This window comes from Rhodococcus sp. IEGM 1406 (assembly GCF_030056745.1).
GTDB lineage: Bacteria > Actinomycetota > Actinomycetes > Mycobacteriales > Mycobacteriaceae > Rhodococcus_F > Rhodococcus_F erythropolis.
In genome coordinates this window covers 657,612-715,282 of sequence record NZ_JASHKO010000002.1, presented here as the reverse complement: position 1 = coordinate 715,282, position 57,671 = coordinate 657,612, and the positions used below count along the sequence as shown (strand labels likewise).

Below are 57,671 nucleotides of genomic sequence, written 5' to 3'. Positions count from 1 at the left end.
CGGTGATTTGCGGGTGGATCTGACGACGTGGGTGCACATCTTCCTGGTCCGCGCTGCCCGACCCGCGGCGCGGGCCGGAGTTCCTGGCCTGCTTGCCGATTCGCGGACGGTGGAGGCGCGACAACGTCTATTGGCTATCGGTGCACCGGTTCGTGCAGCGTTTCAGGATCTGCTGGACGACGCGGTGAGGCGTGGTGAGATCCCGGCAGGTGCGGATGCGATGTTCTTGTTCGACCTGCTGGCCGGGACGACGACAATGCAGGGGTTGACCCGTGGGCTCGAGGGTGAGGACCGCTTTGTAGATGCCCTCGCACGATCTCTGTACGTCCTGGCTGCGCATCCGGCCGATGCCGTCGGGACGGAAGCGGTGGGGCAATGATCTCGGTTTCGGTGGACGGCGGCGTTGCCGTCGTGACCCTCGACAGGCCTGACAAACGGAATGCCTTCAACAAGCACATGGGTCGAGACTTGGGGCAGGCGTACCGAAAGCTCGACGAAGACGATTCCGTTCGCGTGATCGTGCTGACCGGTGCGCCACCAGCATTCTGCGCGGGTGCAGATCTTGGCGACGGCGCCGGCACCTTCGATTCACCTGACGGCGAGCAGTTTTCGTCATCACCGGTGGATCCGCCGGCGTTCGAGTTGCGAAAGCCGGTCATCGCAGCGGTGAACGGACATGCGATCGGAATCGGCCTCACCATCGCGATGCAGGCCGATATCAGAATCTTTGCAGCTGACGCCAAGTATGCAATTCCGCAGGTTCGCCTCGGTGTGTTGCCGGATGCGATGGCGCATTGGACGGTTCCGCGCATCGCCGGAATGGCTGTGGCCGCCGACATCCTTTTGACTGGAAGGACGTTCGACGGAGCCGAGGCAATCGCGCTCGGGTTGGGTAGCCGTTGCCTGCCCGCTGACGAAGTGCTTTCGGCGGCGTTGGTGATCGCCCGAGACATTGCGACGAACACTGCACCGATGTCGGTGGCGCTCTCGAAGCGACTGCTCTGGCAGAGCCAGAGCAGCAGCTGTCGACCAGAGACGGTGGCGGCCATCGAAACGGACCTGCATCTACGCGTCATGGGGAAGCCGGACGCGGTGGAAGGTGTTCGTGCATTAATGGAACGGCGCACGCCTGTGTGGGTTTCGCGCTTGTCCGCCGAGTGGCAGGAAATCCCGTCGGAATGATTCGGGAGCCTTGCGGAAAATCACACGCGGACGACTACGCGTCTCGCAGCAACTGTTCGAGACGATGTTTGCAGAACGCGGTGATATCCGTATGTTCGCCGAGTTGGAGATGCGTGGACAGGCGCAGGAGCGGAACAGCGAGCAGAACCGCAGCGAGTACCTCGTTGAACAAAAGGTTCTCGACCCTCCAGCCGGTCAGTTCCTCGTAGCGGGCAATGGTCTCTTCTCGGCTGGGAGTGCCTGGCAAAGGTGTGTGTCCCTCGAATTCGCTACACGCCCAATCGAGAAACAACAGCCAGGCGAGGTCGGCCTCGTGATCGCCGAGGTACGCCATCTCCCAATCGAGAACCCCGGCGATCGACTGGTCCGGGCCGTAGAGGATGTTCGACATCCGGGCATCGCCCCAGCACAGTGTCACGTGTTCGGGTTGGTAGATGTTCTCCCTCAGCCAGGCCAGTGCTTTGTCGAATATCGGCGGTAGGTCCGGCGATGCCCAACGAACGGCCCAGTCGAGGTAGTTCACCGCCTGTTCGACCGGATGGGTGCCGAACTGGGGGTAGGAGAGGAATCCGAGTTCGAGCTTGTCCGGGTCCAAGCGATGAATCTGCGCAATCGTCTCGACGCATCCCCACCACATCTTCGCTCGGCCTGCCTCATCGGCTTCGAAGTATGTCCCGGCACTGTGATACGACGGAAAGTCGCTGGGCGCCTCGGCATTACCGATGCGGTCCATGACGTAGTAGGGGCTGCCGAGTGGGTTGTCACCGCTGTCGATCCACCGAACGTGAGGGACTGCGAGGTCGGACTTCGCGAGCCTTTGTGTCACGAGGAACTGGCGGCGGAGATCGTAGTCGGGGAACAGCGAAACCTCCGGTGGACGCCGGAAAACAAAACCACTCGACTCGCCAGTGGCGCCATCGAGGTCGAACAGGTATGTCTCCGTCGAGAATCCGCGTTCGGTGCGCTTGAAGTTGACGATCTTGGCGCCTCGAGTACCCGGAATGTGCTCCCGGACAATTGGTTCAAGGGCGGGTGCGATGTCTTCTGCGGCTGTTCGGTCAGTCATTGTTCGTACCTGTCCGTGTGTTGCTCCAATCGGTGTACCCGTAGCGGGGATTCACGCCCATGAAGACCATTTCCACGAGCCCGTATCCGACTTTGTCTCCCATGCGGACCTCGCACAGCGTCTCGCTGAGCATGCTCACCTGCCGGATTTCATCGAGGTTCGTGATGTCGACGGTGAAGCTGTCGCTGAAGTCCTTGCCGCGGTACATGCCGGAGGCGTACCCCCGGTACTCGTCGTAACCGGCCAGTCCGGGCCAGAAATCGCACACTGGATTCACCTCGATCACGTCGGTGGTCCGGTCCGCTCGGTGCACGGTGAAAGTGCCGGATTCGACCACCCGCATGTCGTCACGGAATTTCAGATCGTGCTCGACGTCGATGATCGGTAGCGCGTCCTTGCCGGAACCGATCGGGAAGAGCACCTCGCCCTCGAACTGCCAGCGCGCGCCGGTACTGGTTTCGCGCTGCGCGAAATGCACTACCTCGTCGTCGAATTGGAATATCCCCATGTAATAGAGGACTCCGTCCGGAATCTCGGACGGCTGCAGGTTCGCGCCCTCGGACAGACTGCCGCCGCCACCGCCGTGTCGTACGCCCCACGAGTGATCGCGGCCGAACCACCAGTTGTCCGGATCGATGTCGATGCGGGTGCCGTCGATTTCGATCCAACCCGTGATGGTGCCGTTCTGGTAGAAGCGTCGGGCGTCTTCGCGAACGCGGCCGCGCGTGCGATGGAACGCTGCCGTCTGCTCGTACACCGGGAAGTCGCCGTGGAAGTCGAGTTGCAGGCTCAATCCGTGTTCGTTTGCGTCGACCGTGGAACGTACCTGGCGGAGTGGTTCGACGATTTCATAGGTGTACGGCCCCACACTCCACGCTGCCAGTCCTCCGGTCTGAGGGTTCAACTCGGTGGACAGGCGCACCACGCGGGCTTCCTCACCCTTGCGCGTCACCATCGCGTAGGCGTCGAGGACGTTGCGGTTCGGGTATTTGGCCAGTCCCGTCATGATGCTGATCTCGCCCGTTTTGTCGAAGCCGTACATCACGATGCGTTCGGTCCAGCGCAGGTCACTTTGGGAGACGTGGTCGAGTGTCGTCGGGAGTTGATGAATGAGTAGTTCGTCGTGCGGTGTGATCACAGTCGGTCCTTGTGTCGACGGAGTGGGGTGTTCACAATCTATTACGGAGCGCTACGCAACGTAATGGTTTTCGGCGAAACCGGTCGGGTACTGTCCGCAGTTGTGGACGAACGCAAAGATCGACGCATCGGCACCGTCGGAGTCGGGCGCCCTCGAGATCCGCAGGTGGACGACGCCATCCTCACCGCCGCCCGCGAGTTGCTGGCGGAGCAGGGTTACCAGAAGACCACGATCACAGCCATCGCGCGAAGGGCCGAACTGGGCACTGCCGCAATTTATCGGCGCTGGGCGACCAAGGAATCCATCATCGAGGATGCGGTCTTCGGAATGCAGGATGCGGCGCTACCGGTGACCACGTCGAATTTGCGTGACGACATGCAGGCCTGGACGAGATGGTTCCTCGCGAGAGTTGCCGAACCGGCAACGCGCGCAGCGATTCCCGGCCTGCTGTCGGCCTACCATCAAGAAGACGGCGCCTACGAACAACTGGTTCGGAGATCGGAAGACCCGGCCCGGCTCGCGCTCGCCGAGCGCGTGCGTGTCGAATTTCCCGAGCGGTCCGACGCGGAAATCGTGTCGACCGCCGATGTGGCCTTCGACATTCTCGTTGCAACCACCATCGTGCGGGGCCTCACGAGTGGCCTCGCCGACGGTGACGCGTTCTGCGCGCGCACTGCGGACGCACTGGTTCTGCTGGTTACGTCGACGGGAACCGAGATCAGCCGGCAATGAGGGGCTGACCGAGGCGCTTCCTCCGGTCAGGCGCTCGGCGCTTCGCCCACCCCCCACCTCGAGCGAACGGTACATCGGTCGCCTCAGATGCGCCGAAAGCCACTTTCGCTCAGGGGAGAGGCGGTGCAGAGCGAACAAATCGGACTCGCCGGCGGTGGTGAGAATGTATGAGTGGTCATACTTCTGTCGACTCCAGGGTCCTCCACAGTGTGGATCGCGTACCGTTTCCAGACATGGAATTGACTCGAGTAGCGGTGGGCAGTGGTTCGTGCACCGTTCGGATCGACGGGCCGGTCAGCAAGCATGCGGTACTCCTGCTCCCCGGCAAGGGCGACCCCGTCGACTTGTACGACGATGTGTGTGAGCGACTGCACCATTCGGATCTGCGGACCGTCGCGGTGGAATCGATCGAGAATCTCGACGAGACCTCGGCAGTGGTACTTCTGGACGAGTTGAACATCGCCTGGGTGAATCTGGTCGGTCACCGGGAGGGCGCCGATCTCGCGTGGCTGTTGGCTGCACGTCAGTTCGGCCGCTTCGCGAGTTTGATCGCCGTGGACCGTGGACATCCGTCGGCCAGCGATATTGCCGGCGTACCGCCGGTCGAGGTTCCGACCACCGTAGTCGTGGGCAGTGGAGGTCGGGCCATCGCCGACGCCAGCGGTCGTTTCGTGTACTCCGACTTCCGCGTGACGGAACTTCCGGGTGTCGACGACGTCGTCAAGTCGGCACCGGCCGAACTCGCAACCGAGATCGTGCTGCGTACCAGCCCCTGGTGAAACTCTGACCGACGAAAAGGCGGGCATTCCCTTTGCGAGGAGTGCCCGCCTTTTCGGCGTCATTGGGGCTGCGGGGCTCAGATGTCGAGGCCGAGCAGCGCGTTCTCGACCACTTCGGCCAAGGCCGGGTGGATCCAGTACTGGCCGCGCGCCATGTCCTGCGCTGACAAACCGAAGCTCATCGCCTGGATGAGCGGCTGGATCACCGTCGGAGCCTGCGTACCCATGACGTGGGCACCGAGAATGCGTCCGGTGCCGCGCTCGGCGATCACCTTGCAGATGCCCTCCTGATCCTCCATCGCCCAGCCGTACGCGACGTCTCCGTATGCCTGCACCTTGACGGTGATGTCGAGTCCGGCGTCGCGAGCCTGCTTCTCCGTCATTCCGACGTCGGCGATCTGCGGATCGGTGAACACTGCTGCCGGTACGAAGCGGTGATCGGTGCTGCGAAGCCCGGACGTGTTTTTCCACGCGTCCTGGAGCAGGTTGTGTTGAACAACGCGCGCTTCATGGTTGGCGACGTGCTTGAGCTGGTACGGCGAGGAGACGTCACCGAGTGCGAAGACGCCCTCTGCGGTGGAGCGTTGGTATTCGTCGACCACGATCGAGCCCTTGTCGTCGAGTTCGACGCCGGCCTTGTCGAGACCGAGTAGGTCACCGTTCGGCTGACGACCGACCGCGACGAGGAGAACGTCACCGGAAACGACTGTGCCGTTTGCCAGTTCGACGGCGATGTTGTCGCCATCGCCGCGTACCGACGTGAGGGGGGAGCCCAGATGGACGTCCCACTTCTGTTCGGCCAACTCGGTGAAGCGCTCGGAGATCTCGTCGTCGAGGTGCCGCAGCAGTCGCTGGCTGCGGCCAATGACCGACACGCGAGAACCCAACGCGGAGAACACGTGTGCGAACTCGGTGGCGATGAATCCGGAGCCGACGATCACGAGGTGCTCGGGAAGTTCGGGCAGTCGCATGATGTCTTCGTTGGTGTAGTACTTCACACCACTCGACGCGATCTCGTCCGGGATGATCGGACGCGAACCGGCTGCGATGACCACCTGGTCAGCGGTGATCGTCTCGCCGGTTCCGGTGTCGATCGTCTTGTCGCCGGTGAACGTGGCGTGGCCGCGGTAGACGGTGGTGTTGGGACTGTCTTCGCTGCGGTAACGCTCACCACCTGCAGAAATGGGATCGATGCGGCCGAAGACGCGCTTGACGATGTCGGACCAACGAACGCCGTCGAGCGTGGCGTCGACGCCGTACTTCTCGGCAGTGGTGACGGTGCGTGCCACCTCGGCGGCGTAGACGAACATCTTGGTCGGGATACACCCGACATTGAGGCACGTTCCGCCGAAGGTGCCCTCTTCGAGGATTGCGATCTTCTTGCCGTCGAACCGCTCGTCGGGCAGCGAGTTTCCGGATCCGCTGCCGATGATTGCAAGGTCGTAGTGCGTCACTGCGCGATCTCCTGTGTGTTGCTTGCTGTGCTTGCCGAATTTTCTGCGGCCGGGGTGAGGTGGCCGTCGAGCCACTCCAACCACAGGTCGAGTTCGGAAAAGGCTGTGGCCAAGGGCTTCTCGGTCGAAAGGAACACGTCGTGACGGGCGCCGTCGATCGGGACGATGGTGGTGCGATCGCCGAGGCAACCGGCCCAACGTGCGATCTGCTTGACGTCGAGCACGGAATCGGCGAGGTCGACGCTCGGGTTGTACGCCTTCGCGAACTGCGACCTCTTCGAGCGCAGAATCAGCGCGGGCACTCCGATGTCGAGGCCGCGGTGAAGTTTTGCGTGACCCGCTCGGACGGCCCGCATCCAGCCGAAGGTAACGGGGCAGCCCGCCAGTGGCTTCCAGTCGAGGTTGTAATCCCAGACGCCGTTGGCCGAAACATGAAGACTGGAACCGTAAGTCGGTAATCCAGTTCCCGGGATCACCGTCTTCGCCGATACCCGTCCGAGCGCATCGATCGCCGTAGTGCCGACGTTGCGCACCACCGAGGGGCCCTGAAGATCGAACCAGGGACTGTTGAGCACCAGCCCGCAGATTCCGGCGCCGTCGCTGCCACCGGGCTTGCGCTGCAAACGGTTCAGCCACAGCGGGACGATCAGACCGCCGGTCGAGTGCGCCATGAGCAGCACCTCGCTCCCGTCGGTCTCGCTGCGGACGATGCGCAGCGCCTCGTTCAGTTCGGCGTCGTAGAGCGCAAGGTCGGAGACGTAGTGCGCCGTGTGTCCCGGCTTGAGGGATCGCCCGCACTTGCGCAAGTCGAGTGCGAAGAATGCGTAGCCCTGCTCGGCAAAATGCTCGGCCAGGTGCTTCTGGAAGAAGTAGTCGGTGAATCCGTGCACGTACAAGACGGCACGACGTGTCTTCACCGCCTCCTTCCGCGGTTGGTAGCGGACCAGTGTTGCGTCCACCTCGCCTTCGCCGTCCGGATCCGTTCCGAGCGGGATCGTCAGCTGCTGATATCCGTCACCGAGGACGTCTGGAACCCAAGTAGTCACAAATCACAATCTAATCGTCGTTTCGGGTGCGCGTTGTAGAGCACAATTGGGGGTGGTGAACCGCGCGAGTACGCACGGGTAACCTATTCGGCGTAACACAGCAGGCGGATGCGCGCACGGCTAATGACAAGGAAGTCGATTCTCCAGTGTCGAATCAGAACGCGGTAGAGACGAAGACGGATGTAGTGCTCGTGGGCGCAGGCATCATGAGCGCCACGCTGGGTGCATTGCTGCGCCAGCTGCAGCCCGATTGGTCGATCTCGACCTTCGAGCGGCTCGATGCCGTCGCAGCCGAGAGCAGCGACCCCTGGAACAACGCGGGAACCGGTCACTCCGCCCTGTGTGAGCTCAATTACACCCCGGAGAACTCCGACGGCACGGTCGACATCAAGAAGGCCGTCAACGTCAACGAGCAGTTCCAGGTGTCCCGCCAGTTCTGGGCACACGCGGTCGAGCAGGGCGTCCTGACCCAGCCCAAGGAATTCATCAACCCCATCCCACACGTGAGCTTCGTTCACGGTGAGGCCAACGCCAAGTACCTGCGTGCTCGCTACGACGCACTTGCCGGCCATACGCTCTTCCGCGGCATGGAGTACATCGACGATCCGGCCGAGTTCAGCGAGCGTTTGCCGCTCATGGCCAAGGGACGCGACTTCTCCGATCCCATCGCCCTGAACTGGAGCCAGGACGGCACCGACGTCGATTTCGGAGCGCTCACCAAGCAGCTCATCGGCTACATCGGTAAGACCGGCGGCAAGATGTACTTCGGCCACGAGGTCACCAACCTGACCCAGAACTCGGACAAGTCCTGGACCGTCAAGGTCACCAACCGTCGCACCGGTGAAAAGCGCACCGTTCGCTCGCGCTTCGTGTTCGTCGGTGCCGGTGGCGGCGCCCTGCACCTGCTGCAGAAGTCCGGCATCAAGGAAGCCAAGGGCTTCGGTGGCTTCCCTGTCAGCGGTGCTTTCCTGCGATGCACCAACCCCGAACTCATCGACCAGCACAGCGCCAAGGTCTACGGCAAGGCTGCCGTCGGCGCCCCGCCCATGTCGGTGCCGCACCTCGACACCCGTGTCATCGGCAACAAGCCGGGACTGCTGTTCGGCCCCTACGCCGGATGGTCGCCGAAGTTCCTCAAGCAGGGTCGCGTCACGGACCTGCCCGGCTCGGTCAAGCCGAACAACATCCTCTCGATGCTCGGCGTCGGCGTCAGCGAGCTCGGCCTGGTCAAGTACCTGGTCAGCGAACTCGCCAAGAACGAAGCCGGTCGCATCTGGGATCTGCGTGAATTCGCGCCCAAGGCGCAGGCTCAGGACTGGGAGCTCATCACCGCGGGCCAGCGCGTCCAGGTGATCCGCCGTGCCAAGGGCAAGGGCGGCGTCCTCGAATTCGGTACCGCTGTGGTCGCCGCTGAGGACGGCTCCATCGCCGGCCTGCTCGGCGCTTCGCCCGGTGCGTCCACGGCCGTCCCGGCGATGCTGGACGTACTAGAGCGCTGCTTCCCGACCGAGTTCCAGGGTTGGAAGGGCAAGCTTCGTGAGATGGTTCCGTCCATCGGCGTCAAACTCACTGACAACGAAGGCCTGTTCAACCAGGTCTGGGATTGGTCCTCGAAGGTTCTCGAGCTCGATTCCGCTGGTGCTTCCGAATCGGCTCCGGTCGCGGATACCGTCGCGACTGTGTGATAGTCCAACCCATGACGGCAACAGCAGCTTTGAAGCGTTCATGGGCACTCGACCTCGACAACAAGACGTTCTACGAGTTGTTGAAGCTTCGAGTGGAGGTCTTTGTCGTCGAGCAGGCCTGCCCGTATCCCGAGTTGGACGGGCGGGACCTGCTGACGGAAACACGCCACTTCTGGCTCGAGCAGGACGGCCAGGTGGTGTGCACACTCCGTCTGCTCGAAGAGCACGACGACGGAAACAAGAGCTTCCGAATCGGACGCCTCTGCACGTCGCGTCAGGCTCGCGGCCAGGGCCACACGACCCGCCTCCTGCAGGCCGCACTGGCCGAGGTCGGCGAAGCGCCGTGTCGGATCAACGCCCAGACCTACCTGGTCGAGATGTACGCCAAGCACGGATTCAAGGCTGACGGCGAAGAGTTCATCGAAGACGGCATCCCGCACACCCCGATGCGCCGTGGCGGGGGAGAGCCTTTCGTGGCTGTCAGCTAGTTTGTCGGAGATTTGACCCTGGTCGGCTCGTGGAAAAGCGAGCCGACTAGGGTTTTTTCGATACCGAATGTTCGCGGGGAAGTCCTGTTCGATCCAGGCGCGGTCCCGCCACTGTGAAAGATCTCTCCTCTACCGACTGACCGGGAGATCTCAGCCAGGTTGCCGCGACATTCGAGTGCAGCCAAATTCTCGGCGAGGAAACCGAGAGGTGGAGGGATATCGACGTGCGAAGTGAAGAAGATCGACCAGTGGCGGGCTTCCCGTTCAGTGCTGTGGTCGGCCAGGATCAATTGCGGTTGGCGCTGATTCTGTGTGCTGTGCATCCGGGGATCGGTGGAGTCCTGGTCCGCGGTGAGAAGGGAACTGCCAAGTCGACGGTCGTGCGCGCGCTGACTGCGCTGCTGCCCGCGGTCGACGACGCCGGAACGACACGACCGGCCCGCTTGGTGGAACTGCCCGTCGGCGCCACCGAGGACCGAGTGATCGGGTCCATCGACCTCGAGAAGGTTCTCCGCGACGGTGAGCGCGCTTTCCAACCTGGACTGCTCGCCGCCGCTCACCAGGGAGTTCTGTACGTCGACGAGGTGAATCTGCTTCACGACCACCTGGTCGACGTGCTTCTCGACGCCGCGGCGATGGGTCGCGTTCACATCGAGCGTGACGGAATCTCCCATTCGCACCCGGCCAAATTCGTACTCGTCGGCACGATGAATCCCGAAGAGGGAGAACTGCGTCCACAGTTGTTGGACCGTTTCGGACTGGCGGTCGATGTCGCAGCTTCCCGCGACGTCGACGTACGCATGGAAGTCGTGCGTCGCCGGCTCGACTACGAGCGCGACCCCGAGGCGTTTGTCGCTCGGTACGAATCCGCCGATGAGGAGCTCGCGGCCGAAATCCTCACGGCGCGTGAGAAACTGGACTCGGTCGAGCTGAGCAACCGCGAGCTGCGTCGTATCGCCTCACTGTGTGCGTCGTTCGACGTCGACGGTATGCGCGCGGACCTGGTGCTGGCGCGCACCGCGACCGCCCACGCTGCCTGGCGAGGCGACAGCGAGGTCACTGCGGAGGACGTGCGAGTGGCTGCGGAACTGACGCTGCCGCATCGCCGCCGCCGCGATCCGTTCGACGAGCCCGGCTTGGATCAGCAGCAGTTGGACGATGCACTCGAGCAGGCCGATCAGGACGCCCAGTCGCAGGTAGAGGACGACGCGCGCGACGGAGAGCCCGAACCTCCCGAGAATCCCGAAGACCATGGCCCTGACGAAGACCGTGGCCAGGAAGATGGTGGCCCCGAAGACGGCGGTCCTGAAGACGAGGGTCCGGACGACGACGGCCCGGAAGACCCTGACGGACCTGGTGGGGGAGTACGCGCTACCGATCGCCCCTCGGCGCCACCGGCCGGCGAATTCAAGGCCAAGCTCCTCGAGGTTCCTGGTGTCGGCGAAGGTGCACCGGGACGCCGCTCGCGGTCCATGTCGCCGCGTGGACGAGTCGTGCGGTCCACGCGGGAACGTGGCCACGGATTGCATCTGACGAGCACGGTCTTCGCCGCAGCCGAGTCTCAAGTTGCCCGTGGTCGCACTGCTGGACGGCTGCGGCTGGCACCTGCTGATCTCCGCGGCGCGATTCGTGAAGGGCGAGAAGGCAATCTGATCGTCTTCGTTGTCGACGCGTCGGGATCGATGGCAGCACGCGACCGCCTCTCCGCGGTCACCGGTGCGGTTGTCTCGTTGCTCCGCGACGCCTATCAGCGCCGCGACAAGGTCGCGGTCATCACTGTCCGTGGTCGTGAAGCAGAGCTCGTACTGCCGCCGACCTCTTCGGTGGACATCGCCGTCCGTCGCCTGCAGTCGATGCGGACCGGCGGCAAATCCCCACTCGCAGAGGGATTCCTGCGTGCTCGCGAAGTGGTTCTGCGTGAACGGCTTCGTGACCCGCAGCGCCGCGCCCTCGTCGTCACGCTCACCGACGGCCGGGCTACCGGCGGCAAGGACGCGCTGCACCGCGCCCGCGTCGCCGCGCATCTTCTTGCCGACGCGTCCGTCGCTTCCATCGTCGTCGACTGCGAGACCGGCCTCGTGCGTCTGGGGCTGGCAGCCGAGTTGGCCCGAGAACTACGTGGCGGTTACGTCCGCCTTGCCGAATTGTCAGCGCAGCAGGTCGCGGGTGTCGTCCGCGCCGCAGCCTAGATCCCAGCTCAGGAGTTCACGATGCCCAAGGGTGTTCCCGAGACAGTTCCCGACGACGGTCTGACCACGCGTCAGCGTCGTAACGCGCCGGTACTTGCCGTGCACACCGGCCCGGGAAAGGGTAAGTCCACCGCCGCTTTCGGCATGGCGCTGCGTGCCTGGAATCAAGGGTTCGACATCGGCGTGTTCCAGTTCGTGAAGAGTGCCAAGTGGAAGGTCGGCGAGGAAGCCGCGTTCCGCGCGCTCGGAAACCTGCATGACGAAACCGGCGTCGGTGGGCCGGTGCAGTGGCACAAGATGGGCGAAGGTTGGTCATGGACACGCAAGGCCGGTAGCGAGGAAGATCATGCTGCTGCCGCTGCGGAGGGTTGGCAGGAGATCGCGAGAAGGCTTGCAGGCGAAGAGCATCGATTCTACGTCCTCGACGAGTTCACGTACCCGCTCAAGTGGGGTTGGGTGGACGTGGACGAGGTAGTGCAGACACTGCGCGATCGCCCAGGCAACCAGCATGTTGTCATCACGGGGCGTGATGCCCCGCAGGCGCTGATCGACGCCGCCGACCTCGTGACCGAAATGACGAAGATCAAGCACCCGATGGATGCCGGCCGAAAGGGTCAACGGGGCATCGAATGGTAAGTCCTTCCACTCCGGCCGTGGTGATCGCCGCTCCTGCCTCGGGTAGCGGAAAGACCACGGTGGCAACGGGATTGATCGGCGCGCTGCGACGGTCCGGAAGCAGCGTTGCACCCTTCAAAGTGGGGCCGGACTACATCGACCCGGGTTATCACGGACTCGCGGCAGGGCGGCCCGGACGCAACCTCGACACTGTCCTGGTCGGCCCGGATCGCATCGGACCGCTCTACCGGCATGGAACCGCCGGCTGCGACATCGCCGTGGTCGAAGGTGTCATGGGTCTGTTCGACGGAAAGATCGACGAGGCCAACTCGCAGCCGTCGGCGGAGGGATCGACGGCGCAGGTCGCGTCGATCCTCGGTTCGCCGGTAGTCCTCGTGATCGACGCCCGTGGGCACAGTCAGAGTCTGGCCGCCGTACTCCACGGCTTCGCGACCTACGACGCAGGTGTGCGCATCGGCGGCGTCATTCTCAATCGCGTCGGGAGCGCTCGTCACGAGCAGGTGTTGCGTCATGCGTGCGACAAGGTCGGCGTCGCAGTGCTCGGAGTTGTGCCACGGTTGACGGAACTCGAAGTTCCCTCCCGGCACCTCGGTCTGATTCCGGCGGCCGAGCACGGCGCCGCCGCTGTGGCCGCAGTGGACGCGATGTCCGACTTGATTGCCTCGCACGTCGAACTGGACGCTGTTCGTGCACTGGCCGCCTCGAACGTGGGTGCAGCTGCATGGGATCCGGTTGCCGAGGTCGGCGCACACGCAGAGTCTCGCCCTGTGGTTGCCATGGCGGGCGGCCCGGCCTTCACCTTCGGCTATGCCGAGCACCGTGAACTCCTGACTGCCGCCGGCGCGGACGTGCAGGTGTTCGACCCGTTGCGTGACGAGCTTCCCGCGGGAACTGCTGCTCTTGTCCTTCCTGGCGGGTTCCCGGAAGAGCATGCGGTGGACCTCGCGGCCAATACCGTTCTGCTGCAGCAGGTTCGTGACCTGGCGGACGGCGGTGCGCCGATCCACGCCGAGTGTGCCGGTCTGCTCTACCTCGCTCGCAGCTTGGACGGTCACAGCATGGCCGGTGTTGTCGGGGTGGATGCCACATTCGGGAAACGCCTGACCCTCGGGTACCGCGAAGCAGTGGCGATCAGCGACTCCAGCCTCTTCGAAGCAGGCTTCCGCGTCACCGGTCACGAGTTCCACCGAACGTCTCTCGTCTCGGCAGACGCGGACGGTTGCGGAAGTGCGTGGGGGTGGCGGCCCTGGGACGGCGGCAGTGTCCGCGAAGGATTTGTTCGCGGCGGCGTCCACGCGTCGTATCTCCACACTCATCCGGTGGGGCAGCCCGAATCGATCGCGAAGTTCGTCGATGCCGCACGGGGATGACCTCTGTATAGGCGTTGGATTCACGACGAGCGCCACCGCGAAGGACATCGTCGCTGCGGTGAACGCGGTGCTGCAGGAGCGAGCGAGGATCGTGGTCCTCGCCACTGCGACCGGCAAGGCGGCGTCTGCAGCTCTGCTCGCTGCCGCCGATGAACTGAACGTCCCGATTGTGAGTTTCGACCCGGACGTACTTGGGCGAGTTCAGGTTCCGTCACCGTCGACTCGCGTCGAGCACGCGATCGGGACGGCAAGCGTCGCGGAAGCGGCGGCGATCCTCGCCTCCGGGGGCGGCCCGCTCCTAGTGGCCAAGACTGCCAGGGATGGAGTGACCGTGGCGGCGGCCCGTAAAGTTCCCTCCAGCTTGAACAATTCTGACGACGAAACGGAGTGCGAGTGAGCGAGTCCACCGCAGACGAGACCAACTACTTGGTCGGCCTCAACCTGACCGATCGACGCGTGGTCGTGTTCGGTGGCGGCACTGTGGCTCAGCGCCGACTCGGACTGCTGGTCGCCTCTGGTGCCCGTGTTCACGTCATCAGTCGCGCGTTCACTCCAGCCGTCGAAGGTATGGCCACGGCCGGGCAGATCACGGTCGAAGAGCGCCCGTACGCCGACGGCGACCTCGAAGGTGCGTGGTATGCCATCGCCTCGACCGACGAGCCGGAAACCAATGCGGCGATCGTCGCCGAGGCGGAGCGTCGCCACATCTTCTGCGTGCGCGCCGACAACGCGAAGCACGGTACCGCGGTAACTCCCGCCAGCGCCGAGTACGACGGTATGAGTATCGGAATTCTTGCCGGCGGCGATCACCGTCGTTCGGCAGCAGTCCGCACCGCGGTCGTCGAAGGTCTTCAGTCGGGCGTGCTCGCCGATACGGCCGAGCCGGCCGCTGCGGGCGTTGCTCTCGTCGGTGGTGGCCCCGGTGACCCCGACCTGATCACCGTGCGTGGACGCCGTTTGCTCGCACGCGCTGACGTCGTCGTGGCCGACCGATTGGCTCCGCCGGAGTTGCTCGCCGAACTGGGTCCGGACGTCGAGGTGATCGACGCCGCGAAGATCCCGTACGGCCGTGCCATGGCTCAGGAGGCCATCAACGCCGCGCTGATCGACAACGCGAAGGCAGGCAAGTTCGTGGTCCGCCTCAAGGGCGGGGACCCGTACGTCTTCGGGCGGGGATACGAAGAACTCGAAGCGTGTGCCGCTGCCGGCGTTCCGGTGACCGTAGTGCCCGGAATCACGAGCGCGATCTCGGTCCCGTCGGCCGCAGGCATCCCGGTGACCCACCGCGGCGTCACCCACGAGTTCGTCGTCGTCAGTGGTCACGTGGCTCCGGATCATCCGGATTCGCTGGTCGACTGGTCGGCACTGGCCAAGTTGCGCGGCACGATCGTGCTGCTCATGGCGGTCGAGCGCATCGATCAGTTCGCGAGGGCGCTCGTCGACGGTGGACGCCCGTCAACAACGCCGGTCACCGTGATCCAAGAGGGCACTCTGCGCACCCAGCGTGAACTTCGGGCCGATCTGGCGACCGTTGCTCAGCGCGTCAAAGACGAGGAGATCAAGCCTCCGGCGATCATCGTGATCGGGCCGGTCGCGGGCTTTTCCGTCGACGCTGGGTAACGTGAAGTCTTGTGTCTGATTCCCCAACATCTGAAACCGCTTCGGCGAATGCCCCGGTAGCGACTCGAGTCATCGGGCTCGCCATCATCGTCCTGAGTGGTTTGCAGATGATGGTGGTGCTCGACGGCACCGTCGCGAACCTCGCGCTGGCGCCATTGCAGGCAGACCTCGGGCTGAGCGACAGTGGTCGTAATTGGGTGTTGACCTCGTACGCGCTTGCGTTCGGTGGGCTCATGCTCCTCGGTGGTCGCCTCGGTGACGCGTACGGGCGCAAGAAGATGTTCATCGCGGGAGTCTCGCTGTTCACGGTGGCGTCGTTGCTCTGTGGTCTCGCCCTGAACGAGGGCATGTTGATCGCGGCGCGGGCGCTTCAAGGTGTCGGCGCAGCCGTGGCGTCGCCCACCGCCTTCGCCCTTGTTGCCACGACTTTCGCCGCGGGTCCGGCTCGTAATCAGGCCATCGCGATTTTTGCCGCCATGACGGGCGTCGGATCGATCGCCGGTCTGATCATCGGCGGCGCATTGACCGAGGTGTCATGGCGACTGATCTTCCTCATCAACGTCCCGATCGGGATCGCGCTCGTCGGCATGGCGTTCCGCGCCCTTCGCGAGACGAATCAGACGCGTCTGGCTTTGGATGTCCCCGGCGCGATCCTCGCGACCCTCGGTTGTACCGGTGTTGTTTTTGCTCTCACCGAAGGCCCGGAAATGGGATGGGGGAGTATCGCCGTCATCGGTGCATTGGCGGCCGGACTGGTCGCCCTCGCTGCCTTCCTCTTCGTCGAGCGAACTGCGGACAACCCGCTCTTGCCCTTCTCGTTGTTCGCCGATCGCAACCGTGTCGCGACGTTCCTCGCCATCTTCTTCGTCGGTGGCGCGATGTTCAGCATGACGGCCTTCGTCGCACTGTTCGTGCAAGACATCATGCAGTATTCGCCGTTGCGTGCCGGTATCGCGTTCATTCCGTTCGCGTTCGGATTGGGCGCCGCCGCGTCGGTTGCTTCCAAGCTCGCCGTGAAGGTTCAACCCCGTTGGCTGGTCCTCACCGGCGTCGTGATCATGATCGTCGGACTCCTCTACGGATCTACTCTCGATTCCGATTCCACCTACCTGGCCAACTTGTTCGTGCCCGTGATCGGGATCGGATTCGGTATCGGCCTCGCGATGGTGCCCTTGCCACTGTGCGCGATCGCCGGTGTGCCGGAGACCGAGATCGGCCCGCTGACGGCCATCGCTCAGGTTGCCCAGACGCTCGGTGGACCACTGGCGCTGTCGGTGATCGGTGCGATGGCGACGTCGAAGACGCTCTCGCTCGGCGGCACTTCGGGCAAGGCCGCGGACATGAATCCGGCGGAGTTGATCGCACTCGGAGAGGGATACACCTTCGCGCTTGTGGGCTGCGCGGTCTGCGCGGTGTTCGCCGGTATCGCGGCGCTGTGCATCAGGTTCACACCTTCTCAGGTAGCCCAGGCTCAGGCTGCGGAGAAGGCAGCTCAGGGAATCGCCTGATCAGTCCTGTTTTTCCGCTTCGCTAGCCGATACGATCGTTGCAGGACGTGCCGAGAGTCTCGACGAATCGGGGTGCCGTGATGCGGATCGCGGACATATTGCGAAACAAGGGCAACAGCATCGTCACGATCGACGCCCACACGACGGTCAACGGGTTGCTGTGCGATCTTGCCCGCCACAACATCGGAGCCATGGTGGTGGTCGACGACGACGCGGTGGTCGGCATCATCTCCGAACGCGATGTCGTTCGACGCCTGCACGAGCGTGGCCCGGACCTTCTCGGGATCCAGGTTTCCGAGGTCATGACCGCTCTGATGTACACGTGCGTTCCGGCAGACGCGGTGGACAGCATTGCCGCGATCATGACCGAGCGTCGAATCCGACATCTGCCGGTGATCGAGGACGGCAACCTCCTCGGCATCGTCAGTATCGGTGACGTGGTGAAGAGCCGCATCGACGAGCTCAAGAGCGAACGCGATCAGCTCGAGTCGTACATCGATCAGGGCTGATCGATAGGTTGTCGCACGGTGACTACTCTCGTGTGATGGCCGCATTCCAGGAATCCACAGCAGGCACGGTCACCATCGTGGCCGGCCTCGAGAGCACCTTCGCCGACGAACTCGGCGCTCTGACGGTGCCGTGGCAAGGTGCTGCCGCGCCCGACCCGCAGTTGCTCGTGCTGAACGAGCAGCTGGCTGCGTCGTTGAGATTGGACGTAGCAGCGCTGCGAAGTGTGGACGGGATCGGCGTCCTGTCCGGGTCGACGGTGCCGGTCGGGGCCACACCGGTGGCGATGGCATATGCGGGTCATCAGTTCGGTGGGTACGCGCCAATTCTCGGGGACGGTCGGGCGTTGCTACTCGGTGAACTGTTGACCGGTGACGGTCGGCGAGTGGATCTGCATCTCAAGGGCTCGGGGCGCACGCCGTTCTCTCGGGGCGGCGACGGGTATGCGGTCGTAGGGCCGATGCTGCGCGAATATCTCGTCAGTGAGGCGATGAATGCCCTCGGTGTCCCCACTACGCGCGCGCTGTCGGTGGTGGCGACGGGCCGAGACGTTCGCCGCAACGGCGCAGAACCCGGTGCCGTGCTTGCACGGATCGCGTCGAGTCACCTACGCGTTGGGACCTTCGAGTTCGCGGCCCGGCAGGGCGAGGTATTGCAGCCGCTCACCGATTACGCGATTGCCCGGCACTACCCGGAGCTGACCGAACTTCCGGCAACGGGTACACACAATCGCTACCTGAAGTTCCTCGAGGCGGTGGTTGAGGCGCAGGCATTACTGGTGGCGAGGTGGATGCTCATCGGTTTCGTGCACGGGGTCATGAACACCGACAACACGACAATTTCGGGGGAGACCATCGATTACGGTCCGTGCGCCTTCCTCGACGCGTTCGATCCGGCGGCAGTGTTCAGCTCGATCGACCACGGGGGCCGCTATGCATTCGGCAATCAGCCCGCTGTACTGAAGTGGAACCTGGCGCGCTTGGCAGAAACGCTGTTGCCACTGATCGATTCCACACCCGACGAAGCAATTTCCGCGGCGTCAGCAGTTCTCGAGACCTTCGACGAGCGCTACGAGGGTCACTACGCGGCCGGTCTCGCGGCAAAGCTCGGTCTGGCCCAGCCGTTTGTCGATCGGGCGCTCGTCGACGATCTGCTGACGTTGTTGGCGGAACACGGTGCTGATTGGACGGGCAGTTTCCGCGCTCTCGCCGACGAATTGCGCGGAAATTCGGTGCCTCTCGACAACCTCGTGCCACGGGAGCACATCGCGCCCTGGTTGCAGCGGTGGCAGGGAGCCCTGACCGAAAACGGACACGGGGCCGCGGAGACCGCGAGCGCGATGGATCGCGTCAACCCGCTGTACATTCCGCGTAATCATCGGCTCGACGCTGCCCTGCGCGCCGCGACCGACGGCGACCTCGCTCCCTTCGAGAAGCTGCTGGAGGTGGTCACGCATCCCTTCGACCGACGCGACGAGTGGGCTGACTACACCGAGGCGGCTCCGCAGTCTTTCAGCGAAACATTCCAAACCTTCTGTGGCACTTGACAGACGAAGCCATCAATCCGTCAGGATGATCAATTCACGCTCCGACGCGATTTCGACGCGCAAGCCCGCCTTCGACGCCACCCGCGCAACCCCCTTGATGTCGGTCGGTTCGGCACGCGAGACCACCAGCGCACGGGCGAGCAGACCTTTGTGGTGCTTGTTGAAGTGACTGACGACAGTGCGGGTGCCGTCCGGCTTCTCGGTGAGGACCGTTGCGATCAGTGCGTCCGGAACCGGTCCGAGGTCTTGGTAGGTGCCGGACCGTAGATCGATGACAAGGCCGTCGGCTTCGGCCGCCAAGGCCTTCGGCAACTCCGGCTTCCACAGTGAGCGGAGCGTGCCCATCCCGGGCAGCTTGGACCCGCCGGAAAGGCGGTAGGCGGGGATCAGATCTCCCGCACGGACTGCACCGAACAGAGCGGAGCCGATCGCGATCCGATCGAGAGCCTTGGCCTTCTGGGCACGGGTGAACGACTTGGCGTCGAGGGCGTCGAAGAGCACCCCGGTGTAGCGCTGCAGCGCGGGCCGCGTCGCGGACACCCACAGCTTGGCGTTGCGTTCCACTTCGTCTGCTTGCGTCGGACCGAGCCCGAGCGCTTCGCAGGACGCCTCGACGTCAGCGGCCAGATCGACCAGCGTCTGAACCAGCAATTCGCGCGTTTCGGTCAACTGTGGCATCGACAGTTCGGCCAGATCGAGGGGCGCATCCTTGCCGCCGTCGGACTTGGTTTCTGAGGGAGGCAGCAGTACAAGCACGCTGTAACCGTACCGAGGCCCGCTCGGCCGACTGCGGCGACTATCCTTACACCTCGTGATTACCCGTCTGTCCCACCTGTTCCTGCGTACCCTGCGTGACGATCCCTCGGACGCCGAAGTTGCCAGCCACAAATTGCTGGTTCGTGCCGGCTACGTGCGTCGTATCGCTCCAGGCGTCTACTCGTGGTTGCCGCTGGGATTGCGGGTGCTGCGCGAGGTTGAGCGTGTTGTCCGCGAAGAAATGAATGCCATTGGTGGGCAGGAAATTCTGCTGCCTGCTCTGCTCCCGCGCGATCCGTACGAGGCGTCGAACCGCTGGACCGAGTACGGCCCCAACCTGTTCCGCCTCAAGGACCGCAAGGGCAACGACTACATGCTCGGCCCGACCCACGAGGAGCTCTTTGCTCTGACGGTCAAGGGTGAGTACAACTCGTACAAGGACTTCCCGGTCACCCTGTACCAGGTGCAGACCAAGTACCGCGACGAAGAGCGTCCGCGTGCGGGCATTCTGCGTGGTCGCGAGTTCCTCATGAAGGATTCGTACTCCTTCGACCTCAGCGACGAAGGTCTGACGGAGTCGTACCAGGCGCACCGCGGTGCCTACGAGAAGATCTTCACGCGTCTGGGCGTCAAGTACGTCATCGTCTCGGCCACCTCCGGTGCGATGGGCGGCAGCGCGTCCGAGGAGTTCCTTGCCGAGAGCGAGATCGGCGAAGACACCTACGTACGCTGCCTCGAATCCGGCTACGCCGCCAACGTCGAGGCCGTCAAGACTGTTGTTCCCGACTCCATTCCGTTCGACGGGCTGCCCGAAGCGAAGGTGTACGACACCGCGAACACACCCACCATCGACACTCTCGTGGACTGGGCGAACGGTGCCGACCTCGGCCGCACGATCACCGCCGCCGACACTCTCAAGAACATCATGGTCAAGACCCGCCTGCCCGGCGGCGAGTGGGAACTGCTCGGTATCGGCATCCCCGGCGACCGTGAGGTCGATGAAAAGCGCCTCGAAGCTTCACTGGAGCCGGCCGAGTTCGTGATGATCACCGAGACCGACTTCAAGAACAACCCGTTCCTGGCCAAGGGTTACATTGGCCCGAAGGCGTTGCAGGCCAACGGCGTTCGCTACCTTGTCGATCCGCGCGTCGTCGACGGCACCAGCTGGATCACCGGCGCCGACGAAGACGGCAAGCACGTGGTCGGCCTCGTTGCCGGTCGCGACTTCACCCCTGACGGAACCATCGAAGCCGCCGAGGTTCGTGACGGCGACGCCTCTCCCGACGGAGCCGGCACGCTGGTCTCGGCTCGCGGTATCGAGATCGGGCACGTCTTCCAGCTCGGCCGCAAGTACACCGACGTCTTCACCGTCGACGTCCTCGCCGAGAACGGCAAGCCCGTCCGCCCGACCATGGGTTCGTACGGCGTCGGCGTCTCGCGTCTGGTGGCCGTCATTGCCGAGCAGCATCACGACGAAAAGGGCCTGCGCTGGCCTGCCGAGGTTTCACCGGCCGACGTCTACCTCGTCATCGCGAACAAGGACGAGACCGCGCGCGAAGGCGCCGAAGGCCTCGCCGCGCAACTCGACCGTGCCGGACTCGAAGTAATCCTCGACGACCGCAAGGCATCGCCGGGCGTGAAGTTCAAGGACTCCGAGCTGATCGGCGTTCCGCTGATCGTTGTCGTCGGACGCGGTTGGGCCGACGGCAAGGTCGAAATTCGCGACCGCTTCACTGGCGAGAGCCGTGAGACCGACGCCGACTCGGCGATCGAGGCGATCATCAGCGCAGTTCGCGGCTGATTCGAATAGTCGTCAGGGCCGCCGCAGCCACCTTCCGAGGTGTCTGCGGCGGCCCTTCTTTTCTGCCACAATCGTGGCTATGGAACGCGAACCGGATTGGGCAGAAGTCGACGGCTATCTCGTTTCCACGTTGGTAGGTGAAGATCCGGTTCTCGACGCGGCACTCGCCGCCAATTCCGAGGCCGGCCTCCCGCCCATCGACGTGGCGCCGAACCAGGGCAAGCTCCTCAATCTTCTGGCGCGAATGTGCCTGGCGCGCAATGTCCTCGAGATCGGAACGCTCGGCGGATACAGCACGATCTGGCTCGCTCGCGCAGTCGGTCCCTCCGGCCAAGTCATCACGCTGGAATTCGATCCCACCCATGCGGATGTCGCTCGGGCGAATATCGAGCGCGCCGGCTTGGCTGACCGTGTCGACATCCGCGTCGGGGCTGCGCTCGACAGCCTCCCGTCGATCGCGAAGGAAGAGTTGGGACCTTTCGACTTGGTCTTCATCGACGCAGACAAGGAGAACAACACCGAGTACGTGCGGTGGGCGTTGGCCCTTTCGCATCCCGGAACCGTCATCATCGTGGACAACGTGGTGCGTGGGGGACATGTGTCCAACCCGGATATCGACGACGAGCGCGTCAAAGCGAGTCGAGCGGTGTTGGAGATGATCGCGGCCGAGCCGAAACTCGACGGCACCGCCATTCAAACCGTGGGTTCGAAGGGATGGGACGGGTTTGCCGTTGCAGTAGTGAACGAGTGAGCGCAGACTCGAAGCGGTGAGGATGCTGGGGGCAGCAAAGGCGGCATGGCGATGGGTGCGCAGTGCTCCCGGTACCTACGTCTGGTTGCTGGCCCTGCTGTTCACCACACTGTTCCTGCGGCATCTGCCTGACAATGTCGAGGAGCGTTTTCTCGGCAAGCGCTCGACCAATCTGCATCACCTGGCCGAAGACCCGCTACGAGTCCTGTTCTCGAGTGCCTTCTGGCTCGAAGGTGGCGGTTGGTTGGGATACCTGGTTCTCTTCACCATCTTTCATGCAACGGCTGAGCGTTGGCTCGGGACGTGGCGGTGGCTGTGTGTTGTCGTCATCGCCCACGTCGGAGCCACGTACATCAGCGAAGGTGTTCTGTACGAAGGTATTCGGCACGGATACGTGGCGGAGTCGGCGGTCAACACTCTCGACGTGGGAGTGAGCTACGGTCTGGCCGGCATCATGGGGATTCTGGTGTACCGCATCGTCGATCCGTGGCGATACGTCTATCTCGCGGGGCTGTTGGTCTTCTACGGTGTACCTCTGATTTTCGCCACCAATTTCACCGCCATCGGCCACATGTCTGCGTTGTTGCTGGGATTGGCGTGCTATCCGATCACGCGTGCTCGGGCGGGCACGTGGAATCCGATGGACCTGTGGCATTCGCGAAGAATCGCAGGTCTTCCATGAATCGCACCGCGGAAAGTTACCCGCTGGTAGTTTAGCGTCATCGACGAAAGGTAATGACGTGTCTGGCACCGATGGATTGCTCTTCAACCCCCATACTTACGACCCCGCTCAGTTCGATCCGGAGACCCGCCGTTTGCTGCGAGCCACCATCGAATGGTTCGAGAGCCGCGGCAAGAAGCAACTGCTTCAGGACGACCTCGACGCCGTGTGGGTCTCCGACTTTCTCGAGTTCGTCGGCAAGGAGAAGTTGTTCGCGACGTTCCAGACTCCGGCGGCATTCGCCGGCGGTGACGAGAACCGTCGTTGGGACGGTGCCCGCAACGCGGCCTTGAGTGAGATCTTCGGTTTTTACGGGCTGGCGTACTGGTACGCCTGGCAGGTCACGATCCTCGGACTCGGACCGATCTGGATGAGTGACAACGACGCAGCGAAGAAGCGTGCAGCGCAGGAACTTGCCGACGGTGGCGTCATGGCGTTCGGCCTCTCCGAGCGCGACCACGGCGCCGACGTGTACTCCACCGACATGCTTCTCACTCCCACCGACGGCGGCGTCGCCTTCCGCGCGAGCGGCGAGAAGTACTACATCGGAAACGGCAACGTAGCCGGAATGGTGTCTGTGTTCGGGCGTCGTACCGACGTCGAGGGTCCCGAAGGCTACGTGTTCTTCGTCGCCGACAGTGCACATCCGAACTATCAGCTTGTGGACAATGTCCTGCGCGGGCAAATGTACGTCAGCAATTTCCGCCTCGACGACTACCCGGTGCGCGAGGAAGACATTCTGCACACCGGCGTCGCCGCATTCGAGGCCGCGCTCAACACGGTCAACGTCGGAAAGTTCAACCTGTGCACCGGCTCCATCGGGATCACCGAACATGCGTTCTTCGAAGCAATCACTCACGCGCAGAATCGAATTCTCTACGGTAATCCGGTCACCGACTTCGCCCATGTACGCGCCGCCTTCGTCGACGCGTACTCACGTCTGATCGCGATGAAACAGTTCAGCGCGCGGGCGGTCGACTACTTCCGCAGCGCCAGCCTCGAAGACCGTCGCTACCTGCTGTTCAATCCCATGACCAAGGCCAAGGTCACCTCGGAAGGTGAAAAGGTCGTCGGGTTGCTGCACGACGTGATCGCGGCAAAGGGGTACGAGAAGTCCACGTACTTCCGTGAAGCAGCGCAGATGATCGGCACGCTGCCCAAGCTCGAGGGCACCGTCCACGTCAACGTCGGCCTGATCCTCAAGTTCTTGCCGAACTACCTGTTCAACCCCGCGGAGTTCCCGGAGATCGTCACGCGCGACGACGCAGCCGACGACGAGTTCTTCTGGAATCAGGGACCGACCCGCGGCGCTGCGAAGATCCAGTTCCACGAGTGGAAGCCCGTCTACGAGAAGCACTCTTCGATCCCGAACGTCGCTCGTTTCTACGAGCAGGCGATCGCACTCACCGAATTGCTCACTGCCGCAGCGCCGGACGCGCAGCAGCAGAAGGATCTCGATTTCATGCTCAATGTCGGGCACCTGTTCTCCCTCGTCGTCTACGGTCATCTGATTCTCGAGCAGGCCGAGATCAGCGGACTCGACGCCGACGTTGTCGATCAGATCTTCGACTTCCAGATTCGCGACTTCTCGGGATACGCGATCGCACTGCACGGAAAGCCGTCGTCGACGCCGGAGCAGCAGAAGTGGGCCTTGGCCGCAGTGCGGAAGCCTGTTGTGGACAGTGAACGCTTCGACCGGGTGTGGCAGCAGGTCAAGGCGTACGACGGTGCATACGAGATGCGCGCATGACCGCGCCGGTGGTACGTGAGCAGTTGATGGCCGTCGTGGAGGGATCCCCGAAAGCCGTCGGCGCGCATGATCGCTCGACCTGGGTTGCGCTGTTTGCCGAAGAGGGCCAGATCAACGACCCTGTAGGTTCACGTCCGCATAACGGGCAGGCGGCGATCGAGAGTTTTTACGACACGTTCATCGCCCCCAATTCGATCACCTTCCACGTCGAGCGCGATATCGTGTGCGGCCGCACAGTGTGGCGCGATCTGAGCCTCGCTACCGAGATGTCGACCGGAGTCGTCCTCGACGTGCCGATGCATTTGCGCTACGACTTGGTGGGGGAGCCCGATTCCTTGCGGATCGGAACCCTCTATGCGCATTGGGAATTGGCAACGATGCTGAGCCAGCTCGCTACCGCCGGCGTTGCCGGGGTGAAGGCTGCCGCGAAGTTGACCCCGCAGCTGCTCTCGAACCAGGGGATCGGCGGAGCGCTCGGATTCTCGCGCGGCATCTTCGGAGTCGGAGACAAAGGCAAGAAGGCGGCTTCGCGGTTCCTCGATGCGGCCGCTGTCGGTCGAACGCCGCCGGTACCCGTCGAGCTTCCGGCGGGGACGCAGTTGTCCAATGCTGACGTCAACGCTCTGCTCACCGGCGTGACCAAGAGCAAGATGCTGGTTGCCGGTCGAACTGTGACGGCGAGCGTAATCGTGTGCGGGGAACCGGCCATCGCCCTGTTCGGCTTCGAGGCGAGCGGTCATCGCCTCAATCGGGTGCGCTTCTTCACCGAGAGCTGATACCGAGAGCACTCGCATGCAGGTCAGGCTCGGCGCGCCACTCCGGCGCGCCGAGCCTTCGCTTTTCGGTGAAGTGTCAGATCGCCCCGAGATCCGCAGACAGCCAGTGCTGCGGATTCATGTAGATCGCTACCTGCTCGCCCAACTGCGATCGCGCGAATTCGAGATATCCGTCGACCTTGTCCGGGGTCAGGTATCGCCGCGAGACTTCGACCAGCATCTCGTCGGTGCCCGGAACGATCTTGTCGACGGATCCGCTGACGCTGACGTAACGGATTGTCGGATCGAGCCTTTCGGCCATCAACGAGAAATGCCCGGCCGACTCGATGAGTCGAGCCTTTCGTGAATCCTTGCCCGTGAGGATCCATGGTTTGCCACCGGGTGAATACAGGTACCAGATCGGGACGGTCAACGGACCGCGTTCGGTGCCGTCCGCTACGGACAGCGCCCCGATGTGGGGTTCGGCCAGAAACTGTTCACGCTCATTTTCGGAGAGTGCCATTCCTCGAGATTACCGCGACGTTTGACATGGCGTTGTGACTCCGTACACAATCGATGTGCTCATTATGAACATGCGTTCGCAATGCGAACAGATCTCGATCTGAACTACTGGATCTGAACCGGTAGCGAACGCCCACAAGCAGTGAATGTCGAGGATCCGATGACCGCACCGCATACGCAATCGAGTTCAATCACCGGTTCGCCTGGGGCGCGTGCCGCAATGTGGGTAGCACCGTTGTGTTGGATAGCTGTGCTTCTGGACGGATTCGATCTGGTCGTACTCGGTGCGGTCATTCCTTCACTTCTCGACTACGACGCGTGGGGATTGAGTACCGGCACGATCACGATGATCTCGACCTTCGGGCTCATCGGCATGACCATCGGCGCCCTCGTCATCGGCACTCTCACTGACGTCATCGGTCGACGCCGCGCGCTGCTGTACGCCGTTGCCGCATTCTCGATTCTGACTCTGTTGTGCGCAATTGCGCCCAATCCGTTCATCTTCGGTCTGCTGCGCTTCCTCGCCGGGGTGGGACTGGGTGGCGCCCTTCCGACGGCATTGGCTCTGGTCAACGAATTCTCGAAGAAACAAGGCGGTGGATCTGCGTCGACCATGCTGATGACCGGCTATCACGTCGGCGCCGTTGCCACCGCCGCGCTGGCGCTCGTCGTGATCGAACCTTTCGGTTGGCGAGCGATGTTCGTTGTCGGCGCACTTCCTGCCGTCGTCCTGATTCCACTCATGTTGCGGTATCTGCCGGAATCCCCGTCGTACCTTCTCGCTCACGGAAAGCGTGCCGAGGCCGAGGAAATCGCTGCCCGCTACGGTGTCGAGCTCGAGGCTGCGCCTACGTCCGAAGCTGGGCGCACCGAAGCCGTCAATCCCGTTCGCGCACTGTTCTCTTCGAAGTTCCTGCGTAACAGCATCGCCATCTGGATCACCAGTTTCATGGGCTTGCTGCTCGTCTACGGATTGAACACGTGGCTTCCGACGATCATGCGCGAGGCCGGTTACAACCTCGGAGCCTCGTTGACGTTCCTTCTGATCCTCAATGCCGGAGCCGTCGTCGGACTGTTGATCGCCGGGGGCGTCGCGAACAAGATCGGCCCGCGTACCGCAGCAATCGTGTGGTTCACGGGAGCAGCGTTGTTCCTGGCGCTTCTGAGTGTGAAGGTGTCGTTCGGAATCTACGTGATGGTCTTCCTCGCCGGATGCTTCGTTTTCAGTGCACAGGTACTGGTCTACGCCTTCACGAGCGCCAATCACCCACCGCAGATTCGCGCGACAGCGCTCGGATGGTCGGCGGGTGTCGGCCGGGTCGGTGCGATCTGTGGGCCGATTCTGGGCGGAGTTCTCCTGGGTGCGGGTTACGCCGTGCCGTGGGGCTTCTACGCTTTCGCGCTCGTCGGACTGCTCGGTGCAATTTCGATCTCCTGCACACGGGTTCGCACCTGAAATACCAGTTTCGCAGGTTGGTGCTACTGCTATCGTTGAATATGAGTATGAAGAGTAGCGCTATCGTCACGTCACGGGCACCGCTACCGATGCCATCGTCTCGATCCGGTTTGTGGTGGGGCTTGCTCGGTGTTCTGGCGTTCTCGTTCACCGTTCCGCTCACGAGGGTCGCCGTCGCGGATCTCGACCCCCTGTTCGTCGGCGCGGGCCGCGCCGTCGTTGCCGGGGCCCTTGCGATTGTGATGCTGTCGGTTACTCGCGCGACGCTTCCGACGCTTCGGCAGTGGTTTCGCATCGCACTCGTGACCGTTGGCGCGGTACTGGGGTTTTCACTGTTCACCACGTTTGCGTTGCAGACATCGCCGGCGAGTCACGCGGCAGTCGTGATCGGACTACTTCCCGCTGCGACCGCGGTATTTGCCGTCGTCCGAGGAAAAGAGCGTCCCAGTAAGGGATTCTGGTGGGCAAGCGCCGCCGGCGCGGTATCGGTCGTAGGGTTCGTGGCCGTCGCAAACGGCGGACTCGGCTCGTTTCATCTCGCTGATCTTCTTCTGTTCGCCGCGGTTGTGTGTGCAGCGCTGGCATATTCGGAAGGTGCGTTGCTGGCCCGCGAGATCGGGTCGTGGCAGACGATTGCCTGGGCATTGATTCTCGGACTGCCGGTCACGATTGCGTTGACGGTGGCATCCATGGCCCAGGCTCCGGTCTCTGCCGATGTGAATTCGTGGCTTTCGTTTGCCTACCTGGGATGCGTGAGTATGTTTCTCGGGTTCTTTCCCTGGTACCGGGGTCTGGCGATCGGTCCCATTTCCACTGTGAGCCAAACACAGTTGGTTCAACCGGTGCTCAGCATTGCCTGGTCGGCGCTGATACTCGGTGAGGCGTTGTCACCCTCGATCGTGGCCGGCGGCGTCGTCGTCATCGGGTGTGCCTGGCTTGCCCTGAAGGCGCGAGTGGCAGCGCCGCGTGCTGTGCCGGCACGCGACGCGACCACCGCCACCGATGATTCAGAAAAGCGGGCCGCCACCGAAGGCACTGCGGTGTGACGCAGGTTGTTTCCCGTTGGCGTCGGTGATTCCGTACTCGACGGCCGTCTCGGCGGTGATCAGTGTGTGACCGCTGCGCGCGTTCACTTCTGGATCGTTGGCCAATGCAGTGATGACCTGGCCGACGAATTCCGGGGTTTCGGCCTCGGCCAGTGAGAAGCCTTCGAAGCTCTCGATCCCACTCGCCTCCATCCGCTCGTTGCGGATCAACCCGAGCCAGAAGGAAAGTGCGGTGACGCCGGTTCCCTTCAATTCGACAGCCATGTCGGCGGCCATCTTGTCCAAACCTGCCTTCGACATCCCGTACAGGACAGAGTGCAGGTACCCGCGGGTGCCGAATGACGAGATATTGCCGATCACTCCACTGCCCCGGGGGACCATCAACTTCGCCGCTTCTACCGAAGCAACGTAGTGGGCGCGCAGTCCGATTCCGATCAGCGAATCCCAATCGTCGATCGGCCTCTTCCAGAACGGATCGGCGAAGCCGGCATAGCCCGCCGGGTTGGCCCAGACGTTGTTGACCAGAAGATCGAGGCGGCCTGACTGTTCCTCGGCGATGCGTGCAAACAGGTCGACGATCTTTTGATCGTCGGCGTGATCGCACTGCACGGCAATGCCGTGACCGCCGCGCTCGGTGATCTCCGCCGCGGTGCGATCGAGCGGGCCGTCGGCGCCGACGGTTCCTCGCGCCGTCACGTACACCGTCCAGCCGTCGCTTCCCAGTGCGAGTGCAATGCCTTTACCGACGCTCCTACTCGCGCCGGTCACGAGCGCTACTTTGCCGTTTGTCGACGTGGTCATCGGGGACCTCCCAACGAACCCTCGGCGATATCAGTGTCGGGGGACAGGGGAGTGGTGATCGACCACGTCTCCGTGAAGTGGCATTGACTCATTTTCCACACACCGTCCTCGATCACGTATTTGTCGTCGTATTCGCCGGTCATCAACTTCTCGGTGCGTCCGACAGTGTCGACCTGGCGGAACTGCAGAGTCCATCGCCCCACCGCCGACGTCTCCGAGGTCAGTGTGATGTCGGGATGCAATCCGTGATGCATGTCGAGTACCGCGTACCGGCCGTCGACCTTGCGAAGAGCGATCTTCTCGAAGATGTCCGCCATCGGCCCGGCGTCGTCGAACGCGCCGAGACGGCCGTAGTCGATCGACGCTCCTGAACGGATGAAGCTGTTGCGGAACCGAACCGGATCCTTGGCGTCACATGCTCGCCAGTAGCCATGTTTGAGCTTCTTGATTTCCTCGACCTGTTCGAGCGCGTCGAGGCGTTGTGCGAGATCCACCGTCGGTCCTTTTCGTCTGGGTTTCCCGGAGACATGTCGGATCGACTGTAGGGTGTCCTCAGTCACATGTGTGTAGTTTTTCCCAGTGACCGGTCAGGAAACGGTGTCGGTTTCGCTCGAGGATTCGTCGCCGGTGAGAGTGATTGCAGTCGAGTCGCTGAAGACGCTGCCCCAGAGTTCGCCGAGGGCCGGATCTTCTTCGGCGTGTTCGGGTGCCATCATTGCGAGCAGATTGTTGATCAGCATGCCGTTCGCGATGAACAAGCGTGCTTGCTCGGGCGTGCAACCGGTGCGCTCGCGCAGCAAGGTGTAGATGCCGGACATGGCGGTCCGGGACACGGCGGCGACGTCGTCGGTGCTGGTTGCGAAGCCGTGCAACATGACGAGCAGCAGATCTCGATCGAGGACCAGCTCGCCGTAGGCGGATCCGAGTTCGGCCCAGAACTGCGGATTGCTCGGATCGATTGTGACGGTGTCCAATTTGTCGTTGAAGGTGCGGACGATTTCGTCGAGCGCACGCGTGAACACCGCGTGGAACAAATCTGCCTTGGTTCCGAACATGCGCACGACGTAGGGCTGCGAGACGCCGGCTTCCTTGGCGACGGCGTCCGTGCTGGTGCCGGAGTATCCGCCCTTTGCAAATGCCCGCGTTGCCGCGGCAAGGACCAGTGCGCGACGTTCCGGTGCGCTCATCCTGCGGGTACGTGGTTCAGCTGCACCGATCGACATATTGACACGTTATCACCGGATAGCTTAGTTTCGACTTAAGTAATCAATCGATGCCTTAAGGCACCTTCACATCGAGGAATCACGATGACCGTTTTGACGAAGTCCGGATCGGACGCCGCATCCGGGTCGGAAAACAGTGGAGGACGTAAGGTTCCGATCGCGATAGCGATGGTTGCTGCTTCTCTGCCCATGTTCATGGCTACCCTCGACAACCTCGTGATGACGAGCGCGCTGCCGGTGATCGAGAAGGAACTGAACGCGTCCGTCGGGCAGCTCCAATGGTTCATGAATGCGTACACGCTCTGCTTTGCGACGCTGATGCTTTCGGCGACGACGCTCGGCGATCGGTGGGGACGCCGCCGGATGTTCGTGTTCGGAATCGGGCTGTTCACGGCTGCATCGATCGCTTCGGCGCTGTCGACAACTCCCGGCCTGCTGATTGCGGCCCGGGCATTTCAAGGCGCGGGCGCAGCCGCGATCATGCCGCTCTCGCTGACCCTCCTCGTCGCAGCGGTACCGGAAGCCAAGCGCGCCATGGCAATCGGTGTCTGGGGTGGCGTCTCCGGACTGGGAATCGCGATGGGTCCCGTGGTCGGTGGAGCGGTAGTCGACGGGTTCTCGTGGCAGGGAATCTTCTGGATCAACGTGCCGGTTGCGATCGTTGCCGTTCCTCTCGCGTTGTATGCGTTGCGTGAATCGACCGGTCGCACACAACCTCTCGACCTTCCCGGTGTCGCACTCGCCGGACTCGGTGTGTTTCTGGCGGTGTGGGGGATCGTTCACGGCAACGACGACGGCTGGGGATCGCTTGGAGTGGTTGCGTCGTTGGTCGGTTCCGCAGTCGCGTTGGCGCTGTTCGTTCTTCGCGAGATGAAGACGTCACATCCGGTCATGCCCCTACGTCTGTTCCGTTCACGCAGCTTCTCGATGGCGAACGTCATCGGCTTGACCTTCTCGATCGGGATCTTCGGAGCGGTGTTCCTGCTGTCGCAGTACCTCCAGATCGTGATGGGCTACAGCCCGTTCCAAGCAGGCCTGCGGACGCTTCCGTGGACGGCGGCGCCGATGATCTTCGCTCCTCTCGCCGGTTTTCTGGCGCCGAAGGTCGGGCTCCGTTCACTTCTGCTGACCGGTCTGCTGCTCCAGGCCGGAGCATTGTTCTGGTTGGCCGCGTTGATCGGTCCCGACGTGACGTACGGTTCGCTGGTTCCGGCGCTACTGATGGCGGGCATCGGCATGGGCCTGACCTTCGCGCCGAGTTCGACGGCTGTCCTCGTCGACATGGATGAGCCTGATCACGGAACGGCCAGTTCGACCAACTCGACGCTTCGCGAGATCGGTGTTGCGCTGGGAATCGCGGTTCTCACCGCAGTCTTCCTTGCCGCTGGTGGCGCGCTCACGCCGCTGGGCTACGGAGATGCGCTGACACCTGCCCTGCGCGTCGGCGGTTGCTTCGTGTTGGTTGCGGTTGTCGCGGCTTGGTTCGTGCCCTCACATCGCAAGGCCTGAGCCACTGCTGTGCGCCTTTATTAACCGCCGGCGGTTAATAAAGGCGCACAGCAGTTTACGAAGCCGGGTCCCCTGGGAACGCTGAGGTGGCCGGAGCGGTTCCCAGCGCGGACCGCCATCCGGCGCCGCGGATTGCCGCATCGGTCAGGCCGTCGATTCCGAACGTGCGGAGTTGGTCGGTATCGACCTGTTCGACGAATGCCCGGTAGGTCACGGCGGTGTCGGATTCGATCTGTGCTGCCAGTTGTGCCGCGGTAACGGCGTCCGTCACCGGGAACGGGATCTCGTAGGCTGCCGCGGCTGTCGGCGGGGTCTCGCCCGCGTCGGTCGACAGGGCAACCAGCGCATCACGTCGCGCGCGGTGCGCGGCTGTATGTGTGGCAACTTCGTTGACACGGGCAGGATTCGAAAACGCGGCAACCACTCCGTAAGCGAAGATCGCGGCATTCTCTGATTCGATTGCGGTCAGCAAGGCAGAACTCTCAGTTCGACGGGTGTGCGAAGTGATCATGGAAGCAACACCGCAACCTGGGTCGAGCACGACGCGCTGATCGAACCGAGCAAGCCCGCGCGATAGCCGGACATCGTGCGAGCGAGATCCGCGGCACTGCGCGCCGAATCGTTAAGCGAGGTCCTCAAGGTGTCGACGCCCGTCGGAGCGTTTGCGACCGAGGTCGACGGGGGCGCAGTGGTCGTAGCGCCGCCGCCCGCTGCTCGCGCAATCTCGGCGTCGAGTTCGAGTGCATGCGCTGTGCGTTCGGCGCTGATCGTGGTCAGTGATGCCGACTTGTCCGGCGCAAGAGCGATGGCGGCGGTTGCGGCTGCCGCGTCGGAGCGAGCTCGCTCGGCCTGGGCCGTCAACTGGTCGACTTCTGCAGCCGCCTCCGCTGTGCCGTTGTCGGTGCAGGCGGACAACGAGAAGGCTGCAGCGCCCAACGCTGCTGCGGTTCCCGTCATCTTGAGCGCACTCCGCCGGGAGAGTGGGGTAGTAGTCATGGGCGTCAGCACCAGTCCATCGTGCCAGGTGGTCGGCCGATCGTTCGAATCCGCGGCACGTGTTCAAGTGTGACGTGCGTCGGGCACTCTGGTCACGGAGACGCGTAATGAGCGGTACTCTTGGATGCTTGCAGCATGAGGCACCTGGTGTCTTTTCATGCTCGCAGCCGCCCACGTCGACAGTCGACACAAGTCGGACAATCGACGACAACTGAAATGAGGAGTTCGCGAGATGCCGGTGCCATCCAGGGAGAGGGTGATCGAGCTGATCTCCGAACTCGTGCACGCCCAGGGTTACGACGTCGAAGACGTTGTCGTGACCAGTGCGGGCAAGCACAGCGCGGTGCGCATCATGGTCGACAGCGATGCCGGGATCGAACTCGATGCCGCCGCAGAGATCAGCAGACTCGTTTCGGAACTTTTCGACAGCCTCGAGGAAATCGGTGAAACGCCGTACACCCTCGAGGTGACCTCCCCGGGAATCGATCGTCCACTGACGCTCGAGCGTCACTGGCGTCGAGCTCGTGGACGCAAAGCGCGTATCGATCTGGCCGGCGAGACCGTGGTCGGCCGTATCGGAACGTTGAACGACGATTCCGTGGCGGTTGTCATCGGCGGCCGTGGCGGACTGACCGTGCGAGAGATTGCACTGGGCGACGTTCAGAAGGCCGTAGTTCAGGTGGAGTTCTCGAAGCCCAGTGAGGCGGAGTTGGAACTCGCGGGCGGCATCCCGGAGGGGCGCGCAGTTCCCTCGGATGCGGTTGACCTCACCGATGACTCGGGCGTGGACAGTGTCGAAGACGACGAAGCAGAATTAGAAGACGTAGAAAACGAAGAAGGGTTCGACAAGTGAATATCGACATTGCAGCGTTGCGAGCGATCGAAGCCGAAAAGGGCGTTTCGATCGAAACTGTGATCGCCACGATCCAGACCGCGCTGCTGACGGCGTACCGCCACACCGAGGGGCACAAGCAGAACGCTCGGATCGATGTCAACATCAAGACCGGTTCGGTGCGAGTGATGGCACACGACACCGATGCCGACGGCAACATGATCGGCGAGGAGTGGGACGACACTCCCGAAGGATTCGGTCGAATCGCGGCGACCACCGCACGCCAGGTCATCCTGCAGCGTTTGCGCGACGCCGAGCACGAGCGCAGTTTCGGTGAGTTCTCCACCCATGAGGGTGAAATCGTCGGCGGTGTCATTCAGCGCGACACGCGTGCAAACTCTCGCGGGATGGTCGTCGTTCGAATCGGCAGCGAATCCAATGGCGCCGAAGGATTGTTGCCGCCCGCAGAACAGGTTCCCGGCGAGAACTACGAACACGGCGAGCGCATCAAGTGCTACGTCGTCGGGGTTGCTCGCGGCGCCCGTGGCCCCCAGATCACCCTCTCGCGGACCCATCCGAACCTGGTTCGCAAGTTGTTCGCACTCGAGGTTCCGGAGATCGCGGACGGCAGCGTCGAGATCATCAACGTCGCGCGCGAAGCGGGACACCGTTCCAAGATCGCCGTTGCCTCACGCGTGCAGGGGCTGAACGCAAAGGGTGCATGCATCGGCCCGATGGGTCAGCGCGTCCGCAACGTCATGAGCGAACTTGCGGGGGAGAAGATCGACATCATCGACTTCGACGAAGATCCCGCGACGTTTGTGGGCAACGCACTTTCCCCGTCGAAAGTGGTCTCCGTCACTGTCGTCGATCCCGAGGCTCGTGCGGCCCGTGTCATCGTGCCCGATTTCCAGCTTTCGTTGGCCATCGGAAAAGAGGGTCAAAATGCCCGCCTGGCTGCACGGTTGACGGGTTGGCGTATCGACATTCGGAGCGATGCGGCACCCGTTGGCGACGCGTCCGACCGGCCCGCCACGTCCAACGGATAACGGTGGAATGCAGTGATCGAGACGGTTCGGCGGTAGAGTGGACAATGGTTCGACGTGAGTCCTCGGATTCTGCGCGCGTGAAACCCGGTTCGCCGGTCAGAACGTGTGTGGGGTGCAGGGAACAAGGGTCGGCTGTCGATCTGTTGAGGGTCGTGGTTGGTGAGCAGGGGCCGGAGGGTTCCCCGCTCGTCCCCGACGTATCGCGAAGACTCCCCGGTCGAGGTGCATGGCTGCACCTGGATCCGAGTTGTCTGAGCCTGGCAGAGCGGCGCCGAGCATTCAGCAGAGCACTGCGAGTGTCCGGAAATCTGGACACGTCCGCTGTCGACCAACTGGTCGACGCAGTTCACACAAAAGCAGTACCTCTCGAGAAGAACAGGCACAAGCACTCATGAGCACACCGTGAAGCACCAACGATGAACGTCCATCGGCGATAACCCGAGGTCGTGCGGGACCCACATCTGTGGGATGCCTCCTGCTCGACCTCATCAGTGAGGAGAGCAGTGGCAGGCAAGGCCCGCGTGCACGAGTTGGCTAAAGAACTCGGTGTCACCAGCAAGGAACTACTCGCAACGCTCAAGGAGCAAGGCGAGTTCGTGAAGTCTGCGTCATCCACAGTGGAGGCGCCCGTCGCCCGTCGTCTGCGGGAGTCATTCCCGTCGGCAGGCGGAGCAGAAACCAAGTCCGAGACCGGCGCAGCCGCTCCGGCGGCTCGCCCCGCGGCAAAGCCCGGCGCACCGTCGCCGTCAGCTGCAAAGCCCGGTGGCCCGCGTCCCGGCCCCAAGCCGGCCGCACCCGCACCGGCTGCTCCCGCAGCTCCGGCACCGGCAGCCCCCGCGGCGCCCGCAGCCGCTGCTCCGGCAGCACCGTCGGCGCCGGTCCCCACCCCGACGTTCAACGCTCCGAAGCCGGCACAGCCGGCACGCCCGGCTCCGGCTGCTCCCGCAGCATCGGCACCGGCAGCCCCCGCGGCTCCGGCGGCACCGTCCACCGGCGCAAAGCCCGGCGGACCGCGTCCGGGACCGAAGGCACCTCGCGTCGGTAACAACCCGTACTCCTCGGCACCCGCCGAGCGTCCGGCACCTCGTCCGGCTCCCGGCGCACCGCGTCCGGGTGCAGGCCAGGGCGGTTCTCGTCCGGCTCCGGGTCAGGGCGGTCCCCGTCCGGCTCCCGGCCAGGGTGGACCTCGTCCGCCTGCAGGTCAGGGCGGACCCCGTCCCAGCCCCGGCTCCATGCCTCCTCGCCCGAACCCGGGTGCAATGCCTGCTCGTTCCGCTCGTCCCGCGCCCGGTGGCGGCGGACGTCCGGGTCGTCCCGGTGGCGCTCCCGGTGGTCGTCCGGGCGGCGGCGGCGGTGGATACCGCGGCGGCGGCGCTCCCGGCGCCGGTGCTGGTGCAGGTGCTCCCGGTGGAGCAGCTCCGGCCGGTGGATTCCGCGGTCGTCCCGGCGGCGGTGGCCGTCCCGGTCAGCGCGGCGCAGCGGCAGGTGCATTCGGTCGTCCCGGCGGAGCAGTTCGCCGTGGACGTAAGTCGAAGCGGGCGAAGCGCGCCGAGTACGAAAGCATGCAGGCTCCCGCAGTCGGCGGCGTCAGGCTGCCACGCGGCAACGGTGAGACCATCCGTCTCGCTCGCGGCGCATCGCTGTCGGACTTCGCGGACAAGATCGATGCGAACCCCGCAGCACTCGTGCAGGCGTTGTTCAACCTCGGTGAGATGGTCACGGCAACTCAGTCGGTCAACGACGAGACGCTGGAGCTGCTCGGCGGCGAAATGAACTACGTCGTGCAGGTCGTCAGCCCGGAGGACGAGGACCGCGAGCTGCTCGACAGCTTCGACCTCACCTACGGCGAGGACGCCGGCGGAGAAGAGGACCTCGAGTCCCGTCCGCCTGTGGTCACCGTCATGGGCCACGTCGACCACGGTAAGACCCGTCTGCTCGACGTGATCCGTAAGGCGAATGTCCGTGAGGGCGAAGCCGGCGGCATCACGCAGCACATCGGTGCCTACCAGGTGCTGACCGAGCTCGAGGGCAACGAGCGTCTCGTGACGTTCATCGACACCCCGGGTCACGAGGCCTTCACGGCCATGCGTGCTCGTGGTGCCAAGGCCACCGACCTCGCGATCCTTGTTGTCGCAGCCGACGACGGCGTCATGCCGCAGACGGTGGAAGCGATCAACCACGCCCAGGCGGCCGACGTGCCGATCGTGGTCGCGGTGAACAAGATCGACAAGGAAGGCGCGAACCCGGACAAGATCCGGCAGCAGCTCACCGAGTACGGACTGGTGGCCGAGGAATACGGCGGAGACACCATGTTCGTCGACATCTCGGCGAAGCAGGGTCTCAACATCGACGCACTGCTCGAAGCAGTGCTGTTGACGGCGGACGCTTCCCTGGATCTGCGCGCCAACCCGGACATGGACGCTCAGGGTGTTGCCATCGAGGCGCACCTCGACCGTGGCCGCGGCCCCGTCGCTACCGTGCTCATCCAGCGCGGAACGCTGCGGGTCGGCGACTCGATCGTTGCCGGCGATGCTTACGGCCGCGTCCGCCGCATGGTGGACGAGCACGGTCAGGACGTCCACGAGGCACTGCCTTCACGTCCGGTCCAGGTCATCGGCTTCACGTCGGTCCCCGGTGCAGGCGACAACCTGCTCGTGGTCGACGAGGACCGTATCGCTCGTCAGATCGCGGACCGTCGCAACGCACGTAAGCGCAACGCGCTTGCAGCGAAGAGTCGTAAGCGCATCAGCCTCGACGATCTCGATGCAGCTCTGAAGGAACATTCACAGCTGAACTTGATCCTCAAGGGTGACAACTCGGGAACCGTGGAGGCCCTCGAAGAGGCTCTCCTCGGAATTCCGATCGACGACGAGGTGCAGTTGCGCGTCATCGACCGCGGTGTCGGTGGCATCACGGAGACCAACGTCAACCTGGCTGCTGCGTCCAACGCGATCATCATCGGCTTCAACGTCCGCGCCGAAGGCAAGGCAACGGAGCTGGCGAACCGCGAGGGCGTCGACATTCGCTACTACTCGGTGATCTACCAGGCCATCGATGAGGTCGAAAAGGCACTCAAGGGTCTGCTCAAGCCGGTGTACGAAGAGGTCGAGCTGGGCAAGGCAGAGATCCGCGCCATGTTCCGTTCGTCCAAGATCGGCAACATTGCCGGTTGCTTGGTCACGTCGGGCAGCATCCGTCGCAACGCCAAGGCGCGTCTCATCCGCGACAGCAAGGTCATCGCCGAGACGGTCACCATCTCCTCGCTCAAGCGGGAGAAGGAAGACGCTACCGAGGTTCGCGAAGGCTACGAATGTGGTTTGACCGTCACCTATTCCGATATCAAGATCGGTGACGTTCTCGAGTGCTACGAGCTTCGCGAGAAGCCGCGCGACTGATTATGTCGACACGGGCGTTGGGGCGGACGCACGTGAGTACTAGCTGACATGGACTCTTCCGGACTTGAACATACAAGTCCGGAAGAGTCCATTCGGCTCTGTCTAGGGGGAAAATGTTTGTAGGGGCACTGGAGTTCGACATTCTTTTCGGCGATGTCCACTCACTCAAGGAAAAGCGTTCGATGCTGTCGCCGATCCTGACGGAACTCCGTCGATTCGGCGTGAGTGCAGCGGAGGCGGGGGAGCAGGGACGCCTGCGTCGTGCGCTCGTGGGCGTCGGTGTGGTCAGTTCGTCCGTCGATCACCTGCACGATGTTCTCGATCATTGTGAGCGAGCGGTCGCCGAGCGTCCGGAGATTCAGTTGCTGGCTGTGCGAAGGCGAATCTTCGGCCCGGAAGACTGAGCATCACCGATCGGTGTCAGCGAGTCACTCTTCCGGACGGCGTACCGAATCGAGTTGGTCGGCAAGGGATTCGGTGTCCTCGGGTCCAAGTGTGACGGTATCTGTACTCACGCTCGATGTGCACGGTGGCTTGTGGCCGAAGACCTCTACCGATGGTGATTTGGTTGCCGGGTAGCCGATGGACGAGACTGTTGTCGGTAATAATTCTTGTTAACCAGAACTTTGATCGATCGAGTCACCTCGATTCGAGTGGCCAGGTAGAGGAGACTGACAGTCATGGTAGATCCAGCCCGGGCACGCAAGTTGGCAAAGCGTATCGGAACCATCGTCGCGACCGCGATCGATCACGAGATCAAGGATCCGCGACTCGCATTCGTGACCATCACGGACACCAAGGTCACCAACGATCTGCACGACGCGACGGTGTACTACACAGTCATGGGCGAGAAGGTCGATTCCGCACCCGATGTGGAAGCCGCCGCCGCAGGACTCGAGAAGGCCAAGGGTGTTCTCCGCTCGAAGGTCGGTGCCGGAACTGGCGTTCGCTTCACACCGACTCTGACGTTTGTCGCCGATACCGTTCCCGACACCGCGCGTCATATGGAAGAACTGCTGGCCCGTGCCAAGGCCGCCGACGACGAGGTCGCCAAGGCGCGTGAGAATGCACAGCCGGCCGGAGATGCAGATCCGTACAAGGAGCCGCGAGTGGCTTCGGACGAAGACGAGGCGTCGCCAGATGTTCGTGAAGCCGACTGACGCGCACCGAGAATGACGATCACCGCACTTTCGGACGTCGACCCCTGCGAGGCGAAGTTCGCTCAGGTGGCCGAGGTTCTCGAATCGGCACACACGGTGACAATTCTCTGCCATGTGCAGCCGGATGCGGACACGATCGGCAGCGGACTTGCGCTCGGTCTCGTTCTCGAGCGTCGGGGCATTTCGGTGCAGGTCGCGTTCAGTCGGCCGTCGGCGCTGCCCGAGTCGATGTGTGATTTCCCTGGTGTTCACTTGCTCACGGCGCCCGCCGATGTTCGGGAAAGCGTCGATGTTCTGGTGACCGTGGATGTCGGCAGCGAGGGCCGCCTCGGTGAGTTGGCGAGTCGACTCGCCGGCGCGCATCGCACAATCGTCCTTGATCACCATCGCTCCAATTCCGAATTCGGAACCATCAACGTCGTCGACGAAACCGCGGCTTCGACGACGGCGCTCATCGCACGATTCTTCGATGCGTGGGGAGTCGCGATCGATCGCGATATCGCGCACTGTCTCTATGCCGGACTGGTCACCGACACCGGCTCCTTCCGGTGGGGAGGTCCGCTTCCGCACGTGCTCGCCGCGCGTTTGCTGGCGACCGGCATCGACGGCGACGCGATTGCGCGAAAGCTGCTCGACACCCATCCGTTCGGGTGGTTGCCGATGCTGGCTTCGGTACTCGGGTCCGCGGTGCTGGTCCCGGAAGCCGCGGACGGCCGTGGGCTGGTGTACGCGGTGATCCGACGCAGTGACATCGGCGATCTTCGCTCCGAGGAGATCGAGAGCGTCGTCGATATCGTGCGAACTACTTCGGAAGCCGAAGTTGCCGCAGTACTCAAAGAGTCGGTTTCCGGAAGCTGGTCGATCTCGTTGCGTGCAAAGTCGGCGATCGACGTGTCGGCGGTCGCTGAAAGTCTTGGTGGCGGCGGGCACCGGCTGTCGGCCGGATATACGTCGACCACTTCCAGCGACGAGATTGTTGCCGCGCTCGTCGCGGCACTCGGCTGAATCCGCGGCATTGAGCGAATCTGACGCCACCTCGGCGGGATCTTCGGCAGCTGATTTCGACGTCACTGGGCGTCGAATCTTTTCCCTGGCGTTTCCGGCACTCGGGGTACTGGCGGCCGAACCCCTCTATCTGTTGTTCGACATCGCCGTGGTCGGCCGACTCGGGGCGCTTCCGCTGGCCGGATTGGCAGTCGGTGGTCTGATCCTGTCGTTGGTGAGTACGCAGCTGACCTTCTTGTCGTACGGCACGACGGCGCGCGCCGCACGGCTGCACGGGGCGGGCCGCGAGCGCGACGCGGTGGGCGAGGGCGTTCAGGCGACCTGGCTGGCGGCCGCGATCGGCTTGGCCTTGGTAGTGATCGTGCAGGTGATCGCGGGCCCGCTGACTTCGGCGGTGGCCGGGACTCCCGACATTGCCGCGGCTGCGGAAAGTTGGCTTCGGATAGCGGTATTGGGTGTTCCACTCATCCTGGTGGCCCTGGCCGGCAACGGCTGGATGCGCGGGGTTCAGAACACGGTGCGACCGCTTCGGTTCGTCCTTGTCGGCCTGGGTATTTCGGCGGTGTTGTGCCCGATTCTCGTGCACGGTTTGCTCGGTGCTCCCCGGATGGAACTCGAAGGATCAGCTGTCGCGAATCTGGTCGGCCAGAGCGTTTCGGGTGTCCTGTTCGCTTGGGCACTCTTTCGTGAACCGGTCTCGGCTCGACCGCATTTTGCAATCATGCGGGCGCAGATGCTGATGGGCCGTGACCTGATTCTGCGCAGCCTCGCATTCCAAGCGTGTTTCGTCTCGGCGGCCGCGGTGGCGTCGAGGTTCGGTGCAGCCGTAGTCGGTGCACACCAAGTTGTCCTCCAACTGTGGAACCTGGTTTCGCTCCTTCTCGATTCCTTGGCGATCGCCGCCCAAACGCTCATCGGAGCTGCCCTCGGCGGTGGATTCGCAGCCGCCGCGAAGAGGATGACCTGGCGGATCACTGCCTGGTCGACGGTATTTGCCGTGGTACTCGCGATCTTCTTCGCCGCGGGCCACTCCGTGATCCCCGGACTTTTCACGTCCGACGCCGAGGTGCTCGGTCAAATGTCGATCGCCTGGTGGTTCTTCGTCGCGATCATGCCGGTAGCGGGAATCGTGTTTGCACTCGACGGTGTTCTGCTCGGCGCCGGGGACGTGGTGTTTCTGCGCAACGCGACCATGCTCTGCGCAGTTCTCGGATTTCTGCCCGCGATCTGGCTCTCCCTCGCCTACGACTGGGGGCTGGCCGGAATTTGGGCAGGGCTTACCGTGTTCGTAGTACTTCGGATGGTCGCGGTGTCGTGGCGAGCGTTTTCCGGCAAGTGGGCAGTGACAGGTCCGGCGACGGCGAAGCGCGGAAGTTCAACTGAGGAAGCAGAGGGATCGTGGCAGCAAAGCTGATGGCGGTGAGCGACATTCATGTCGGTCACAACGGCAACAAGCCGATGACGGAGGAACTGTTCCCGGATTCGCCTGACGACTGGCTCATTCTCGCCGGAGATGTTTCCGAGAAAACTGACGACATTCGGTGGGCGTTGAAGCTCCTTCGCAGCCGATTCGCAAAGGTCATCTGGATTCCGGGCAACCACGAACTGTGGACGACCGCCAAGGATCCGGTTCAGATTCACGGAGCGCCGCGGTACGAGTACCTGGTCAACATGTGCCGCGAACTTGACGTCATCACGCCCGAGGACCCGTTCCCGGTGTGGGAGGGAGACGAGGGCCCGGTCACGGTCGTCCCGATGTTCCTTCTCTACGACTACTCCTTCCTGCCGGAAGGCGCGCGAGACAAGGAACACGGGCTCGAGATCGCGCGGGACAAGAACGTCGTCGCCACCGACGAGTTCCTGCTCTCGCCGCAGCCGTATGCAACGCGCGACGCATGGTGCCGGGCGAGAATCGAATACACCCAGGCACGGCTGGACGCGCTCCCCGAAGGCACAAAAACCGTTCTGGTGAACCATTTCCCGATGGTCCGGCAGCCCACGGACGTGCTCATGTATCCGGAGTTCGCGTTGTGGTGCGGAACCACCGCGACCGCCGACTGGCATGTGAAGTACAACGCGGTGTGCTCGGTGTACGGGCACCTGCACATTCCTCGAACCACGTACTACGACGGCGTCCGCTTCGAGGAAGTCTCACTCGGATACCCGCGCGAATGGCGTCGGCGTGGACTGCCGGAGAAGTTGTTGCGTCAGATTCTTCCCGTTCCGGAGTACCCGCCGGGAACGCTCAACAAGTGGGGTGGCCACTTCAAGGTCACGCCGAAGCAGGAAGCCGAAGTCGAGCGCATGCGCGCCGGACGCTGAGAGGTATCGCTACGTGATCGAACAGATTCTTCCCGGTGGAGTTGCGACGGCCGAGGCCTTCGTGGATCCGCCCGGTCTGGTTCCGCACCCCAGTGAGGAGGCGTTGATCGGCCGCGCGGTCGAGAAGCGCCGTCGCGAGTTCGTGACTACCCGGCACCTTGCGCGTCAGGCGATGGGCAAGCTCGGTGTTCCGTCTGCCGCTGTCATGCGCGGCGAGCGTGGTGCCCCACTCTGGCCGCAGGGAGTGGTCGGGAGCCTCGCCCATTGCGACGGCTACCGCGGCGCTGTCCTGGCGTACTCCATGCAGGTCCGCTCACTCGGTATCGACGCCGAGCCGCACGGCCCGCTGCCGGACGGGGTATTGCCCGCGGTCAGCATCGAAGCGGAACGAACGTGGCTGGACACTCAGGAAACCGGCGGTCCGGTGCACTGGGATCGAGTGCTCTTCTGCGCGAAGGAAGCCACGTACAAGGCGTGGTTTCCGCTCACTGGGCGCTGGTTGGGTTTCGAGGACGCCCACATCACATTCGAGGCGGAGTCGGAAACTTCCGGAACTTTCAACTCGCGTCTGCTGGTCCCCGGTGAGGCGACGTCTGGTCCGCCGCTCACCTCTTTCGACGGCAGGTGGTTGGTGTCGGACGGGCTCATTCTGACGGCAATTTCGGTGCAGTGAGCGCGACTGGCAGAATCGGCACACGTGTCAGCTCGTGAAAAGCCTTCCTCCGGTCTTGTCGGCGCCGGAATCCTGATTGTCGACAAAGAGGCGGGCATCACCAGCCACGACGTGGTCGCTCGGTGCCGCAAGTTGTTGAACACCCGCAAGGTGGGACATGCCGGGACTCTTGATCCCATGGCGACCGGCGTCCTCGTTCTCGGCGTCGAGCGTGCGACCAAGTTGCTCGGACTCCTGGCACTGACAACCAAGGCGTACTCGGCGACCATTCGCCTCGGTGCAGCGACGGACACGGACGATGCCGAAGGGGAGGTCCTGACTTCCGCAGACGCTTCGCAGGTGACGGACGCGGAGATCGCGGCGATCGTGGCAACGCTGACCGGAGACATCAAGCAGATCCCGGCAAGCGTGAGCGCTATCAAGGTCGACGGTCAACGCGCACATGCCCTGGTGCGTGCGGGAGAAACCGTCGAGCTGGCGCCGCGCCCGGTAACGGTGTCGACTTTCGAAGTTCTGGCTCGGCGAGATGTCCCGGGTGGCTTCGTCGATCTGGATGTAGACGTTGAGTGCTCTTCCGGAACATACATCCGCTCGCTTGCACGCGACCTCGGTCGTGAATTGGGCGTCGGCGGTCATTTGACGGCATTGCGCCGCACCCGCGTCGGGCCGTTCACTCTCGAACATGCGCGCACGCTCGAAGATCTCGCGGAACAGCCGGGTGTGAGCCTAGACATCGATCAGGCCGCGCAGACGGCTTTTCCGCATCGGCAGATCACGGCGGAGGAAGCCGAGGCGATCAGCCAGGGGCGCTGGCTCGAGCCGATCGGGATGAAGGGGATCTGTGCGGCGATCGATCCCACCGGTCACACGATTGCGCTTCTGCAGGAGAACGGTCGACGCGCCAGTTCGGTGATGGTCGTGCGACCGGCGACGCTTCGCGGGTGATCGTTCGCGAGCGTGTCGACGGCGACCTCGACGGTTGCGTCGATGCGTTGGCACAGGTCCACGAGTGCGACGGATATCCGAACATGTGGCCGCAGAACCCGCACCGCTGGCTCAGTTCGCCCACGGTGGTGAAGGCGTGGGTCGGTGAGAGCGACGGCCGTGTTGTCGGTCATGTGGTCGTCGACCGCGAGGTTGCAGGCGCGCCCACCACCGCGGGATCGATAGCCGTGTCGCGATTGTTCGTTCATCCCCATGCGCGGGGAAACGGCCTCAGCGGTGCGCTACTCGACGCTGTCACGGATTTCGCAGTCGAAAGTCAGTTGGAACTGGTGCTCGACGTCGTCGAGGACGCTTTGCCGGCGATCGCGCTGTACGAGCGTCGAGGTTGGGTGTACGTCGACGAGAGGCTCGCCGACTGGACCCGGACCGACGGAGTCCGGCCCGTGGAACGGCGATACCGTCTGCCGCTCTGAGCGGCCTCGACTACACGAGCCAAATTGCTTGAGCGACTGGGCTTCCCAGGTCGATGGTGTCGGGGCTGTCGCCGAGTCGAACGGACACTGTGCCGGCGAAATCACGGCGTTCTTCGACAGTGATGTCGACATCGAGACTGACGCCGACGGAATCGAAGTACCGAAGCATTTCGGGATCGGAATCGGAGATCCGGGCAACGCGGCCCCGCTCGCCGTTGGCGAAGTCGCTGAGCTGACGGGCCGGGGGAGTCGGCACCGAACCATCGGTGGCGGGAATGGGATCGCCGTGCGGGTCACGTTCGGGGAAGCCCAGTTTGGCGTCCATCCGCGAGATCATCAGATCCGAAACGGCGTGTTCGAGGACTTCGGCTTCGTCGTGGACTTCGTCCCAGCCGTACCCGAGTTCCTGAACCAGATAGGTCTCGATCAACCGGTGGCGCCGGACCATGGACACAGCAGCCGCGCGGCCACTGTCCGTCAGAGCGATGGAACCGTAGCGGGCGTGATCGACGAGGCCCTGGTCCGAGAGTTTGCGGATCGCCTCGGACACCGTCGAAGCCGAGACGTTCATCTTCTCGGACAGGAGCTTGGTGGACACCCGCTCGTGGGACCACTCCTGGATCGTCCAAATGACCTTGAGGTAGTCCTGAGCCACCGACGAGAGTGCGAGCGTGTCGATTGCCGCGCCGTGCGCCGAAGTGCTGTCGCCATCCGACGTCGATGATGCTTCCGAGGTTCCGGTCTTGTGAGCTGCCACAACGCTTAGCTTAGGCTACGAAATCCGGAACTTCCGTACGTGAGCGGCAGCACAGCGGTGATTCGCTGGGCGGGTCCGAACGTGACCCGCCGCCGGTGGACCCGTAGGCTGCCAATCGTGCTGAGATGGCGTGGTCTCGACGAAGTTCCGGCCGATTGGGGTCGTTGTGTGCTCACTATCGGTGTGTTCGACGGTGTGCATCGTGGGCATGCCCAATTGATAGCGAGAGCGGTTACCGCTGCGCGCAAACGTGGTGTTCCGAGCGTGTTGATGACGTTCGACCCGCATCCCATGGAGGTTGTGCGGCCGGGTAGTCATCCAGCCCAGTTGACGACGCTGCAACGGCGTGCGGAATTGGCTCAGGATCTGGGCATCGACGTGTTCTGCGTGATGCCGTTCACCGCTGATTTCATGAAGCTGACGCCGGAGCGCTACGTCCACGAAATTCTCGTCGAACGTCTGCATGTCGCCGAGGTGGTGGTGGGGGACAATTTCACCTTCGGCAAGAAGGCGCTCGGCAACGTCGATCTTCTTCGTGAGATGGGCGCTCGCTTCGGCTTTGCGGTCGATGGCGTCCAGTTGCTCGCCGAGCATGCGGTGACGTTCTCGTCGACCTACATCCGCTCGTGCGTCGACGCGGGCGACATGGAAGCGGCTACCGAAGCTCTCGGCCGTCCACATCGTGTCGAAGGTGTGGTCGTCCACGGTGACAAGCGTGGACGCGAGTTGGGATTCCCGACGGCCAATGTTGCACCGCCGATGTTTTCGGCGATTCCGGCCGACGGCGTCTACGCAGCGTGGTTCACGGTGCTCGGCGCCGGCGAGGAACTCGGAACTGTCGTTCCCGGTCGTCGATACCAAGCCGCAGTGTCTGTAGGGACCAACCCGACCTTCTCCGGCCGGACCCGAACCGTCGAGGCGTACGTTCTCGACACCGAAGCAGACCTGTACGGACAACACGTCGCTGTCGACCTGGTTTCGCGGATTCGGGGCATGGAGAAGTTCGACTCGATCGAGTCGCTCATCACGGCGATGAACCGAGACGTCGAACGCGCACGCCAAATCCTGAGTGAGGATGCAGAGCGCAGCGTAGGTTGAGCTCGTCCTGAACTAGTGGCGGCGGCCACATTCGCTCTAGGTGGGCGAAAGCGCCTCATTGCTGCTGGTAGGATCTTCTCTCGGTGCGTGCTGCGGTTTGCGGTGGCCGCACCGATCTAGTTCCTTTCACGCAAACGTCATCACAGGAGTGAATCAAGTGGCATTGACCACGGAAGAAAAGAAGGTCGTTCTCGGCGAGTACGGCTTGCACGAGACCGACACGGGATCGCCTGAAGCTCAGGTGGCAATGCTCACCAAGCGCATCACCGATCTCACCGAGCACCTCAAGACCCACAAGCATGACCACCACTCGCGTCGTGGACTGCTCTTGATGGTCGGTCGCCGTCGTCGTCTGCTGAAGTACGTGGCAAAGACTGACGTCGCTCGCTACCGCACGCTCATCGAGCGTCTCGGCCTGCGTCGCTAGATTTTTCTCACGACGCTGATCGAAAGCAACACGGCACGCTTCGGTTTGCCGAACACTCCGTTAGCCGGCGAAGCCACGCATATACTGGGCTTCGCTGGCTTTCGGCGTTAGCTGCCGCAAGGCAGTTTCCGCTGTCGGCGCTATGCACAGTTGTCTACGCACAGTTGTGCAGTGCGCAGCCAGCACACCGTATGCACCAGAGAACGTGGTGTCGGTTGTCGGTAGTGGTTCTCCGGACCGGGCAAGTGCCCGAAAGCTCCGGCGGACTTCGATCGACGGCCGCCCGAACGTAGTGACGTCCCGAAGCAGAAATCGCTCGCATCGCAAGGAGCGTCTGCAATTCAAGAGGGGGACGTCCCTCGGTGCGCAGTTTCCACCAGGAGGGTGGAAACGCCCGCGCGGGTACGGCGAAGACGAGAGGGAAGTGAAGAGAAAAGAATGACAGAGAATTCCGTAGTAGAGGTCGACGAAGGCGTGTTCGAATCCACCGCCGTGATCGACAACGGGTCCTTCGGTACCCGCACCATCCGTTTCGAGACCGGACGCCTTGCTCAGCAGGCCGCCGGCGCCGTCGTTGCTTACCTGGACGACGAGACCATGCTGCTGTCCGCCACGAGCGCCAGCAAGCACCCCAAGGAGCACTTCGACTTCTTCCCCCTGACGGTGGACGTCGAAGAGCGTATGTACGCAGCGGGCCGCATCCCCGGCTCGTTCTTCCGTCGTGAGGGACGCCCCTCCACCGACGCGATCCTGACCTGCCGCCTCATCGACCGGCCGCTGCGCCCGTCCTTCGTCGACGGTCTCCGTAACGAGATCCAGGTCGTCGTCACGGTCATGAGCCTCAACCCGCAGGATCTGTACGACGTCGTGGCCATCAACGCCGCTTCCGCGTCGACGCAGATCGCGGGCCTGCCGTTCTCCGGACCCGTCGGTGGCGTGCGTGTTGCACTCATCGTCTCCGACGACAACAAGGCCGGCCAGTGGGTTGCATTCCCGACGGTCGATCAGCTCGAGAACGCCGTCTTCGACATGGTCGTAGCCGGCCGCGTCGTGTCCGGCAGCGGTGACAACGCTGACGTAGCGATCATGATGGTCGAGGCCGAGGCCACCGACAACGTCATCGCGAAGATCGCCGACGGCGCTCAGGCACCGACCGAGGCCATCGTTGCCGAAGGCCTCGAGGCCGCCAAGCCGTTCATCGCACGCCTGTGCGCTGCTCAGGCAGCACTGGCATCCAAGGCTGCAAAGCCCACGGGTGACTACCCCGTCTTCCCGGCGTACCAGGACGACGTTTTTGCTGCCGTCGAGGCTGCTGCGTCCGAAAAGCTCAATGCCGCACTGACAATCGCCGGCAAGCAGGAACGCGACGACAAGACCGACGAGGTCAAGGTCGAGGTTCTCGAGCAGGTTGCACCCAACTTCGAAGGCCGCGAGAAGGAACTGGGAGCAGCGTTCCGCTCGCTCACCAAGAAGCTGGTTCGCCAGCGCATCCTGCGCGATCAGTTCCGCATCGACGGCCGCGGCGTCACGGACATCCGTTCGCTGTCCGCCGAGGTCGCGATCATCCCGCGCGCACACGGCTCCGCACTGTTCGAGCGCGGCGAGACCCAGATCCTGGGTGTTACCACTCTCGACATGGTCAAGATGGCTCAGCAGGTCGACTCGCTCGGTCCCGAGACCACCAAGCGCTACATGCATCATTACAACTTCCCGCCGTACTCCACCGGTGAGACGGGTCGCGTCGGTTCGCCGAAGCGTCGCGAAATCGGTCACGGTGCACTCGCCGAGCGCGCTCTCATGCCGGTTCTGCCCAGCGTCGAAGAGTTCCCTTACGCGATTCGCCAGGTCTCCGAGGCTCTGAGCTCCAACGGTTCCACCTCGATGGGCTCGGTGTGTGCGTCCACGCTCGCACTGCTCAACGCCGGTGTGCCGCTTCGCGCTCCGGTTGCCGGTATCGCCATGGGTCTGGTCTCCGACCAGGTCGACGGTGAAACCCGCTACGTCGCTCTGACCGACATCCTCGGCGCCGAAGACGCCTTCGGCGACATGGACTTCAAGGTCGCAGGCACCAAGGACTTCGTCACGGCCCTGCAGCTGGACACGAAGCTCGACGGCATCCCGTCGCAGGTTCTTGCCGGTGCACTCTCGCAGGCGAAGGATGCGCGGACCACGATCCTCGAGGTCATGGCGGAAGCCATCGACACCCCGGACGAGATGAGCCCGTTCGCTCCCCGCGTGACGGCCATCAAGGTCCCCGTCGACAAGATCGGTGAGGTCATCGGCCCCAAGGGCAAGATGATCAACTCCATCACCGAGCAGACCGGTGCCAACATCTCCATCGAAGACGACGGCACCGTGTTCGTCGGCGCCACCGATGGACCGTCTGCACAGGCCGCGATCGACATGATCAACGCCATTGCCAACCCGCAGCTCCCCAAGGTCGGCGAACGGTTCCTGGGCACGGTCGTCAAGACCACCGCCTTCGGTGCCTTCGTTTCGCTCCTGCCGGGACGCGACGGACTGGTGCACATCTCGAAGCTGGGCAGCGGTAAGCGCATTGCCAAGGTCGAAGACGTGGTCAACGTCGGATCCAAGATCCGCGTCGAGATCGCCGACATCGATGCACGTGGCAAGATCTCGCTGATCCCGGTCGAAGAGGGCAACGACGAGGCTGCCGCTCCGGCCGCCGACGAGGCTGCTTCCGAGTAGATCTCACTCGTACTCTGATGCGGCCCCGCGCGGATTTCCGTGCGGGGCCGCATCTGTACTGTCTGTAGACACGAGCCTGTAGATACCTGATTCAACACTTGCACCGAGGACTGCTGAACCTTTTCATGGCAAAGACCACTCCCAACACCACGCGCAGCCGCAGTGCTGTGCTGAAATCGCCGATCGATGCGACTCCTGAATCGGGAGTGCAGCGCACGGTCCTTCCCGGCGGCCTGCGCGTCGTCACCGAATTCATCCCCGGTGTGCGTTCCGCCTCCGTCGGCGTGTGGGTCGGAGTCGGTTCCCGCGACGAGCAGCCGAGTGTGGCCGGTGCCGCGCATTTTCTCGAGCATCTGTTGTTCAAGTCGACGCCGTCACGGACCGCGTTGGACATCGCGCAGGTCATGGATGGTGTGGGCGGCGAACTCAATGCATTCACGTCGAAGGAACACACCTGTTTCTACGCGCACGTGATCGACGAGGACCTCCCGATGGCGGTGGACCTTGTTGCCGACGTCGTACTGCGTGGGCGCTGCAGAACTGCGGATGTCGACGTCGAGCGGCAAGTAGTGCTCGAAGAGATCGCGATGCGAGACGACGATCCGGAAGACCTGCTCGGCGACGCCTTCCTGACCGCGTTGTTCGGAGATCATCCTGTCGGTCGTCCCATCATCGGTAGCGTCGAATCGATCGAGTCGATGTCGCGCAATCAGCTGCATTCCTTCCATGTTCGGCGTTACACGCCGCAGCGGATGGTGCTGGCAGTAGCGGGGAACGTCGACCACAAGCAGGTTGTGACGCTCGCTCGCCGCGCCTTCGCCGGGCATCTCGAGCGTGGAGTCAAGCCGGCGCCGCGGCGCGAAGGCACTCTGCGTTTGCGAACGATGCCTGAACTGAGCTTGACCCACCGCGACAGCGAGCAGGTCCACCTTGCGCTCGGAGTACGCGCGTTCGGTCGGCACGAGGGTCATCGCTGGGCTCTGTCGGTTCTCAACGCCGCAGTGGGCGGCGGGCTGAGTTCTCGTCTGTTCCAAGAGATTCGCGAGAAGCGTGGGCTTGCGTACTCCGTCTATTCCGGCGTAGACACCTTCGCGGACACCGGAGCGTTCTCCGTGTACGCGGGTTGCCAGCCGGAGAACCTCGGGGAGGTCGCCACAGTGATCCGCGAGGTACTTGCGAACGTGGCGACGGACGGAATCACCGATGCCGAGATCGCCCGCGCCAAGGGATCGCTGCGCGGCGGATTGGTTCTGGCACTGGAAGATTCAGGTTCACGCATGAACCGTATCGGTCGCAGTGAACTGAATTACGGCAACCATCGCAGTGTTGCGCAGACGCTCGCGACCATCGACGCGGTTACCTCCGAAGAGGTGCTCGAGGTGGCGCAGGTGCTCTTGACCAGGCCTTTTGCAGCCGCCGTTGTCGGCCCGTACAAGCGGGTTCGTGACCTTCCCGCGTCGGTACGCGGGATCGTGGGCAAGTAGTTCGAACTATCGAAATCGGGGTGTGCAGTTGAAGATCCGTGGTGCAGTGCTCGAAGAGATCGGCCGGGAGCGTCCCTTTGCGGAGTCGACTCCGATTTCGATTTCGGAACTCGACCTCGAATCCCCGGGCCCGGGTGAGATCCTCGTCAAGATCGAAGCTGCCGGGCTTTGTCACTCCGACCTCTCCGTGGTCGACGGGAATCGCGTTCGCCCCGTGCCGATGTTGCTGGGCCACGAGGCGGCTGGTCGAATCGTCGAACTCGGCGACGGCGTTGATTCGTTGTCGGTGGGCACCCGCGTCGTGATGACTTTTCTTCCGCGGTGTGGCGAGTGCGCGGGATGCGCCACTGACGGCCGGATGCCGTGCACGGTGGGTAGCGCCGCCAACAACGACGGCAGTTTGCTCGGTGGCGCGCAACGACTGCGGCGCTCCGGCGAGAGCGTCAAACATCATCTCGGCGTTTCGGGTTTCGCGACGCATGCGGTGGTCAACGCCAAGTCCGTAGTTGCCGTCGAAGACGATATTCCGGCCGAGATTGCAGCCGTACTCGGTTGCGCGGTGTTGACCGGCGGGGGAGCGCTACTCAACGCGGCTAATCCTCGCCCGGCGGACACTGTGATGGTGGTCGGCTTGGGCGGGGTCGGGATGGCCGCAATCCTGACGGCGCGGGCACTCGGGGTCGAGAACGTCATCGGCGTCGACGCACTGGAGTCCAAGCTGGCTCAGGCGCTGGAACTGGGCGCGACCGAGGTCTTCACACCGTCCGGCCTGTCCGAGAGTGGCGTTCGCGCAGACATCGTCGTCGAAGCTGCGGGAAATGCTCGGGCGTTCGAGACAGCCGTGGCCGCGACGGCAGCGGGTGGCACGACCGTCACGGTCGGGTTGCCTGCGCCTGACGCACGCTCGTCGATCTCGCCGCTCGGGCTGGTGGCCGAAGCGCGGACCATCATCGGCAGTTACCTCGGATCCGCCGTCCCCGCCCGCGACATCCCGATCTACGCGCAATTGTGGCGGGACGGGAAGCTACCGGTCGAGAAGCTCATCTCCTCGCGAATCGAGTTGGACGACATCAATTCCGGCATGGACGAACTTGCCGACGGAAAAGCAATCCGACAGGTCATTATTTTCGACTGAAATCGTTACCTCCTGTAACGCTTCTCTCATACTGGACGACTACTCGAATGACGTTGCGTGACGCCCCGGGGGTCGGTCGTACGTTTTCCAAAAGTTGATTGGGGAGAAGATATGCCGGTTCGTGGGTTCTTTTCGCGACATCGAATACTGGCGGGTGCAGTAGCGCCCGCAGCGCTCGGCGTGGCCGCGTTGGTGGCGGTCGCAGTTGCCGTGGATTCTCCGCAATCGCAGACGATCGAGACCGAGTTGACCGCGTCTGTCACCGAGTGCCACGACACGGTCGGGATCGGTGTTGCCGGTCGCGGAGACACGCCTGTCGAGGGCACAACGAAGATGCTCGTCGGTGCGGATGGAACGACACTCCTCCCCGCGGCGCTCACAGACGACTACAGCAGCCACTGGGTCGACCCGGTACTCAAGGCACCAGCCGGTTCGGTCAAGGACGGCTCGTACGCCTCCGTCTACATCGCGTATCCCGCAAACATGGACAGTTACGAAGAGGCCGTGACGACGGGCGCGGACAACACCCGCGCTGTGATGAAGGCAATCAGCGCGGCCTGCCCGAACACGAAGTTCTCGATTGTCGGCTACAGCGAAGGCGCTGACGTAGTGCGCCGCGTCGCGATGGACATCGGCTCGGAGTCGAGCACCTCCGGCATCAATCCGGACAACGTCGTCGGTGTGGTCATCTTCGCCGACGCTGGTCGACTCGCGGGCGAGGGGCCGTTCCCCGGCGCCGAGAACCCGTACGCGAACCCGAACGGTTTCAACCAGCAATATCAGAACGGAAAGAACACCGCTTCCGGATCCGGGGCACTTCCAGGCACCAGCGGAGATTTCGGGGCCCTGAACGGCAAGATTGCGTCGTTCTGCTCTGACGGCGACCTCACCTGCGCAGCTCCCGAGAACATTTCACTCCTGATTCTGGCGGCAAACGTCGGCCGACAGCTCAACGTCGACCAGTTGCAAGCGCAGAATCTGACGCCCGCCACCGGCATGGACATCGCGGTCGTGATGGGACGCGTGATGTTCGACGCCTTCAACGACATCTCGAGCAATCCCACCTGGATGCAGAGCGACGAAACCTTCCTCGATGTCTTGCTGAAGGTCTCCGACCCGGCGTACAAGCCGAGCGAGGCCACCACGACGCCGGTCGCAAAGGACTCGGTTTCCACTGAGGAAGTGTCGCCGTTGGCGTACCTGCCGCAGAAGCTGTTCAAGGAAATCGTCGGCCTCATCGCCACGAACCAGAACACCATCCCCGTAGTCATGAACGATCCGTACGGCCTGACCTTGGGCCCGGATGTCGGTCACCACTTCGACTACTGGCGTGATTCGGATGCTGCAAACGGCAAGCCCCTGACATCAGCGGAGTACGCAGCGGCGTGGCTGACCTATCTGGCCAAGCAGGCGCAGGACGGCAAGCCGGTCGATTCGTCGGCGAAGCCGACCGCCGAAGAGATGGCGGATGCCATCGACGCCTTGGCTGCTTCGCCTTCGGTTACCGACTCGGCCAAGCCCACCACAACCACGGGCGAAGCGGTACAACCAGCACCCGCAGGTTCGGAATCTGCAGTACCGGCACCCGCGGCTCCTACGACGACATCCGTTGCGCCGGCCGCGACGCCGAGTGTGACTTCAACCGTGGCGCCGTCGACTTCAGTCGAGTCGAGTGAACCGCCCGCCGCGACCACGACAACGACAACATCAACAACAACAACGACACAGGCTGCGGCCGGCTAGCCGAGACGTTTCCGTTCGTCAAAAACGCTGTCACAGGCTGCGATCCGCAAGTAGTTGCGGATCGCAGCCTGTTTTGTATGTACGGGTTACGTACGGCGACGGTTGGTGCTTATCGTGGAAGGGAGGTTTCCGGATCACGAATCGTGGGTTTCACCGTGCACGAGCTGTCTATTGCGCAGAGTGTGGTCGAAGCCGTGTGCGAGCGTGCCGGCGAGCGACGAGTATCGAGCGTGCGGCTGGAAGTAGGGCAACTCTGCGCAGTGGTTCCACACTCTCTGCTGTTCTGCTTCGACGTTGTCACGGCGGGTACTCACGCCGAGGGTGCCAGCTTGCACATCGATCAGATTGCAACCAGCGCGCGATGCAAAAGCTGTGGCGTGACTTTCTCGCCGCCCGACATGTTCTTGTTGTGTGGGTGCGGCAGTGCTGATGTCGAGGTGCTTGCCGGCCGTGAGTTGCGGATCCTGTCGATGGAAGTGAGCTGAGCATGTGCGCGACGTGTGGGTGCGGGGACACCACGGGACCTCGGGTGTCGGTCGTCGCCGGCGGAGAACACGAGCAGGACGACAGCCATGGGCACGGTCACCACCACCACCACGACCATGACCATGACCATGACCATGACCATGACCACGACCACGACCACGACCACGACCATGGGCACGGTCACTCCGACCACACTGTAATTCTCGAGCAGCAGGTGCTTGCCAAGAACGACGGCATTGCGGTTCACAATCGTGAGTGGATGCGGGGCCGCGGAGTCACGGCGCTCAACATCATGAGTTCGCCCGGCGCGGGTAAGACGACATTGCTGGCGCGAACGATCCGGGAACTAGGACGAGAACGACCGATTGCCGTGATCGAAGGTGACCAGGAAACCCGGCTCGACGCCGAGCGGATTCGTGAGGCCGGCGCGTCAGTGGTCCAGGTCAACACGGGGGCGGGCTGTCACCTCGATGCCGAGATGATCGATCGCGCGCTGCGCGCCTTGGACCCCGCGGACGAGTCGCTGCTTCTGATCGAAAACGTAGGAAACCTGGTGTGCCCCGCGCTCTTCGACCTGGGCGAGGAAGGCAAGGTTGTCCTAATTTCGACGCCGGAGGGGGTCGACAAGCCGAAAAAGTACCCGCACATCTTTGCCGTCGCGGACCTCGTGGTGATCAACAAGATCGACTTGCTCCCGTACGTCGAGTTCGACGTCGATGCCTGTGTCGCGCAAGCGAAAATCCTCAATCCTGCTGTGCGCGTTGTTGTTCTATCGGCCACGACAGGTGAGGGCATGGACGAGTGGTACGAGTGGATCGGTAGTCGTTCGGCGATTTCTCCGGTGGCCGTTGACAACTGATCTGCTCGGGTAGTTAATGAAATGAGTGGGTGCCACGCAAGTGGGCCGAGGTTCGACTCCGGTGGCGTCAGCGTTTCGGTGCCGCAGCAATTTGAGGCCATAGCGTGTCAGGCAGTAGCGGTGCCGAGAATCAGGCGCAAGTGCACCCGTGAAAGCGGCTGACATGGACACACAAAAATCGACTGCTGGCACCACGGCGGAACCTGCCTCCAAAAGCGCAGCTACCCCCGAAAGCGCAGCGGCCAAAGCGGAAGAAACTCTGATCCACGTGCTGTGGATCAATGCCGGTCTCAGTTGCGACGGTGATTCGGTGGCGCTCACCGCGGCCACGCAACCCAGTATCGAGGAGATCGCGCTCGGTGCGTTGCCCGGTCTGCCTCAGGTGGCGGTTCATTGGCCGCTCATCGACTTCGAATGTGGACCGCAGGGTGGCGCTGACGATTTCCTGGAATGGTTCTGGAAAGCCGACCGGGGAGAATTGGAACCCTTTGTTCTTGTTGTCGAAGGATCTATACCGAACGAGAAACTTCACGACGAAGGGTACTGGTGTGGTTTCGGGAACAATCGCGAAACCGGCCAACCGGTCACCACGAGCGAATGGCTCGACAAGCTGGCACCGAAAGCCACTGCGGTAGTTGCGGTCGGCACGTGCGCAACCTACGGCGGCATACATGCGATGGCCGGCAATCCGACCGGTGCGATGGGCGTGCCGGACTATCTCGGGTGGACCTGGAAATCGAAGGCGGGCATCCCGATCGTGTGCGTTCCCGGGTGTCCCATTCAGCCGGACAACCTCTCCGAGACCCTGACCTATCTTCTGTACATGGCCACTGATCAGGCGCCGATGATTCCCTTGGACGAATCCCTCCGCCCGCAGTGGCTTTTCGGTGCCACCGTTCACGAGGGCTGTGACCGTGGCGGGTACTACGAGCAGGGCGAGTTCGCGACGGAGTACGGGTCGCCGAAGTGCATCGTCAAGCTGGGATGTTGGGGACCGGTCGTGAAATGCAATGTCCCCAAACGCGGTTGGATAAACGGAGTCGGCGGGTGCCCTAATGTCGGCGGGATCTGCATCGGCTGCACAATGCCGGGATTCCCGGACAAATTCATGCCGTTCATGGATGAACCACCTGGCGGCAAACTCTCCACCAATGCGGTGGGAATGTACGGGTCCGTGATCCACAGTCTGCGCCGGATCACCGGTCACACGTTGGACAAGGAACCGCACTGGCGCGAGCGCGGGTCGAAGTTGCTCACCGGTGCGACGCGTACCTGGTGACCGACCGGATACCTTCAAATCAGTTCGTGAGCAACGTCTCTGGGAGGCACTGCAATGACGGCCATCGTTCCCGAACCCACCTCGACTGCGGACCGCGACGGTCTTGTCGAGATGGCGTGGGACCCCATCACCCGAATCGTCGGCAGTCTGGGTATCTACACCAAGATCGACTTCGCCAATCGCGAAGTGGTGGAGTGCCACAGCACGTCGTCGATCTTTCGTGGGTATTCCCTGTTCATGAAGGGGAAGGACCCGCGCGACGCGCATTTCATCACCAGTCGTATCTGCGGCATCTGCGGTGACAATCACGCCACGTGCTCGTGCTACGCACAAAACATGGCGTACGGCGTCAAGCCGCCGCATCTAGGCGAGTGGATCGTCAATCTCGGCGAGGCCGCCGAGTACATGTTCGACCACAACATTTTTCAAGAGAATCTGGTCGCAGTCGACTACTGCGAGAAGATGGTCTCCGAGACGAATCCCGGTGTGCTGGCGCAGGCAGAGAACACGCGCTGCCCGCACGAGGAGCAGCACGGGTATCGCACGATCGCCGACATCATGCGGACTCTCAATCCGTTCACGGGTGAGTTCTATCGCGAAGCGTTGCAAGTCTCGCGTTCGACTCGCGAAATGTTCTGCTTGATGGAGGGTAGGCACGTCCACCCATCGACGCTCTATCCCGGCGGCGTCGGCACCGTCGCGACGATCGAACTGATGACGGACTACATGTCGCGGCTGATGCGGTACGTCGAATTCATGAAGAAGGTCGTGCCGATGCACGACGACCTGTTCGACTTCTTCTACGAG

At 63.1% G+C, this 57,671-nt stretch carries 56 protein-coding genes (2 of these 56 cut by a window edge); 44 read left to right on the top strand and 12 right to left on the bottom strand.

Annotated features, from left to right (window positions below; genetic code table 11):
- On the top strand, nt 1-379 hold the 3' portion of the coding sequence (locus QM596_RS12660) for a TetR/AcrR family transcriptional regulator (protein WP_283309160.1). It extends 242 nt beyond the left edge of the window; only the last 379 of its 621 coding nucleotides appear in the window; its start codon lies off the left edge, out of view; it ends in the stop codon at nt 377-379.
- Complete coding sequence (locus QM596_RS12655; RefSeq protein WP_021333016.1) at nt 376-1,182, top strand: enoyl-CoA hydratase/isomerase family protein; 807 nt, start codon at nt 376-378, stop codon at nt 1,180-1,182. The genes QM596_RS12660 and QM596_RS12655 overlap by 4 nt, the downstream gene beginning before the upstream one ends.
- 34 nt (nt 1,183-1,216) lie before the next feature.
- On the opposite strand, the gene QM596_RS12650 is transcribed toward QM596_RS12655, so the two are convergent.
- Both QM596_RS12650 and QM596_RS12645 read right to left on the bottom strand, forming a co-directional pair.
- On the bottom strand, nt 1,217-2,248 hold the full coding sequence (locus QM596_RS12650; protein WP_283309159.1) for a phosphotransferase family protein: 1,032 nt from the start codon (nt 2,246-2,248) through the stop codon (nt 1,217-1,219).
- Nucleotides 2,241-3,386, bottom strand: a complete 1,146-nt coding sequence (locus QM596_RS12645) for an Rv3169 family protein (RefSeq protein WP_283309158.1) — start codon at nt 3,384-3,386, stop codon at nt 2,241-2,243. Before QM596_RS12645 ends, QM596_RS12650 begins: the two co-directional genes overlap by 8 nt.
- Before the next feature lie 27 nt (nt 3,387-3,413).
- Between QM596_RS12645 and QM596_RS12640 the strand changes: the two genes are divergently transcribed.
- Both QM596_RS12640 and QM596_RS12635 read left to right on the top strand, forming a co-directional pair.
- Nucleotides 3,414-4,118 carry a TetR/AcrR family transcriptional regulator gene (locus tag QM596_RS12640; RefSeq protein WP_223257887.1) on the top strand — a complete coding sequence of 235 codons (705 nt, stop codon included), beginning with the start codon at nt 3,414-3,416 and terminating at the stop codon, nt 4,116-4,118.
- Between the two features lie 233 nt (nt 4,119-4,351).
- Entirely contained in the window at nt 4,352-4,897 is a 546-nt protein-coding gene (locus QM596_RS12635) for an alpha/beta fold hydrolase (RefSeq protein ID WP_003942671.1), read from the top strand.
- 77 nt (nt 4,898-4,974) lie between these two features.
- Here the strand turns inward: QM596_RS12635 and mtr are convergent, their stop codons facing one another.
- Together mtr and QM596_RS12625 are read right to left on the bottom strand one after the other, a co-directional pair.
- Nucleotides 4,975-6,351, bottom strand: coding sequence for a mycothione reductase (gene mtr / locus QM596_RS12630; protein ID WP_283309157.1), 1,377 nt, complete (start codon nt 6,349-6,351; stop codon nt 4,975-4,977).
- Nucleotides 6,348-7,397 (bottom strand): alpha/beta hydrolase, encoded by a 1,050-nt coding sequence (locus QM596_RS12625; RefSeq protein WP_283309156.1) that lies wholly within the window; start codon nt 7,395-7,397, stop codon nt 6,348-6,350. Before QM596_RS12625 ends, mtr begins: the two co-directional genes overlap by 4 nt.
- A gap of 146 nt (nt 7,398-7,543) precedes the next feature.
- Here QM596_RS12625 and mqo point away from each other — a divergent pair, with 146 nt between their 5' ends.
- The 10 genes from mqo to QM596_RS12575 all read left to right on the top strand — a co-directional run bounded on the left by mqo (nt 7,544) and on the right by QM596_RS12575 (nt 18,946).
- Entirely contained in the window at nt 7,544-9,082 is a 1,539-nt protein-coding gene (mqo, locus tag QM596_RS12620) for a malate dehydrogenase (quinone) (protein WP_020907417.1), read from the top strand.
- Nucleotides 9,083-9,093: 11 nt separating this feature from the next.
- Entirely contained in the window at nt 9,094-9,570 is a 477-nt protein-coding gene (locus QM596_RS12615) for a GNAT family N-acetyltransferase (protein ID WP_003942808.1), read from the top strand.
- Between the two features lie 224 nt (nt 9,571-9,794).
- Nucleotides 9,795-11,759, top strand: coding sequence for a magnesium chelatase subunit D family protein (locus QM596_RS12610; protein WP_232816764.1), 1,965 nt, complete (start codon nt 9,795-9,797; stop codon nt 11,757-11,759).
- A gap of 21 nt (nt 11,760-11,780) precedes the next feature.
- Entirely contained in the window at nt 11,781-12,395 is a 615-nt protein-coding gene (cobO, locus tag QM596_RS12605) for a cob(I)yrinic acid a,c-diamide adenosyltransferase (RefSeq protein ID WP_019748043.1), read from the top strand.
- Complete coding sequence (locus tag QM596_RS12600) at nt 12,389-13,765, top strand: cobyrinic acid a,c-diamide synthase CobB (RefSeq protein ID WP_020907419.1); 1,377 nt, start codon at nt 12,389-12,391, stop codon at nt 13,763-13,765. The genes cobO and QM596_RS12600 overlap by 7 nt, the downstream gene beginning before the upstream one ends.
- Nucleotides 13,749-14,162, top strand: coding sequence for a cobalamin biosynthesis protein (locus tag QM596_RS12595; RefSeq protein WP_041814958.1), 414 nt, complete (start codon nt 13,749-13,751; stop codon nt 14,160-14,162). Before QM596_RS12600 ends, QM596_RS12595 begins: the two co-directional genes overlap by 17 nt.
- Nucleotides 14,159-15,385, top strand: a complete 1,227-nt coding sequence (gene cobA, locus QM596_RS12590; RefSeq protein ID WP_019748046.1) for a uroporphyrinogen-III C-methyltransferase — start codon at nt 14,159-14,161, stop codon at nt 15,383-15,385. Before QM596_RS12595 ends, cobA begins: the two co-directional genes overlap by 4 nt.
- Nucleotides 15,386-15,396: 11 nt before the next feature.
- Nucleotides 15,397-16,893 (top strand): MFS transporter, encoded by a 1,497-nt coding sequence (locus QM596_RS12585; protein WP_019748047.1) that lies wholly within the window; start codon nt 15,397-15,399, stop codon nt 16,891-16,893.
- Nucleotides 16,894-16,973: 80 nt separating this feature from the next.
- Nucleotides 16,974-17,402, top strand: coding sequence for a CBS domain-containing protein (locus QM596_RS12580; RefSeq protein WP_007735005.1), 429 nt, complete (start codon nt 16,974-16,976; stop codon nt 17,400-17,402).
- A 35-nt stretch (nt 17,403-17,437) separates the two neighbouring features.
- Nucleotides 17,438-18,946, top strand: a complete 1,509-nt coding sequence (locus tag QM596_RS12575) for a protein adenylyltransferase SelO (protein ID WP_283309155.1) — start codon at nt 17,438-17,440, stop codon at nt 18,944-18,946.
- A gap of 12 nt (nt 18,947-18,958) precedes the next feature.
- Here QM596_RS12575 and yaaA read toward each other — a convergent pair whose 3' ends face one another.
- Nucleotides 18,959-19,702 carry a peroxide stress protein YaaA gene (gene yaaA / locus QM596_RS12570; protein ID WP_007735009.1) on the bottom strand — a complete coding sequence of 248 codons (744 nt, stop codon included), beginning with the start codon at nt 19,700-19,702 and terminating at the stop codon, nt 18,959-18,961.
- 55 nt (nt 19,703-19,757) lie between these two features.
- Between yaaA and QM596_RS12565 the strand changes: the two genes are divergently transcribed.
- The 5 genes from QM596_RS12565 to QM596_RS12545 all read left to right on the top strand — a co-directional run bounded on the left by QM596_RS12565 (nt 19,758) and on the right by QM596_RS12545 (nt 25,501).
- Nucleotides 19,758-21,503 carry a proline--tRNA ligase gene (locus QM596_RS12565; RefSeq protein ID WP_283309154.1) on the top strand — a complete coding sequence of 582 codons (1,746 nt, stop codon included), beginning with the start codon at nt 19,758-19,760 and terminating at the stop codon, nt 21,501-21,503.
- 79 nt (nt 21,504-21,582) lie between these two features.
- A complete protein-coding gene (locus QM596_RS12560) occupies nt 21,583-22,254 on the top strand; it encodes an O-methyltransferase (protein WP_041814959.1) in 672 nt (223 codons plus the stop codon).
- 22 nt (nt 22,255-22,276) lie between these two features.
- Nucleotides 22,277-22,936 carry a rhomboid-like protein gene (locus QM596_RS12555; RefSeq protein WP_070386971.1) on the top strand — a complete coding sequence of 220 codons (660 nt, stop codon included), beginning with the start codon at nt 22,277-22,279 and terminating at the stop codon, nt 22,934-22,936.
- 58 nt (nt 22,937-22,994) lie between these two features.
- The gene (locus QM596_RS12550; protein WP_070386972.1) at nt 22,995-24,725 is read left to right on the top strand and encodes an acyl-CoA dehydrogenase family protein; all 1,731 of its coding nucleotides are present in this window, start codon (nt 22,995-22,997) and stop codon (nt 24,723-24,725) included.
- Nucleotides 24,722-25,501, top strand: a complete 780-nt coding sequence (locus QM596_RS12545; RefSeq protein WP_021343990.1) for a nuclear transport factor 2 family protein — start codon at nt 24,722-24,724, stop codon at nt 25,499-25,501. Before QM596_RS12550 ends, QM596_RS12545 begins: the two co-directional genes overlap by 4 nt.
- A 76-nt stretch (nt 25,502-25,577) precedes the next feature.
- Here the strand turns inward: QM596_RS12545 and QM596_RS12540 are convergent, their stop codons facing one another.
- Nucleotides 25,578-26,003 carry a pyridoxamine 5'-phosphate oxidase family protein gene (locus QM596_RS12540; protein ID WP_020907428.1) on the bottom strand — a complete coding sequence of 142 codons (426 nt, stop codon included), beginning with the start codon at nt 26,001-26,003 and terminating at the stop codon, nt 25,578-25,580.
- A gap of 159 nt (nt 26,004-26,162) precedes the next feature.
- Between QM596_RS12540 and QM596_RS12535 the strand changes: the two genes are divergently transcribed.
- Both QM596_RS12535 and QM596_RS12530 read left to right on the top strand, forming a co-directional pair.
- Nucleotides 26,163-27,458, top strand: a complete 1,296-nt coding sequence (locus QM596_RS12535; RefSeq protein ID WP_283309153.1) for an MFS transporter — start codon at nt 26,163-26,165, stop codon at nt 27,456-27,458.
- A gap of 89 nt (nt 27,459-27,547) precedes the next feature.
- Nucleotides 27,548-28,504 (top strand): DMT family transporter, encoded by a 957-nt coding sequence (locus tag QM596_RS12530; protein WP_021333002.1) that lies wholly within the window; start codon nt 27,548-27,550, stop codon nt 28,502-28,504.
- Here the strand turns inward: QM596_RS12530 and QM596_RS12525 are convergent.
- The 3 genes from QM596_RS12525 to QM596_RS12515 form a co-directional block, all read right to left on the bottom strand.
- Nucleotides 28,466-29,305 carry an SDR family NAD(P)-dependent oxidoreductase gene (locus tag QM596_RS12525; protein ID WP_070386732.1) on the bottom strand — a complete coding sequence of 280 codons (840 nt, stop codon included), beginning with the start codon at nt 29,303-29,305 and terminating at the stop codon, nt 28,466-28,468. The genes QM596_RS12530 and QM596_RS12525 overlap by 39 nt on opposite strands.
- Complete coding sequence (locus QM596_RS12520) at nt 29,302-29,799, bottom strand: nuclear transport factor 2 family protein (protein ID WP_211916890.1); 498 nt, start codon at nt 29,797-29,799, stop codon at nt 29,302-29,304. The genes QM596_RS12525 and QM596_RS12520 overlap by 4 nt, the downstream gene beginning before the upstream one ends.
- A 93-nt stretch (nt 29,800-29,892) precedes the next feature.
- On the bottom strand, nt 29,893-30,528 hold the full coding sequence (locus QM596_RS12515) for a TetR/AcrR family transcriptional regulator (RefSeq protein ID WP_020969397.1): 636 nt from the start codon (nt 30,526-30,528) through the stop codon (nt 29,893-29,895).
- A gap of 84 nt (nt 30,529-30,612) precedes the next feature.
- Between QM596_RS12515 and QM596_RS12510 the strand changes: the two genes are divergently transcribed.
- Entirely contained in the window at nt 30,613-32,037 is a 1,425-nt protein-coding gene (locus QM596_RS12510; protein ID WP_047888852.1) for an MFS transporter, read from the top strand.
- Between the two features lie 55 nt (nt 32,038-32,092).
- On the opposite strand, the gene QM596_RS12505 is transcribed toward QM596_RS12510, so the two are convergent.
- Both QM596_RS12505 and QM596_RS12500 read right to left on the bottom strand, forming a co-directional pair.
- A complete protein-coding gene (locus QM596_RS12505) occupies nt 32,093-32,548 on the bottom strand; it encodes a ferritin-like domain-containing protein (RefSeq protein ID WP_020907435.1) in 456 nt (151 codons plus the stop codon).
- Nucleotides 32,545-32,994 (bottom strand): hypothetical protein, encoded by a 450-nt coding sequence (locus QM596_RS12500; protein ID WP_019748061.1) that lies wholly within the window; start codon nt 32,992-32,994, stop codon nt 32,545-32,547. Before QM596_RS12500 ends, QM596_RS12505 begins: the two co-directional genes overlap by 4 nt.
- A gap of 271 nt (nt 32,995-33,265) precedes the next feature.
- Between QM596_RS12500 and rimP the strand changes: the two genes are divergently transcribed.
- The 12 genes from rimP to QM596_RS12440 all read left to right on the top strand — a co-directional run bounded on the left by rimP (nt 33,266) and on the right by QM596_RS12440 (nt 44,887).
- A complete protein-coding gene (gene rimP / locus QM596_RS12495) occupies nt 33,266-33,886 on the top strand; it encodes a ribosome maturation factor RimP (protein ID WP_020907437.1) in 621 nt (206 codons plus the stop codon).
- Nucleotides 33,883-34,914, top strand: a complete 1,032-nt coding sequence (nusA, locus tag QM596_RS12490) for a transcription termination factor NusA (RefSeq protein WP_003942738.1) — start codon at nt 33,883-33,885, stop codon at nt 34,912-34,914. The genes rimP and nusA overlap by 4 nt, the downstream gene beginning before the upstream one ends.
- A 44-nt stretch (nt 34,915-34,958) precedes the next feature.
- Nucleotides 34,959-35,309: a YlxR family protein gene (locus tag QM596_RS12485; RefSeq protein WP_019748063.1), complete on the top strand. Its 351-nt coding sequence runs from the start codon at nt 34,959-34,961 to the stop codon at nt 35,307-35,309.
- 108 nt (nt 35,310-35,417) lie between these two features.
- Nucleotides 35,418-38,309: a translation initiation factor IF-2 gene (gene infB / locus QM596_RS12480; protein WP_070385299.1), complete on the top strand. Its 2,892-nt coding sequence runs from the start codon at nt 35,418-35,420 to the stop codon at nt 38,307-38,309.
- 113 nt (nt 38,310-38,422) lie between these two features.
- Nucleotides 38,423-38,713, top strand: a complete 291-nt coding sequence (locus QM596_RS12475; protein ID WP_003942205.1) for a DUF503 domain-containing protein — start codon at nt 38,423-38,425, stop codon at nt 38,711-38,713.
- 276 nt (nt 38,714-38,989) lie between these two features.
- Entirely contained in the window at nt 38,990-39,469 is a 480-nt protein-coding gene (gene rbfA / locus QM596_RS12470) for a 30S ribosome-binding factor RbfA (RefSeq protein WP_003942248.1), read from the top strand.
- A gap of 12 nt (nt 39,470-39,481) precedes the next feature.
- Nucleotides 39,482-40,474: a DHH family phosphoesterase gene (locus QM596_RS12465; RefSeq protein ID WP_141487392.1), complete on the top strand. Its 993-nt coding sequence runs from the start codon at nt 39,482-39,484 to the stop codon at nt 40,472-40,474.
- A gap of 10 nt (nt 40,475-40,484) precedes the next feature.
- Nucleotides 40,485-41,888, top strand: coding sequence for an MATE family efflux transporter (locus QM596_RS12460; protein ID WP_256065069.1), 1,404 nt, complete (start codon nt 40,485-40,487; stop codon nt 41,886-41,888).
- The gene (locus QM596_RS12455) at nt 41,873-42,796 is read left to right on the top strand and encodes a metallophosphoesterase family protein (RefSeq protein WP_283309152.1); all 924 of its coding nucleotides are present in this window, start codon (nt 41,873-41,875) and stop codon (nt 42,794-42,796) included. Before QM596_RS12460 ends, QM596_RS12455 begins: the two co-directional genes overlap by 16 nt.
- Nucleotides 42,797-42,809: 13 nt before the next feature.
- Nucleotides 42,810-43,469: a 4'-phosphopantetheinyl transferase family protein gene (locus QM596_RS12450; RefSeq protein ID WP_003942126.1), complete on the top strand. Its 660-nt coding sequence runs from the start codon at nt 42,810-42,812 to the stop codon at nt 43,467-43,469.
- 24 nt (nt 43,470-43,493) lie between these two features.
- Nucleotides 43,494-44,414, top strand: coding sequence for a tRNA pseudouridine(55) synthase TruB (gene truB / locus QM596_RS12445; protein ID WP_133728989.1), 921 nt, complete (start codon nt 43,494-43,496; stop codon nt 44,412-44,414).
- Nucleotides 44,411-44,887, top strand: coding sequence for a GNAT family N-acetyltransferase (locus QM596_RS12440; protein WP_283309151.1), 477 nt, complete (start codon nt 44,411-44,413; stop codon nt 44,885-44,887). Before truB ends, QM596_RS12440 begins: the two co-directional genes overlap by 4 nt.
- Before the next feature lie 10 nt (nt 44,888-44,897).
- Here the strand turns inward: QM596_RS12440 and QM596_RS12435 are convergent, their stop codons facing one another.
- Nucleotides 44,898-45,644, bottom strand: a complete 747-nt coding sequence (locus QM596_RS12435) for a metal-dependent transcriptional regulator (protein ID WP_019748070.1) — start codon at nt 45,642-45,644, stop codon at nt 44,898-44,900.
- 117 nt (nt 45,645-45,761) lie between these two features.
- On the opposite strand from QM596_RS12435, the gene QM596_RS12430 reads away from it, so the two are divergent.
- The 10 genes from QM596_RS12430 to QM596_RS12385 all read left to right on the top strand — a co-directional run.
- Entirely contained in the window at nt 45,762-46,742 is a 981-nt protein-coding gene (locus tag QM596_RS12430; protein ID WP_019748071.1) for a bifunctional riboflavin kinase/FAD synthetase, read from the top strand.
- Between the two features lie 157 nt (nt 46,743-46,899).
- Nucleotides 46,900-47,169 (top strand): 30S ribosomal protein S15, encoded by a 270-nt coding sequence (rpsO, locus tag QM596_RS12425; protein ID WP_003942254.1) that lies wholly within the window; start codon nt 46,900-46,902, stop codon nt 47,167-47,169.
- 438 nt (nt 47,170-47,607) lie between these two features.
- Nucleotides 47,608-49,878 carry a polyribonucleotide nucleotidyltransferase gene (locus QM596_RS12420; protein WP_092764502.1) on the top strand — a complete coding sequence of 757 codons (2,271 nt, stop codon included), beginning with the start codon at nt 47,608-47,610 and terminating at the stop codon, nt 49,876-49,878.
- Nucleotides 49,879-50,003: 125 nt separating this feature from the next.
- Nucleotides 50,004-51,362 carry a M16 family metallopeptidase gene (locus tag QM596_RS12415; protein WP_019748074.1) on the top strand — a complete coding sequence of 453 codons (1,359 nt, stop codon included), beginning with the start codon at nt 50,004-50,006 and terminating at the stop codon, nt 51,360-51,362.
- 28 nt (nt 51,363-51,390) lie between these two features.
- Nucleotides 51,391-52,497 carry an alcohol dehydrogenase catalytic domain-containing protein gene (locus QM596_RS12410; protein WP_283309313.1) on the top strand — a complete coding sequence of 369 codons (1,107 nt, stop codon included), beginning with the start codon at nt 51,391-51,393 and terminating at the stop codon, nt 52,495-52,497.
- Nucleotides 52,498-52,608: 111 nt separating this feature from the next.
- On the top strand, nt 52,609-54,240 hold the full coding sequence (locus QM596_RS12405) for a cutinase family protein (protein WP_283309150.1): 1,632 nt from the start codon (nt 52,609-52,611) through the stop codon (nt 54,238-54,240).
- Between the two features lie 155 nt (nt 54,241-54,395).
- Nucleotides 54,396-54,725, top strand: coding sequence for a hydrogenase maturation nickel metallochaperone HypA (gene hypA, locus QM596_RS12400; RefSeq protein ID WP_095970748.1), 330 nt, complete (start codon nt 54,396-54,398; stop codon nt 54,723-54,725).
- Between the two features lie 2 nt (nt 54,726-54,727).
- Nucleotides 54,728-55,585, top strand: a complete 858-nt coding sequence (hypB, locus tag QM596_RS12395) for a hydrogenase nickel incorporation protein HypB (protein WP_283309149.1) — start codon at nt 54,728-54,730, stop codon at nt 55,583-55,585.
- Nucleotides 55,586-55,748: 163 nt separating this feature from the next.
- Nucleotides 55,749-56,864, top strand: a complete 1,116-nt coding sequence (locus QM596_RS12390) for an NADH-quinone oxidoreductase subunit B family protein (protein ID WP_283309148.1) — start codon at nt 55,749-55,751, stop codon at nt 56,862-56,864.
- A gap of 54 nt (nt 56,865-56,918) precedes the next feature.
- Nucleotides 56,919-57,671, top strand: partial view of a nickel-dependent hydrogenase large subunit gene (locus tag QM596_RS12385; protein ID WP_020907450.1) — the beginning only. The gene runs 1,041 nt beyond the window's last position; only the first 753 of its 1,794 coding nucleotides appear in the window; the start codon lies at nt 56,919-56,921; its stop codon lies off the right edge, out of view.

What these genes read in the sequence shown, in the direction of transcription:
- QM596_RS12420 (WP_092764502.1), top strand. Translation starts at nt 47,608, where the DNA reads ATGACAGAGAATTCCGTAGTAGAGGTCGACGAAGGCGTGTTCGAATCC.
- QM596_RS12390 (WP_283309148.1), top strand. Translation starts at nt 55,749, where the DNA reads ATGGACACACAAAAATCGACTGCTGGCACCACGGCGGAACCTGCCTCC.
- QM596_RS12415 (WP_019748074.1), top strand. Translation starts at nt 50,004, where the DNA reads ATGGCAAAGACCACTCCCAACACCACGCGCAGCCGCAGTGCTGTGCTG.
- QM596_RS12560 (WP_041814959.1), top strand. Translation starts at nt 21,583, where the DNA reads ATGGAACGCGAACCGGATTGGGCAGAAGTCGACGGCTATCTCGTTTCC.
- QM596_RS12530 (WP_021333002.1), top strand. Translation starts at nt 27,548, where the DNA reads ATGCCATCGTCTCGATCCGGTTTGTGGTGGGGCTTGCTCGGTGTTCTG.
- QM596_RS12575 (WP_283309155.1), top strand. Translation starts at nt 17,438, where the DNA reads ATGGCCGCATTCCAGGAATCCACAGCAGGCACGGTCACCATCGTGGCC.
- QM596_RS12525 (WP_070386732.1), bottom strand. Translation starts at nt 29,305, where the DNA reads ATGACCACGTCGACAAACGGCAAAGTAGCGCTCGTGACCGGCGCGAGT.
- QM596_RS12635 (WP_003942671.1), top strand. Translation starts at nt 4,352, where the DNA reads ATGGAATTGACTCGAGTAGCGGTGGGCAGTGGTTCGTGCACCGTTCGG.
- hypB (WP_283309149.1), top strand. Translation starts at nt 54,728, where the DNA reads ATGTGCGCGACGTGTGGGTGCGGGGACACCACGGGACCTCGGGTGTCG.
- QM596_RS12515 (WP_020969397.1), bottom strand. Translation starts at nt 30,528, where the DNA reads ATGTCGATCGGTGCAGCTGAACCACGTACCCGCAGGATGAGCGCACCG.
- QM596_RS12650 (WP_283309159.1), bottom strand. Translation starts at nt 2,248, where the DNA reads ATGACTGACCGAACAGCCGCAGAAGACATCGCACCCGCCCTTGAACCA.
- QM596_RS12535 (WP_283309153.1), top strand. Translation starts at nt 26,163, where the DNA reads ATGACCGCACCGCATACGCAATCGAGTTCAATCACCGGTTCGCCTGGG.
- QM596_RS12600 (WP_020907419.1), top strand. Translation starts at nt 12,389, where the DNA reads ATGGTAAGTCCTTCCACTCCGGCCGTGGTGATCGCCGCTCCTGCCTCG.
- cobO (WP_019748043.1), top strand. Translation starts at nt 11,781, where the DNA reads ATGCCCAAGGGTGTTCCCGAGACAGTTCCCGACGACGGTCTGACCACG.
- rbfA (WP_003942248.1), top strand. Translation starts at nt 38,990, where the DNA reads ATGGTAGATCCAGCCCGGGCACGCAAGTTGGCAAAGCGTATCGGAACC.
- QM596_RS12580 (WP_007735005.1), top strand. Translation starts at nt 16,974, where the DNA reads ATGCGGATCGCGGACATATTGCGAAACAAGGGCAACAGCATCGTCACG.
- QM596_RS12465 (WP_141487392.1), top strand. Translation starts at nt 39,482, where the DNA reads ATGACGATCACCGCACTTTCGGACGTCGACCCCTGCGAGGCGAAGTTC.
- QM596_RS12555 (WP_070386971.1), top strand. Translation starts at nt 22,277, where the DNA reads ATGCTGGGGGCAGCAAAGGCGGCATGGCGATGGGTGCGCAGTGCTCCC.
- QM596_RS12545 (WP_021343990.1), top strand. Translation starts at nt 24,722, where the DNA reads ATGACCGCGCCGGTGGTACGTGAGCAGTTGATGGCCGTCGTGGAGGGA.
- QM596_RS12595 (WP_041814958.1), top strand. Translation starts at nt 13,749, where the DNA reads ATGCCGCACGGGGATGACCTCTGTATAGGCGTTGGATTCACGACGAGC.
- QM596_RS12655 (WP_021333016.1), top strand. Translation starts at nt 376, where the DNA reads ATGATCTCGGTTTCGGTGGACGGCGGCGTTGCCGTCGTGACCCTCGAC.
- QM596_RS12615 (WP_003942808.1), top strand. Translation starts at nt 9,094, where the DNA reads ATGACGGCAACAGCAGCTTTGAAGCGTTCATGGGCACTCGACCTCGAC.
- rimP (WP_020907437.1), top strand. Translation starts at nt 33,266, where the DNA reads ATGCCGGTGCCATCCAGGGAGAGGGTGATCGAGCTGATCTCCGAACTC.
- QM596_RS12540 (WP_020907428.1), bottom strand. Translation starts at nt 26,003, where the DNA reads ATGGCACTCTCCGAAAATGAGCGTGAACAGTTTCTGGCCGAACCCCAC.
- QM596_RS12505 (WP_020907435.1), bottom strand. Translation starts at nt 32,548, where the DNA reads ATGATCACTTCGCACACCCGTCGAACTGAGAGTTCTGCCTTGCTGACC.
- QM596_RS12510 (WP_047888852.1), top strand. Translation starts at nt 30,613, where the DNA reads ATGACCGTTTTGACGAAGTCCGGATCGGACGCCGCATCCGGGTCGGAA.
- QM596_RS12475 (WP_003942205.1), top strand. Translation starts at nt 38,423, where the DNA reads ATGTTTGTAGGGGCACTGGAGTTCGACATTCTTTTCGGCGATGTCCAC.
- QM596_RS12485 (WP_019748063.1), top strand. Translation starts at nt 34,959, where the DNA reads ATGGTTCGACGTGAGTCCTCGGATTCTGCGCGCGTGAAACCCGGTTCG.
- QM596_RS12405 (WP_283309150.1), top strand. Translation starts at nt 52,609, where the DNA reads ATGCCGGTTCGTGGGTTCTTTTCGCGACATCGAATACTGGCGGGTGCA.
- QM596_RS12500 (WP_019748061.1), bottom strand. Translation starts at nt 32,994, where the DNA reads ATGACGGGAACCGCAGCAGCGTTGGGCGCTGCAGCCTTCTCGTTGTCC.